This window comes from Photobacterium sp. GB-1, assembly GCF_003026165.1.
Taxonomy (GTDB): Bacteria; Pseudomonadota; Gammaproteobacteria; order Enterobacterales; family Vibrionaceae; genus Photobacterium.
Genome location: NZ_PYOB01000004.1, coordinates 230,685 through 284,606, shown reverse-complemented (window position 1 = coordinate 284,606; position 53,922 = coordinate 230,685). Strand labels below are relative to the sequence as shown.

48 protein-coding genes and 1 pseudogene (1 of these 49 cut by a window edge) are annotated in these 53,922 nt (G+C 38.7%); 32 read left to right on the top strand and 17 right to left on the bottom strand.

Annotated features, from left to right (window positions below):
• Positions 1-133, bottom strand: a pseudogene (locus tag C9J45_RS07195) (integrase); the annotation flags it as partial.
• 201 nt (positions 134-334) lie between these two features.
• Here C9J45_RS07195 and C9J45_RS07190 point away from each other — a divergent pair.
• On the top strand, positions 335-808 hold the full coding sequence (locus tag C9J45_RS07190) for a GNAT family N-acetyltransferase (protein ID WP_107247675.1): 474 nt from the start codon (positions 335-337) through the stop codon (positions 806-808).
• Between the two features lie 445 nt (positions 809-1,253).
• Here C9J45_RS07190 and mdtD read toward each other — a convergent pair whose 3' ends face one another.
• Positions 1,254-2,633: a multidrug transporter subunit MdtD gene (gene mdtD / locus C9J45_RS07180; protein WP_107247674.1), complete on the bottom strand. Its 1,380-nt coding sequence runs from the start codon at positions 2,631-2,633 to the stop codon at positions 1,254-1,256.
• 215 nt (positions 2,634-2,848) lie between these two features.
• Here mdtD and C9J45_RS07175 point away from each other — a divergent pair, with 215 nt between their 5' ends.
• Entirely contained in the window at positions 2,849-3,154 is a 306-nt protein-coding gene (locus C9J45_RS07175; protein ID WP_107247673.1) for a hypothetical protein, read from the top strand.
• A gap of 93 nt (positions 3,155-3,247) precedes the next feature.
• On the opposite strand, the gene C9J45_RS07170 is transcribed toward C9J45_RS07175, so the two are convergent.
• From C9J45_RS07170 to C9J45_RS07155, 3 genes are all read right to left on the bottom strand, one after another.
• On the bottom strand, positions 3,248-3,823 hold the full coding sequence (locus C9J45_RS07170) for a hypothetical protein (protein ID WP_107208228.1): 576 nt from the start codon (positions 3,821-3,823) through the stop codon (positions 3,248-3,250).
• A 131-nt stretch (positions 3,824-3,954) separates the two neighbouring features.
• A complete protein-coding gene (locus tag C9J45_RS07165; RefSeq protein ID WP_107208229.1) occupies positions 3,955-4,455 on the bottom strand; it encodes a hypothetical protein in 501 nt (166 codons plus the stop codon).
• A gap of 672 nt (positions 4,456-5,127) precedes the next feature.
• Positions 5,128-6,483: a CynX/NimT family MFS transporter gene (locus tag C9J45_RS07155; RefSeq protein WP_107247671.1), complete on the bottom strand. Its 1,356-nt coding sequence runs from the start codon at positions 6,481-6,483 to the stop codon at positions 5,128-5,130.
• 94 nt (positions 6,484-6,577) lie between these two features.
• Between C9J45_RS07155 and C9J45_RS07150 the strand changes: the two genes are divergently transcribed.
• Positions 6,578-7,366 carry a helix-turn-helix domain-containing protein gene (locus C9J45_RS07150; RefSeq protein ID WP_107208232.1) on the top strand — a complete coding sequence of 263 codons (789 nt, stop codon included), beginning with the start codon at positions 6,578-6,580 and terminating at the stop codon, positions 7,364-7,366.
• Positions 7,367-8,285: 919 nt separating this feature from the next.
• Complete coding sequence (locus C9J45_RS07145) at positions 8,286-9,857, top strand: BCCT family transporter (RefSeq protein ID WP_107208233.1); 1,572 nt, start codon at positions 8,286-8,288, stop codon at positions 9,855-9,857.
• Positions 9,858-9,993: 136 nt separating this feature from the next.
• Here C9J45_RS07145 and C9J45_RS07140 read toward each other — a convergent pair whose 3' ends face one another.
• The gene (locus tag C9J45_RS07140) at positions 9,994-11,454 is read right to left on the bottom strand and encodes an SDR family oxidoreductase (protein ID WP_107208234.1); all 1,461 of its coding nucleotides are present in this window, start codon (positions 11,452-11,454) and stop codon (positions 9,994-9,996) included.
• 281 nt (positions 11,455-11,735) lie between these two features.
• Between C9J45_RS07140 and C9J45_RS07135 the strand changes: the two genes are divergently transcribed.
• Positions 11,736-13,103 (top strand): MATE family efflux transporter, encoded by a 1,368-nt coding sequence (locus C9J45_RS07135; protein ID WP_107247670.1) that lies wholly within the window; start codon positions 11,736-11,738, stop codon positions 13,101-13,103.
• Positions 13,104-13,174: 71 nt separating this feature from the next.
• On the opposite strand, the gene C9J45_RS07130 is transcribed toward C9J45_RS07135, so the two are convergent.
• A complete protein-coding gene (locus tag C9J45_RS07130; protein WP_107247669.1) occupies positions 13,175-14,308 on the bottom strand; it encodes a cupin domain-containing protein in 1,134 nt (377 codons plus the stop codon).
• Positions 14,309-14,710: 402 nt separating this feature from the next.
• Between C9J45_RS07130 and C9J45_RS07125 the strand changes: the two genes are divergently transcribed.
• From C9J45_RS07125 to C9J45_RS07085, 9 genes are all read left to right on the top strand, one after another.
• Positions 14,711-15,382: an ABC transporter ATP-binding protein gene (locus C9J45_RS07125; protein WP_105060132.1), complete on the top strand. Its 672-nt coding sequence runs from the start codon at positions 14,711-14,713 to the stop codon at positions 15,380-15,382.
• Positions 15,363-17,822, top strand: coding sequence for an ABC transporter permease (locus C9J45_RS07120; protein WP_107208237.1), 2,460 nt, complete (start codon positions 15,363-15,365; stop codon positions 17,820-17,822). The genes C9J45_RS07125 and C9J45_RS07120 overlap by 20 nt, the downstream gene beginning before the upstream one ends.
• Complete coding sequence (locus tag C9J45_RS07115; protein ID WP_107247668.1) at positions 17,822-18,913, top strand: lipocalin-like domain-containing protein; 1,092 nt, start codon at positions 17,822-17,824, stop codon at positions 18,911-18,913. The genes C9J45_RS07120 and C9J45_RS07115 overlap by 1 nt, the downstream gene beginning before the upstream one ends.
• Before the next feature lie 117 nt (positions 18,914-19,030).
• A complete protein-coding gene (locus tag C9J45_RS07110) occupies positions 19,031-19,441 on the top strand; it encodes a GFA family protein (RefSeq protein WP_107208239.1) in 411 nt (136 codons plus the stop codon).
• Positions 19,442-19,462: 21 nt separating this feature from the next.
• Positions 19,463-19,813 (top strand): hypothetical protein, encoded by a 351-nt coding sequence (locus tag C9J45_RS07105; RefSeq protein ID WP_107208240.1) that lies wholly within the window; start codon positions 19,463-19,465, stop codon positions 19,811-19,813.
• An 87-nt stretch (positions 19,814-19,900) separates the two neighbouring features.
• Entirely contained in the window at positions 19,901-21,160 is a 1,260-nt protein-coding gene (locus C9J45_RS07100) for a hydroxymethylglutaryl-CoA reductase (RefSeq protein ID WP_107208241.1), read from the top strand.
• Positions 21,161-21,199: 39 nt separating this feature from the next.
• Entirely contained in the window at positions 21,200-21,883 is a 684-nt protein-coding gene (locus C9J45_RS07095; RefSeq protein ID WP_107208242.1) for a potassium channel family protein, read from the top strand.
• Between the two features lie 63 nt (positions 21,884-21,946).
• A complete protein-coding gene (locus tag C9J45_RS07090) occupies positions 21,947-23,143 on the top strand; it encodes a YcjF family protein (protein WP_107247667.1) in 1,197 nt (398 codons plus the stop codon).
• Complete coding sequence (locus C9J45_RS07085) at positions 23,127-24,668, top strand: GTPase family protein (protein ID WP_107247666.1); 1,542 nt, start codon at positions 23,127-23,129, stop codon at positions 24,666-24,668. Before C9J45_RS07090 ends, C9J45_RS07085 begins: the two co-directional genes overlap by 17 nt.
• A gap of 56 nt (positions 24,669-24,724) precedes the next feature.
• Here the strand turns inward: C9J45_RS07085 and C9J45_RS07080 are convergent, their stop codons facing one another.
• The 3 genes from C9J45_RS07080 to C9J45_RS07070 form a co-directional block, all read right to left on the bottom strand.
• Complete coding sequence (locus C9J45_RS07080; protein WP_107247665.1) at positions 24,725-25,753, bottom strand: acyltransferase; 1,029 nt, start codon at positions 25,751-25,753, stop codon at positions 24,725-24,727.
• Positions 25,754-25,955: 202 nt separating this feature from the next.
• A complete protein-coding gene (locus tag C9J45_RS07075) occupies positions 25,956-26,636 on the bottom strand; it encodes a DUF3334 family protein (RefSeq protein ID WP_107208246.1) in 681 nt (226 codons plus the stop codon).
• A gap of 166 nt (positions 26,637-26,802) precedes the next feature.
• Positions 26,803-27,162: a glutathione S-transferase N-terminal domain-containing protein gene (locus tag C9J45_RS07070; RefSeq protein WP_107208247.1), complete on the bottom strand. Its 360-nt coding sequence runs from the start codon at positions 27,160-27,162 to the stop codon at positions 26,803-26,805.
• Positions 27,163-27,479: 317 nt separating this feature from the next.
• Between C9J45_RS07070 and C9J45_RS07065 the strand changes: the two genes are divergently transcribed.
• From C9J45_RS07065 to C9J45_RS07025, 9 genes are all read left to right on the top strand, one after another.
• Positions 27,480-28,448 (top strand): response regulator, encoded by a 969-nt coding sequence (locus C9J45_RS07065; protein ID WP_107260419.1) that lies wholly within the window; start codon positions 27,480-27,482, stop codon positions 28,446-28,448.
• Complete coding sequence (locus C9J45_RS07060; protein WP_107208249.1) at positions 28,445-29,464, top strand: GGDEF domain-containing protein; 1,020 nt, start codon at positions 28,445-28,447, stop codon at positions 29,462-29,464. The genes C9J45_RS07065 and C9J45_RS07060 overlap by 4 nt, the downstream gene beginning before the upstream one ends.
• 65 nt (positions 29,465-29,529) lie before the next feature.
• On the top strand, positions 29,530-29,874 hold the full coding sequence (locus C9J45_RS07055; RefSeq protein ID WP_158260218.1) for a DUF3802 family protein: 345 nt from the start codon (positions 29,530-29,532) through the stop codon (positions 29,872-29,874).
• 321 nt (positions 29,875-30,195) lie between these two features.
• Positions 30,196-32,277: a methyl-accepting chemotaxis protein gene (locus C9J45_RS07050; RefSeq protein ID WP_107292354.1), complete on the top strand. Its 2,082-nt coding sequence runs from the start codon at positions 30,196-30,198 to the stop codon at positions 32,275-32,277.
• 93 nt (positions 32,278-32,370) lie between these two features.
• Complete coding sequence (locus C9J45_RS07045; RefSeq protein WP_107292353.1) at positions 32,371-33,096, top strand: tRNA-uridine aminocarboxypropyltransferase; 726 nt, start codon at positions 32,371-32,373, stop codon at positions 33,094-33,096.
• A 231-nt stretch (positions 33,097-33,327) separates the two neighbouring features.
• Positions 33,328-34,236: an N-acetylglucosamine kinase gene (gene nagK, locus C9J45_RS07040; RefSeq protein WP_107292352.1), complete on the top strand. Its 909-nt coding sequence runs from the start codon at positions 33,328-33,330 to the stop codon at positions 34,234-34,236.
• 131 nt (positions 34,237-34,367) lie between these two features.
• A complete protein-coding gene (locus tag C9J45_RS07035) occupies positions 34,368-34,697 on the top strand; it encodes a hypothetical protein (protein WP_107247661.1) in 330 nt (109 codons plus the stop codon).
• A gap of 142 nt (positions 34,698-34,839) precedes the next feature.
• The gene (locus C9J45_RS07030) at positions 34,840-36,123 is read left to right on the top strand and encodes a DEAD/DEAH box helicase (protein ID WP_107260413.1); all 1,284 of its coding nucleotides are present in this window, start codon (positions 34,840-34,842) and stop codon (positions 36,121-36,123) included.
• Positions 36,124-36,309: 186 nt separating this feature from the next.
• The gene (locus tag C9J45_RS07025) at positions 36,310-37,626 is read left to right on the top strand and encodes a GGDEF domain-containing protein (protein ID WP_107208256.1); all 1,317 of its coding nucleotides are present in this window, start codon (positions 36,310-36,312) and stop codon (positions 37,624-37,626) included.
• Between the two features lie 63 nt (positions 37,627-37,689).
• On the opposite strand, the gene C9J45_RS07020 is transcribed toward C9J45_RS07025, so the two are convergent.
• The 4 genes from C9J45_RS07020 to C9J45_RS07010 form a co-directional block, all read right to left on the bottom strand.
• Complete coding sequence (locus C9J45_RS07020) at positions 37,690-39,102, bottom strand: basic amino acid/polyamine antiporter (RefSeq protein WP_107208257.1); 1,413 nt, start codon at positions 39,100-39,102, stop codon at positions 37,690-37,692.
• Positions 39,103-39,296: 194 nt separating this feature from the next.
• Positions 39,297-39,758 (bottom strand): SulA-like leucine-rich domain-containing protein, encoded by a 462-nt coding sequence (locus tag C9J45_RS07015; protein ID WP_107208258.1) that lies wholly within the window; start codon positions 39,756-39,758, stop codon positions 39,297-39,299.
• 760 nt (positions 39,759-40,518) lie between these two features.
• Complete coding sequence (locus tag C9J45_RS21635) at positions 40,519-40,671, bottom strand: hypothetical protein (protein WP_199187151.1); 153 nt, start codon at positions 40,669-40,671, stop codon at positions 40,519-40,521.
• A gap of 146 nt (positions 40,672-40,817) precedes the next feature.
• Positions 40,818-41,537: a sulfite exporter TauE/SafE family protein gene (locus C9J45_RS07010; RefSeq protein ID WP_107208259.1), complete on the bottom strand. Its 720-nt coding sequence runs from the start codon at positions 41,535-41,537 to the stop codon at positions 40,818-40,820.
• A gap of 201 nt (positions 41,538-41,738) precedes the next feature.
• Here C9J45_RS07010 and bla point away from each other — a divergent pair, with 201 nt between their 5' ends.
• Both bla and C9J45_RS07000 read left to right on the top strand, forming a co-directional pair.
• A complete protein-coding gene (gene bla, locus C9J45_RS07005; RefSeq protein ID WP_107208260.1) occupies positions 41,739-42,626 on the top strand; it encodes a class A beta-lactamase in 888 nt (295 codons plus the stop codon).
• Between the two features lie 158 nt (positions 42,627-42,784).
• On the top strand, positions 42,785-43,327 hold the full coding sequence (locus tag C9J45_RS07000) for a prepilin-type N-terminal cleavage/methylation domain-containing protein (RefSeq protein ID WP_107208261.1): 543 nt from the start codon (positions 42,785-42,787) through the stop codon (positions 43,325-43,327).
• A 42-nt stretch (positions 43,328-43,369) separates the two neighbouring features.
• Here C9J45_RS07000 and C9J45_RS06995 read toward each other — a convergent pair whose 3' ends face one another.
• Together C9J45_RS06995 and C9J45_RS06990 are read right to left on the bottom strand one after the other, a co-directional pair.
• The gene (locus C9J45_RS06995; protein WP_107292351.1) at positions 43,370-44,233 is read right to left on the bottom strand and encodes a MurR/RpiR family transcriptional regulator; all 864 of its coding nucleotides are present in this window, start codon (positions 44,231-44,233) and stop codon (positions 43,370-43,372) included.
• A gap of 28 nt (positions 44,234-44,261) precedes the next feature.
• A complete protein-coding gene (locus C9J45_RS06990; protein ID WP_107290777.1) occupies positions 44,262-45,533 on the bottom strand; it encodes an amino acid deaminase in 1,272 nt (423 codons plus the stop codon).
• Between the two features lie 177 nt (positions 45,534-45,710).
• On the opposite strand from C9J45_RS06990, the gene C9J45_RS06985 reads away from it, so the two are divergent.
• The 7 genes from C9J45_RS06985 to C9J45_RS06955 all read left to right on the top strand — a co-directional run bounded on the left by C9J45_RS06985 (position 45,711) and on the right by C9J45_RS06955 (position 53,503).
• Positions 45,711-47,162 (top strand): amidohydrolase family protein, encoded by a 1,452-nt coding sequence (locus C9J45_RS06985; RefSeq protein WP_107292350.1) that lies wholly within the window; start codon positions 45,711-45,713, stop codon positions 47,160-47,162.
• A 43-nt stretch (positions 47,163-47,205) separates the two neighbouring features.
• The gene (locus tag C9J45_RS06980; RefSeq protein WP_005368015.1) at positions 47,206-47,598 is read left to right on the top strand and encodes a RidA family protein; all 393 of its coding nucleotides are present in this window, start codon (positions 47,206-47,208) and stop codon (positions 47,596-47,598) included.
• Between the two features lie 100 nt (positions 47,599-47,698).
• Entirely contained in the window at positions 47,699-48,643 is a 945-nt protein-coding gene (locus C9J45_RS06975) for a sugar kinase (RefSeq protein WP_107292349.1), read from the top strand.
• 58 nt (positions 48,644-48,701) lie between these two features.
• Positions 48,702-51,092, top strand: a complete 2,391-nt coding sequence (locus tag C9J45_RS06970) for a family 20 glycosylhydrolase (RefSeq protein WP_233217651.1) — start codon at positions 48,702-48,704, stop codon at positions 51,090-51,092.
• 73 nt (positions 51,093-51,165) lie between these two features.
• Positions 51,166-52,212, top strand: a complete 1,047-nt coding sequence (locus C9J45_RS06965; RefSeq protein WP_107290812.1) for a lactonase family protein — start codon at positions 51,166-51,168, stop codon at positions 52,210-52,212.
• Between the two features lie 100 nt (positions 52,213-52,312).
• The gene (locus C9J45_RS06960) at positions 52,313-52,906 is read left to right on the top strand and encodes an alpha-ketoglutarate-dependent dioxygenase AlkB (RefSeq protein WP_107208267.1); all 594 of its coding nucleotides are present in this window, start codon (positions 52,313-52,315) and stop codon (positions 52,904-52,906) included.
• 138 nt (positions 52,907-53,044) lie between these two features.
• Complete coding sequence (locus C9J45_RS06955) at positions 53,045-53,503, top strand: hypothetical protein (RefSeq protein ID WP_107290780.1); 459 nt, start codon at positions 53,045-53,047, stop codon at positions 53,501-53,503.
• Between the two features lie 66 nt (positions 53,504-53,569).
• Here the strand turns inward: C9J45_RS06955 and C9J45_RS06950 are convergent, their stop codons facing one another.
• A protein-coding gene (locus tag C9J45_RS06950; RefSeq protein WP_107208268.1) for a hemolysin family protein crosses the window boundary here: on the bottom strand, positions 53,570-53,922 show its final stretch. 937 nt of this gene lie beyond the right edge of the window; 353 of the gene's 1,290 nt are visible here — the last part of the coding sequence; its start codon lies beyond the right edge, outside the window — the gene reads right to left on this strand; the stop codon is at positions 53,570-53,572.

Genomic DNA, 53,922 nt, shown 5'->3' with positions numbered 1-53,922 from the left:
CCAGTTGATGGGTAATGCGACGTAGAGCACGACTATAAGCATCAATCGTAGCGGGGCGTTTACCTTGCAAGGTGAGATGGGTAAGGTGTTGTTCATAAAGATAATCTGAACGATGTTGCTGTGCTTTATTCATGATAAATACTCATTTTTGAAAGGTGTATTTACCGTAGTCGAGCTTATGGGCTTTCATTCTGCCGCGAAGCGGCTTCGTTCAACAAGTCGTTAAAAAGGACAAAAACAGTTGGCTTTTGCTCCTACGTCGCTAATTTTAGCCAACAATTTTTCGCCTCTTAACGAGGCGTTAGGTTAATCTACTTAAAGTACGGAGTGTAAAATGGAATTTATTCCCGTAAAAATTGAAATGGATGATACTCTCGATTTATGCATACAATTTCGACGAGATGCACATGCAGTAAGCTTTGGGAATGATGCCGGTTTTAGTGTTGATGAAACTAAAGCGTGGTTTACAAAGCTAAGTACATTTGATAATTCTGGCTTTTATCATGTTATCAAAAACAATGAGGTCATCGGTCAAATAGAATTTCGAAATGGCTTGATGGATGAGCAAGGTATAAAGTTTGGCTATATTAACTTGCTGTATTTGTTACCTGAATTTCGTAACAACGGTTTAGGTAAAAAACTAGTGGATTTCATATGTGCTCAGTTCAAAAACGAGCAATGTACATATGCACAGCTACGCTATATTCCTGCAAATTTGCAAGCCGTTAGTTTCTATCGCAAACATGGTTGGTTTGATGTCGGAGAGCTTGGTGAACGTGGGCAATTGGCAGAAAAACGATTAACCTAACAGATAAGGATATGTGTCGCGAAGCCGACACCTCTCCGAAGTGTTGGACAAGCCTAAGCCTCCTTATATAAGTAAATATTGGAAATATCATGAAGGGTGATGACAAAAAGCAGTCGAGCGTTATCCTTGGTGTGAACCAATAATATTAATACCCTGATTTATAATAAAATCCTCTTTAATTCTGAAGCGTGAATGCCATTATCCTTATTATTGAACATCGGTTATCTGGGTCGAAATGTTCCTCTTAATTGCATGATATGTTGGCAGCAGGGGCAAAAGAGTTGGGCTTTTATACGTACCGTTTTATTCGGTGAGGGCAACGTTAGTTACCCAGCTAACATGAACATAAATTGGATCAATAAAGCTGCGGTTATTACTCATATATCGATGTGAGCATCAGTATGTTTAGTACAGATGCTCACTTATTTCATCGCTAACATGAATGTTATCTGTGTATTAAGTTATTACCATCAGAACGCTTCAATGATAAAAAGGACACTGCAGAAATAACGGTTAGCAGGCCCATAGCGATGAATGTCTGGTGAAAATGAGACATATCATTGCCAGCGTAATAGGTTGAGAAAAAGTGTAAAACACACGCGCAGATAGCAAGACCAAAACTAATTGAAAGTAGTTGGGTTACCGCTAGCATACTGTTGCCTGCACTTGCATGATTATCATCTAAATCAGCTAATGTTATGGTGTTCATTGCGGTAAATTGTGTTGCGCGAACAATGCCTAACGCAAACAGTAATGGTAGGGCTAACCATAGAGATAACTGGCCTGATATAAGGGCAAATGCCGCTGTAATAATACCAATAACTATAGTGACCCAAAATAATGTTTTGCGATAGCCTAGACGTTTAAGGGTTCTTTCGACATACGATTTACCTAATAATGCGCCAAAGGCTAAGGGTACCATCATTAACCCTGCATATAAGGCTGATGCTCCCATCCCAACTTGCAACATAAGTGGTATAAGAAAAGGAATAGCCCCTGTACCTAAACGAGAAAATATATTTCCACCGATACCAACAGAAAAAGTCCTAGTCTTAAAAAGTGATAAAGGAATAAGCACGTTTTGTTTTTTTGATGCGTAATAAATATAAGTAACAAGAAGAGTAAAACCAATTAATAAGGTTATAACTGGAATTAAAGCCGTCTCTGATTTAGTTAAAAGTTCAATGCCGCTTAAAAGAGTAATTAAACTTGAGCTAAATAGAATAAATCCCCAACCATCAAACTTACTCGCAGTTGAAGTAAAGTTAGGCATGTAGCGTTTGGTCATCCATAGTCCAATAATACCGACAGGGATATTTATTAAGAATATCCAATGCCAACTTGCATAAGTGACTAATACGCCACCAAGTACAGGGCCGACAACAGGACCGATTAATCCCGGCATTGTTGCTAGGTTTAACGCGTGAACAAATTCATTGCGTGGATAGCTCCGTAATAATGCTAAGCGTGCTACAGGCACCATCATTGCGCCACCAACACCTTGGAGAATGCGAGCCAGTACCAGTTGCGTTAATGTGCCAGATAATCCACACGCCAACGAACCGAGTGTAAATAAGCCTACAGCCCAGCCAAATATAATGCGGGTGCCAAATCTGTCAGCAAGCCAGCCACTAATAGGAATTAAGATCGCAACAGTCAGGGTGTAGCTAATGATGGTTAGCTGCATCGTTAAGGGCGATTCATGCAAGCTTTTCGCCAATGAGGGGATGGCTGTATTTATTATTGTGGCATCAAGAGTCTGCATAAAAAAAGCAATACCCGCAATCCATGGTAGCCATGTCAGTTGTTTTGATGGTTTCACCATAGTCACCTCATTAATGGTAACGATATTCCGCGCGCAGAGTAGCTAGAAGCATAAAACAGTGGAGAGGAAATAACGAAGGTTATACGTAATGTATTATGACTATATCAGTTGTAACTTAACCTGAAGTGAATCGCGAAACATGCTTATTACGGTATAACATAATCGAAAATATGCAGCTAAACTGGTGTTGGGAATATGAAAAGGAGAATCGGTCAATGAATAGAAAACGGATTTTTGTTATCGCATTTATGGTGCCTATTATTTACGGCATAATTTGGTTTTTATCTCTGTACGTAAGTACGGATCTTAATCATTTGTTTTATGAAAACCATATCGTCTTTTTGTATTTAGCTTTGCCATGGTCGTTCTTTACGATAGAAGTTGGCGCAATGTGTAGTACCTATACCAGCAGTTATATCTGCAATCCACTTACTATTTTATTAATAAGCATTGGTTTTGCTGTAAATGTTGTTGTTAGTGCGATTGTGTTAGCTGGGTTGGGTAAGATGCTTAAAAGATAAGATTCTGATTGTTAATAAGTTAATGGTTTTTAAGAATAAAAAAACGACTGTGGTAAAACAGTCGTTTGCTAGAATTTGAAGACTAAACGAAGTTTATTCTGGTACGTATTCTAATGGGGCTTCTAAGTCTTTAAGTACCATTTTTTGAATATTAATTCCTAACATCATGATGATTAAACACCAATTGAGGAAAGGGAGTTTGCCTGTTTGAATGCTTTCAACAAACTGACTTGGGTTCCAACTAAATAATTCACAAATATTCTGCGCTGTCATTTCTTCAAATAGGCCGCTATCAATTAGCTTGGCAAATTGTTCGTTGGTTGGGCATACAAAAGTATTACGAGCACCAAATGCTGATGGTTTGAATAAGCGTAATACGCGACGAATATCCTCAACTGGGATCACTTTGCCATTAGTTGCAATGCTTTGTTTGCCAATTAATGCCGCTAAGAAACACCAACATGGGTATGGAATAGTCGACACATTGAAAGGTTCTTTTTTGTATTTCGCTGTCCAGCTACTTACATTCTTCTCTTGCAAACCAGTGACTAACGCTAACTTCTTTGCATCATAGCCATGATCTTTCAGTAGGTTAATGATTTCAGCGACTTCTGATACGAAAGGTTTTGTCCAATTTTCGTATGAGGTAAATACATTTTCTCTAATCAAAATGCTATTCCAATATGGGATTCAATAGATTGGCGCTGATCATACGTGTTCACACGACGATGTCCATTAATATCCCATCACCTTGTTAAAATCCTTAATCAATTACCAATTAAATTTGTTATTTCATCTAGTTAGCTGGCTGGCTTGGAACTCAGTTCTTGGATTACCTTCAGATCATCAGCAGCTAAAGTGAATGAGTCACTAAGCTCTATAGTTTTATTGCTTTCTTTCTTGGCGTTAACAAGTGTGGCGGTGTAGTGAATTTTTGCACTATGTGTTGTTTTATTAATATATTCTAGGTCTAACACGATACCTGATGCTCGTGATTTATCGATAATATAATGCCCATCCCAAGTTAAATTGGCATCAATATTGTTATTTTTTTGATTGAAGTTTTGGGTGTTTTGATGTGCAAGTAAGGTTTGAAGGCTGTGCTGATTCAGTGAAATAGTTAAGTAATGTTCGGTATCTTTTGACAAGATAATACTGACAGCTGGGGTGTTGTTTAAGTCGAAGTCAGTGGCAATGCCGACGTGAGTTAATGTACCGTGGATTTGGTGATCGTGTTGCTGATTACATCCAGTGAGTAATACGGTGGCAAGTAAAACACTTGCGATGGTTATTCCTTTCATACTATCTCCTCTGTGACGCACTGTATTGTGCCGTTAGCAAAACTAACTCTTTGAGGATATAGACTTTATTGTATGTTATGTCAGTAAATTGTGTGAATTACACGTTGCTTTCTTATTATTAGGTTAGATGATGAATGAGTAAAAGAGATAATTCCTGTAAGAACACTAGCCATAGTGCGCAAATTTAATGGTATATGACATCTTATTATTCGCCTATTGATGGATGGAATTAAAAACAAAACCCAAGAAAATAGAATAAGGCATAGAAACAAATAAAGCCGATCACAAAACCAATGAGATGGTGTATGAATGAAGGTATCTCCGGTTTATGTTTGCGCGCTTTGTTTTTAGTTACGCGGTAACATGCAAGGGCGATCAAAAAGATGATGGTGACAGCAAGGATATAAAATACGTTTTGTTGTGGCTGTGATTGCGTAGATTCTGCTAGTGCAAGGGGAGAAAAAAGAGCAACATTCGTAAGAAGATAAGATAGTTTCATTGTGGTTTACTCATAAGAAATAAAACTTACGTTAAAACTAACTGCTATTAGCGGCAATCATTGTTATTACAAGCTGTTATTGCATAAGTGTATGTTAAGCAGATAAAAAATATCGGCGTCCTGCCGATATATAAGTAATAAGAGATTGGCGTCCTTGCCAATTTAAGAGAGCTTTATAATTTTGCGTTAAATGCTTTTTTAAGTTCGTTACGCTCTTCAGTCACTAGCGCTAATTCATTTTTTACGCGTTTAAGTTCTTCGTGAATATTTTCATGAACGGGTGCATCAATAACGATATCTTTACCGCTTTGTGAGCGAACGATAACGTGTGAGCGTCCTGCAAACAGTGCTAAGAATCCCCATACCACACAGACGGCAAGTGTCATATATAGTGGTGCTTCCCAGCTATGTGTCGATTCATGTAGCGAGCCAAAAATAATAGGGCCAGTTGCTGCAAGTAAGTAACCCATACATTGTGCCATACCTGATAGTGCGGCTGCTTGGTGGGCATCATGAGTACGAATACCAACAAATGAGAGGCCAAGAATAAAACCACCACCACAGCTAAAGCCAAAGCAAATTACCCAGATTAATGCGTGTTCCGGCATCATAAGTAGGCCAAGAATACCGATGAAGGCTAAGACAGCCATCGCAAAGCTCATTGCACGTTTGTCTTTCATTTTTGCCATAAGTGGAATAAGCACGAGTGCTGGTATGGCAGTTGAAAGCTGTAATACACCATGTAAGTAACCCGCTTGGTTCTCTGTGTAGCCGTTATCAATTAGGATACTTGGTAACCAACTGATAAAGATGTACATGATAAAAGAGTTTAAGCCTAAAAAGATGGTAACTTGCCATGCTGCCGCTGAACGCCATAGGTAGCTATGGCTATCAATATCAGCCGTATCAGCTGAAGGGCGAGTGTGACCTGATAATTGTGGCAACCATACAATAATTGAAATAATAGGGAAGATCAGTACGGTTGCTAAAGCAAATGCCCAATGCGGAATTGCCGTAATGCCCATTGAACCTGCTAGGTTCATCATTGGAATAGCCGTACTTGAACTTAACGTTGAGCCAATACCCATGATTAATACATAGACAGCAGTCAAAGTCGTGACTTTTGTTGGGAAGTCTCTTTTTAGTAAGCTTGGCAGTAATACGTTACCAATCGCAATACCGATACCGATAATGCATGTACCTAAAAATAGCATTAAGGTTGAGCCACCGGAACGGATAAGCACACCACAACCAACAAGAACCAGAGCTATCATAAGAGATGGCTCTAAGCCGATTTTACGTGCAAGGCCAGATGATACCGGTGAAAATAGGGCAAAGGCCAACAAAGGCAAAGTAGTTAACATACCGGCTTGTGTTGCACTTAAACCTAAATCTTGTGAGATGAACTCTAGAATAGGTCCTAATCCTGTAAGTGGCGCACGTAGGTTACTTGCAATAAGTAAAATACCCAGGATAACCAATGCTGGTCGTGCAACTTTAGGGACTGTTTTTTTATTTTTATGTGACATAGCTCTCTCCTTAAATCTTTAATGACATAATACCTCTCCTAATTTTTTCTGTATTAAGTTATATTGACAGTAGATATCTAAATTCGGACAAATTATGAAGTACAGTATCCATTTCCCTGAGTTTGACTCCGATCTTTATCCACAAAAGGTCGTTGCATTGCGCCTATCTGGGTTAGAGAAGGATGAAGAAATCCCAGTCCATCAACACCGTAAAGGACAACTTGTTCTTCCTTTAAGTGGTTTTGTTCGTTGTAAAATTGCTGACGCTATCTGGATGGTTCCCGCGAATTGTGCAGTTTGGATCCCAAGCCAAGTACCTCATAGTAATAGTGTTTCTCCTGATGCCGATACTTGTATGCTATTCGTTGATCCAGATGTAGTTGGAATGCCATCTAAAGCGTGCACATTATCTATTTCTCCACTTTTACGTGAGCTTATTGTTCGTTTAACAGAATCCGATCTCTCCTATACATCCGAATGTAAAACCGCAAGGTTAGCGGATGTGTTGATTGATGAATTAACGAGCATGCCATCTGAACATTTTGATTTTCCAATTCCGACTGAGAGTCGATTACACAGTATTGCTTTAGAGCTCATTAATAACCCAAGCGATCGCAGTACTGTTGGTGAATGGGCAAGTAAATATGCGATGAGTGAAAGAACCTTGGCGCGTTTGGTGAAGCAGGAATTAGGATTAACCTTTGGTAATTGGCGTGGACAGCTTCATATTGTGATTGCATTGCAAAAACTGTCATCAGGGGAGCCTGTACAGCGAGTATCAGAAGATTTAGGCTACGAATCGGTAAGTGCCTTTATTACTTTCTTTAAAAAAACCCTCGGACGACCGCCTAAGCAATACATTAAAAAACGGATTAATGATTAAATTTTTAGATATGTGTTTATATCGAGATTTAGACTTGATTTTAGCCAAGGTAAAGAGTCCATTTTTCATTTATATGACAAAACTAGATGGGGGCTATGTCTCGTTGGCTGGCCTTTCACGTAAAATCGACTTCTCTCTCTGAATGGATTTATCAATCAGAGCATTCGCTAATCCCTCACATGTTAGAAGAGCGAAAAGCCTTAACTTTGTGAACGGTGATGGTTTCGGTTGGTATTCCGATCGCGTGTAACAGTACAAATAACACTGCGCCAACGATATATTAAGCAGCAGTTAGGCTGTGTGACATTGGCTTCTGAACCATTAGAGTAAACGAATGATTAGCTTTTAATGCCTAGGCAACAAATTCTGCATATTGATCATATTCACTCACTGACTGTTTATGAGCTAATTGTGGATGAATCTGCTGTTACATATTCGAATTTATCCCTTCTTCATTAGACAACATTTTTCATTAGCTGATCTCTTTGCTTCGATTAAGTGATATCGCAGTGCCGACGAGTAAACTCAGTCGAAGAGGTGAGCAGTGAAAGTGATGCTTTTTCTCATTATTGTGCCTATTACCACGAATTATAGAGACGTTAACATGCCAACTAGACGGCTATTGCTGCATGATTATCTACTGTATTTTGTAATACTAGATGGGAAATGGTTAGAGCAATAAAGACTTTCGATGTTTGGTAATTATTTTCCTATCAATACAGTCTGTATAATAAATATTCAATTTTTTATCGTTAATCAAAATTTGTAATATAAATATGTAACGTCATGATCTACCAATTAAAAAGCTATGCAATGATAGATTGCATGGTCTTTTTATTGAAAATAAAGGAGTTTTTGACTGGTCTTTATGCTTTTTAGCTGCTAATCTCTCGTCCCTCACAAACAACGTGAGATATTTATGCCAAGTAATGCATGTCAAATAGCTGATAGTAACAACACATCTTTGAACTCAGATTCTTCTCGTTTTGAAGCAAAACTAGTTCCAATTCTAACTATTGGTTTCATTTCCTTATTCATTTTTGCTGCACTGGCTGATATGTCCAGCTTTACAGCATTAATTCAAACTAGCTTTGAATCTGCAGCCAATGCTTTTGGTTATAGCTGGCAGATCTTAATGCTGGTTAACTTTCTTATTGCTTTAGCCATTGCTTTTAGCCCTTTGGGTAAAAAGGTGATGGGAACCGTGAAAAAACCAACAATCGGTACTTTTCGTTGGTTAGCGATGATCATGTGTACTTTATTAGCGGGTGGTGGCGTATTTTGGTCTGCCGCTGAGCCAATTTACCATTTCATTACACCACCGCCGACATTTGAAGGTGTTGTTGGATCTACACAACAAGCTGTCGACCCTGCACTGGGTCAAGCGTTCTTACACTGGGGCTTTTTAGCGTGGGCTGTATTGGGCACGTTGGCAACTATTGTATTAATGTATGCACACCATGAACATGGCGTAAAATTACGTCCGCGTGCTTTGCTTTTTCCTATCTTTGGAAAGAAGTTGGAAGATCATTGGTTCGGTAGTGTAATTGATGCTTGCTCAATTATTGCCGTTGCCGCAGGTACAATTGGCCCTATTGGTTTCCTAGCATCGCAGTTAGGTTATAGTTTAGAGTTGCTAACAGGGCTTGAAAATAACGTTCAATCTCAGTTAATGATCCTTGCCGTCGTTGTGTCTATTTATTCTCTTTCTGCTGCGTCAGGAATGGATAAAGGTCTACAGTGGCTATCACGCTTAAACGTGATTGGTGCGTTTGGACTATTACTAGCAATGCTATTCTTAGGCCCAACGAAATTTATTTTAACTGAGTTTGGTAGCGCGTTTGGTGATTACATTCATCATTTTGGCGAGCTAAGCTTAGCGAATGATAAGCCTTCTTGGAATGTATGGTGGACATGGTTCTTCTGGGGTTGGTTTATCGGTTTTGCACCGATGATGGCAATCTTTATTGCACGTATTTCAGAAGGGCGTAGCATTCGTGGTTTAGTTCTTGCGGTTGCGATTGGTGCGCCTATCGTGACGAATTTTTGGTTCGCTGTATTAGGTGGTACTGGTATTTTCCTTGAGCTACAAACACCGGGTGTAATTTCTGGCCCACTGAATGACGGTGGTTTACCGGCGGTATTATTAGCATCACTGTCTAACTTGCCATTAAGCGGTATTTTATTACCTGCGTTTCTTGTGTTGACGACAACCTTTGTTGTTACCACGGGTGATTCAATGGCATATTCGATTGCGATGGTGGTTTCTGGTGATAATGAACCTGATAGTAAGCATCGTTTGTTCTGGGCGATCACTATGGGTGTGGTTGCTGCGGTATTATTGCTTGCAGGTGACGGTGGCTTAAATGCACTGCAATCGTTCATTGTGATAACGGCTGTCCCTGTTTCTATCTTGATTGCGTTCACATTGATCAGTGGCCCAATCGCTGCATACAGAATGACATGTGCAACAAAACAAGTGGCTGCATAATACGGTATATCATCTGTTGATGGTGACATTCCGTAAATGAAAAACGCCCGATATTGCTGTTAGAAATAACATGCGCTATCGGGCGTTTTTTATTATGGACTATAAGTTTTGTTAGAAATAACAAGCAAAGCCAAGGTTATACCGTATCAATCTGTCCATCTTTCGCTTTCGCTTTACAACGTTTGACTAACTGTAATGTCATGCCTCTAAAAATGAATAGGTGTGCAGGCATCATAGCGAACCAGTATAAAAGACCTTTAAAACCTTTCGGGTGCCACCATGCTCTAATATCCACTGAGCGGTGATCACCATGATCATTAATGGTAAATTCTAATCGCCCTAAACCTGGCGCTTTCATCCCAAACAGGAGTGATAAGAAATGGTTTTCTTCAAGACTGATCACCTTCCAAGAGTCAATGCGATCGCCCAATTGTAAATGTTGAGGATCACGGCGATAACGTTCTAGAGCATTACCACCAATCATTGAATCCATCCATTCACGAATACGCCATAGACTGTTGGCAAAAAAGTAACCTTCTTTTCCACCAACGAGCTGAACTTGTTGCCATAAATCTTCAGCACTCGCATCGGTTTTTAACGTGTAGCCCGCTTGTTTAGGGTAATAGCCATAATTAGATTTCCAGCGCGATAATGCATCAGGGTCAAATCCCCAAATCTCACTATCAATAATCTCATCATTCATCTCTAATGCTTCTGATACCGCATCATCGTAACTGATTAAGACTTGTGGGATGTATTGCTGTAACTTGCTTCCATCAGCTGGTAAATCATATTGCAAGCCGTTGATCAATGCTCTCGCAATATTGGTCGGTACTGAGGTAATAAAACGTAGCCAATAAGTTGCCATGGCTGGACTTAAGAATTTAAGCGGTATCACGCGAATTTTCTTATTAAGCAGTGTACCTAAACGTACCATTTGATCGCGGTAGGTAAGTTGTTCTGGTCCTGCAACATCAAAAATGAGGTTTTCATTATTAGGCTTTTTAATCAGCTCAGTTAAATAAAATAACAAGTTTCTAAGCGCAATTGGAGAATTGCGAGAACTGACCCACTGTGGTGTTAGCATCACAGGTAGATGACTTACAAAATCGCGCATCACTTCAAAAGCGGCAGAGCCAGGACCGATAATGATACCTGCACGTAATTCGACGATAGTTTTGCCACTATTGCGAAGAATATTACCTGTTTCTTTACGAGCTAGCAGGTGAGTTGAAGCTGCATCTTCAGATTGTAGCGCGCCTAAGTAGATAACCTGCTTAACCTGACTATGTTCTAAATATTGGCTAAAGTGGCGTGCGCAGTCTAATTCAAAATCAATAAAATCATGACCATGGTTCATACCATGTACAAGGAAGAAAACGATATCAACACCGTGAAAGAGATCCGTAAGGTCACTATCATCATTGAGATCAAGGTAAATTAATTCAAGATTATCAAGATCATTCCAGCCACGCTTTCTTAGCAATTGTAAGTTGCGTCCTGTGGCTTTAACGTGATGACCTTGATTTAGCAATTCTGGCACTAAATGGCTACCAACATAGCCTGATGCGCCGACCACTAGAATTGTTTGTTTCATTACCTCATTGCTCCATTTCCTTATGGTGTGACTTAAGAAGAGTTATCGTAGATATAAAGATTTATATTTTTGTTAATTGTAACCAAGTTCAGAATAATAGGTATGGCATCAAGTTATTTTCGCGATTAGCATAACATTTCACGTCAAATTGATTATCTATCAGTATGCTTTATTTTAGATAATTACTCTGCTTTATCACGACAGTTTATCAGTAAATTTTACCAATGGTTACACGATAATAACTATTATATTATCGATTGTTGTTATTAGGGATTATTGCAATGCCGACACTCATTCTTCAACAATTTGATCGAGGCTTCCTTCGTTCGTTATTTTGGATTGCTTTACCTATTGCGTTGCAGTCAATGTTGTTTTCAAGTCGAAGTCTTGTCGATATTTTGATGTTAGGCCAGTTAGGGAATGCCCAAGTAGCCGCTGCTGGTATTGCAGGTAAAGCCTTTTTTGTTGCCATTATTATGTTATTTGGCGTCTCGACAGGCGGTGCGATGTTGACTGCTCAATATTGGGGGGCGAATAATAAGCAAGGAGTACGAGAAGCAACAGCCTTAACCGTGATGATCAGCGGTTGTTTTGCTTCAGTCGCAGCGGCACTGTTTTTATTTGCGCCAGAATGGATCATGGGCCTTGCGACACAATCGCCAAAAGTTATCGCGTTAGGTTCTGATTATTTACGTATTACGGCATTTAACTTACTCGGCGCGGCATTTGGTATTGGTATCGCTGTGGGTTTACGTTCGATGCACCAGCCCGGTGTTAGTACCTTTTTTAGTGCGATTGGTATTGGTGCCAATATGTTCCTTAATTGGGTATTTATTTTTGGTAAATTTGGTTTGCCAGCGATGGGGATCAAAGGTGCTGCATGGGCAACGTTGCTTAGTGGTGGTATTGAACTGATATTACTGGCCTCTTATTTATATGGGCGAAAACATTTATTAGCGTTTAATTTACAAACGGTTGTAGCTGTTTGTAATAAAAAAGATATTCAGCGTTTTCTTAAACTATCATTACCGATTACATTTAATCACCTTGCATGGGCGGGGGGAATTTTTGTTTACCATGCGATTATAGGGCAATTAGGTGTAAATGGGCTTGCTGCAATGTCGGTGATCACGCCGATTGAGTCACTGTCACTTGCAATGCTGATCGGTATTTCAAATGCGTCAGCTGTATTTATCGGCAATTTACTCGGTGCCAATAAAAATGATGAAGCCTATTTAAAGGCGTGGGCATTCTCGTTACTTAACTTAGGTTTTGCTTTATTAACGGTATGTGTGATGTTTTTAATTAAACAGCCGTTATTAAGTTTATTTTCAGGATTAACAGAAGATGTACGCGCGTTAACTGATCATTTCTTTGATATTTTTGCAGTTATTCTGGTGTTAAAAAGTATTCCAATGGTAATGATTGTTGGTGTATTACGAGCTGGTGGTGATATTAAGTTTTGCTTCTATCAAGATATTATTGCGCAATGGATGATCGGTATTCCCGTCACCGCATTCTGTGCATTTGTTTTACATTGGCCGATAGAGTGGGTTTATGCTTTATTAGGTTTAGAAGAGCTAATTAAATGGTTTGCCTCATCGTTTCGTGTACATTCACGACGTTGGATGAATAATTTAGTCGCTTAAATATACGGCCTAAAAGAAGAGGTTGACTCCCGCTTATTTAGGCCATTTTTAGTCTGATAACATGACTTTATTTATTCTGCTAAGTACCAATATCCAAGGTTTATAAGCTGAGTAAGTAGCGTTAATACGGCAGGGTGATGAATGGCATTGCCTAGAGATTCAGCAGTCACGACTTGCTCATCACAAAACTGTTTTGCGGTCTCTGCACATTCATCGGGTAATGCGTATTGTTCACCATTGATGAAGATGATCTCAGGTTGAGCATCATGATAAAACGCACGTAAGCCGCTAATGCGATTAAAGCTATCGCCATTCATTAAGCATTGATAGGTTTCTTCATTACTCCACTCAGGATCAGACGGAACAATATCTAACTCGTGACGATTTTGGCTTAAATGTTCGCCCATCCATTGTTTTAATAAATGCGGGTGATCAAGCAAACTGCGCATCATGGTTTCAAGATCATGGTAATCTTGCTCTGAAATCGCACCATTACAACGACGGGTAGAGAGGGCTGGGTTGTGGTAGTGGACATCACCAATATCATTTGAAATCACGAAATCAGCAAAGGTACTTAATAACTCTTGTTTTTTAGGCGAACGGAAACCGACAGAAAAGCTCATGGATGTTTCCACAGAATAGCCATCATGTGGGAAACCAGGTGGAATATATAAAATATCTCCCGTTTCTAACACTTCATCAATGATTGGCTCAAAACCTTTAATCTGGCGTAATGCCGAATGACGAAACTCTTCCTCATAATCATCGCGTTTCTCACCCACACGCCAATGACGTTTTCCTGAGCCTTGAACAATAAATACATCATACTGGTCAATATGAGGACCAACACCGCCACCAGGGGTTGAATAGCTGATCATTAAATCGTCAAATAACCAGCCTGGAAGTTGACGAAAAGGAGTGACTAATTGTGCTGCACCTTCATGCCAATGATTAGCGGCTTGTACGATGAACGACCAATTCTCTTCTGGCGTATTATCGAAGGTTAATGGCCCATGCAGGACTTCCCATTGGTCATCTTTTTTTGCAATGTAGCGAGAATCAACTTCTTCTTCCATCGCAAGCCCCGCTAATTCGTCAGGGCTGATAGGATCGACAAAGTGCTTAAAGCCACCTTTAATAATGGTTGGCTTTTTTTGCCAATATTGGGTGAGAAATTCTTCTAGGGAGAACGTTAATTGATACATTCGCAAGCTACTGATTATGAAATAGGCGATGAGTATAACGTAATTAAAAAACATCGACGGATTTTTATGTTGCTAAGTGTCATAGATATGTAAATACAATCTGGAATTAACGTCTTTATATTCATGATAACAGATGAAATAACAGAAAATATATTGACGTTAGGCATGGTTACAAATTCACAGTATAAGTTATAATTTTTTTATAAAAGTTAAGATTGTTAATAATAAGTTGCTTAAGTTAAGTGATACTATTTATCGCGACTTTGACAATTGAAATAACTTTAATGACAGTGCTATTTGCTGTAAATTTGCCGCGTAAATGCGTGACGTATTTATTTAGTTATTTTAATCAATTGCTCAAATTTTAAGTAGTTGATGTGATTTCAAGTGTTGGTGATATAAATGTTACGACTCGCAGGACTCTGCAAAGGATACCGTGACGGCTCCGAATTTCATTTTGTGCTTCAAGGAACGAATTTAGATCTTGAACCCGGTGATCAAGTTGCGTTAATGGGTGAAAGTGGTTCAGGTAAAAGTACGTTATTAAACCTAATTGCAGGGCTAGATACTCCTGATGAAGGGGAGATTTGGCTGGGCAACACACCCATACATTCTATTTCAGAGCGAGAACGAACGGCCTTTAGGCGTGATAATATTGGCTTGGTTTTCCAGCAATATAATTTATTACCAACATTAACCGTTGCTGATAATATTAAATTTTGCCGTCAGCTTAAGGGATTAGCGTCAGATGATAAGTTATGGCGTCAATTGATCTCTGCATTAGATCTTATGCCGTTGTTAGAGCGTTATCCTGAAGAAATATCAGGAGGGCAGCAACAGCGTGTAGCGATTGCACGTGCTATTTATATGGAGCCTAAGATCCTGTTAGCCGATGAGCCAACGGGTAGCCTTGACGAACGCAATGCTGAAGCCGTTATTCGGTTACTTCTATCTCTCACAAAAAAACTTCACTGCACCCTACTTGTTGTAACACACAGTAAGAAAGTCGCATCACACATGCAAGGCCATGTTCGTCTGCAGGGAGGGCAACTTCATGTTACGCCCCGTAGTTAATGCGTTATGGGGGCATTATCGACGTCACCCGTTTCAAATTGTTCTTGTATGGTTAGGCCTAACGTTAGGTATTGCCTTACTTGTTGGCGTTATGGCCGTAAATCAGCAAGCCAAAGAAAGTTACCGCGAAGGTGAACAACTTTTTTCTAATCCTTTCCCTTATCGCATTCGCCACGTACAAATGGGGATGAAAGTCCCACAGGGTTTTTATATTCAAATGCGCCGAGCAGGATTGAAAACTTGCTCGCCGATGGAAGAATATCGCATCGTGACTGATCAGCAACGTGACTTTCAATTGCTAGGTATTGATCCCGTTACAATGATGTCTGTTTCAGGTTCGAATGGATTAGATGAAGGTAAGGTAGAACTGCTGAAATTGATGCGTCCACCTTATCCGATCATGATAGGTCAACAGCTCGCAAATTATATTGGCTTGTCTGATGGCAGTATGATCACGTTAGATTCTGGAAAAAAAATCGGTCCAGTCGAGATTATTCAAGACAAAAGAATGAATCAACCTCGTATGATTGCTGATATTGCATTGTTGCGAGAATTGAACCCAAGTTCTGGTTTCACTGCTGTTGTTTGCGGGGAGATGAGCCGAAAACAATTAAGTAAGTTAACTCATATTCTTCCTCCAGGATTAACCTTAGAACGTAAACAAAGTGCGAAATTAGAGCCCTTAACTAATGCATTTCACTTAAATTTGTTTGCAATGGGCATGCTATCGTTTGTGGTTGGGTTATTTATTTTCTATCAAGCGATGTCACTATCTTTTGCTCAGCGCCAGCCTTTAGTCGGTGTGTTACGTCAATTAGGCGTCACCAGTGGACAAATAGCGAAAGCGTTAGTTTTTGAATTAATCGCTTGGATTGTTTTAGGCTTGATTGGCGGTAATTTATTGGGCTTGTTATTAGCTCAGCAATTACTGCCGAGTGTCGCTGCATCTCTCAATGATCTTTATAGTGCTAACGTTAGCTTGCAAATTCAGTGGCATTGGATGTGGGGACTGGCAAGTTTAGCCATTGCTTTCTTTGGTTGTGCGTTTGCCTGTACTTGGCCTTTGATCCGGTTAGTGAGATCGCAACCATCACGGCTCGCAGCTCATTTGTCTTTAATTCGCTTTAGCGGTCGAGAATTTGCGTGGCAAGCATTGTTTTCAGGTATCTTCATGTTGATTGCCTTTGGCATCTATCAACTGCCTCATGGACAACTAGCTGGCTTTGCGCTGATTGCATTTATCTTGATTGCTTCAGGCTTATTCATGCCATATCTGATGTGGAAATTGTTTTTATGGCTCGGCAAGCTTTGTCGCTCGGCACAATTACGATGGTTTTTTAATGATGCCGCGGCAAGTTTGAGCTATCGAGGTGTTGCTGCGATGGCATTTATGCTGGCTTTAGCATCAAATATTGGTATGGAAACCATGGTAGGTAGCTTTAGAAACACCACTGAAAGTTGGCTAGAGCAACGGTTAGCCGCTGATATTTATATACGTCCATCAATGAATATGGCACCACGTATCTCTAAGTGGTTACAAGACCAGCCAGAAGTTGCGCAAGTTTGGTGGAGCTGGCAAAAAGAAACGCCGTCTGACGCTGGTACTATTCAAGTCATGAGTATTGGTGATACTTCTGGCGAGAAAAAAGCGTTAGTCGTTAAAAAAACAGCTTATGACTATTGGAAGACACTGCATAAAAGCCGCTCGGTTATGGTGAGTGAGTCTATAGCACTTAAAAATCATTGGGATGTCGGAGATATCATTAATTTGCCCGCACCGATGAATAAAGGTTGGAAAATTGTCGGTATTTATTATGACTATGGTAACCCTTATGGTCAGGTATTAATTTCACAGTCTAAGTGGCAGCGTTTCTGGCCCCATTCAGGGCAAGTTGGATTAGCTATTCACCTTAATAAGAACGCAAACCCAGATAAATTACTTGCCGATCTTGGTGCTCGTTTCCGTTTACAACCTGAACGTATTCGTAATAATGCAGCCTTGATGAAAGAGGCGATGGGGGTTTTTGATCGCACGTTTGTTGTGACCTCAACACTGGGACATTTAACCTTGTTCATTGCGATATGTGGTTTATTTTTTGCCACAATAGCAGGGGAAGTATCACGTCAACGTCAGTTTGCGTTGCTACGTTGCATGGGAATGACTGGTCGAGAGCTGGCGTTACTTGGTGGTGGGCAGTTGCTGTTTATTGGCGTGATGACGTCGTTGATAGCATTGCCGCTAGGCTTGTTTCTTGCCCAGCTATTAATTGATGTGGTGCTTAAATATTCCTTTGGTTGGACAATGCCAGTGCAATATTTCCCTGTGGATTATTTGACGACATTGGGTACTGCCTTATTAGCCTTGTTGGTGGCTGGAGCGTGGCCTGTTTGGCGTTTGGTTCGTCGCTCTGCAATCTTGTCTTTAAGGGAGTCATTCTAATGAAGATGTCATTAATATGGCTCTGTCGCGTTGTAGTTACCCTAACGTTAGCGTTGCTTTTAAATGCTTGCGATAACCAAAAACCACCGAGCAAATCTGTGGAATCACTAACTCAATCAACCGACTATGTTTTTGAGCCTGTAGTGAAAGGTAACAAGCTGCAATTTCCTAAAGATTATGGTTCACATCCTGAATATCGTGCTGAATGGTGGTATTTCACCACTAACCTTGAATCTGAAAGTGGCAAGCAAATAGCGTTGCAATGGACATTATTCCGAATGGCGACGGGGGATGAAGAAACCAAAGGTTGGAAAACGCCACAAATGTATATGGCGCATGCGGTGATCACAACTGATAAGAAAACATGGCGAGCAGAGCGTTTTGCCCGCGGTGGAATAGGGCAAGCAGGGGTGGTATTAAACCCATTTCGAGCATGGTTAGATAATTGGACATGGCGCTCAAAAGATAATTCACCGTTTCCCGGTCGGCTTGAATTTGCTGATGATAATATGAAAGCAATTTTAGATATCACACAAGCGGGAACGATAGTTTTACAGGGTGATAATGGCTATAGCCGGAAACACCCACTGCTAGATATTGCCTCTTATTATTACAGTGCGCCCTTTTTGAATGTAAAAGGGATGCTAGAGCTTGATGGCGAAACCTATCGCGTAAAAGGCCAAGGTTGGTTTGATCGTGAATGGAGTAGCAGTATGCTTAGCTTGCAGCAGCAGGGATGGGATTGGTTCTCTATTCACCTTGATGATGGCAGTGCATTGATGGTTTCTCAACTACGTGAACACGGTGAAAAGCCTTACTTTTTTGGCTCTCGTTCTTGGAAAAATGGTAACGTGGTTAAGCTTGATAACCACCAGATCCGCATGAAACCGATTAAATATTTTTCCGTTAAAGGAAAGCAGTTCCCGTTAATATGGGAAATCGAGATACCATCACAATCCATAAAGATTAAAACAACAGTTGTTCGTCGAGAACAGTGGTTACCTTTTATTTTTCCTTATTGGGAAGGACCTATTCGGGTCAATGGTAGTCATAAAGGAAAAGGCTTTATGGAGCTTACCGGATACGAATAATATTGATAAAAGCCGACTCGTTCGGCTTTTTTCTTATCTGATATTTGTGAACAAGATCTAAGTTTAAATTCAGGGCACTGTTACTGTGATATTTTACTTGAAAGTGAGAGATTATTTGTGGAAATAAAAGCGCAATGCCAGTGTGGTCAGGTTTCTTATGTATTAAAAAATAAGCCATTAAAAGTCTTTGCTTGTCATTGCAAAGAGTGCCAAAAACTATCAACTAGCCCATTTAGTATTACAGCGGTGATTGCTGCAGAAGATATTACATTTAGTGGTGAATTAAAAATGTGGAGTCGTGAAGCCGATAGTGGCAACACCAATACGGCGGTATTTTGCCCTGAATGTGGTAATCGTATTTATCATTTTAACCCTGATGATCGCTCTACAGTTAAGCTTAAACTTAAGCCTGTTGCTTGCGTTGACGATGTTATGTTCAAGCCACAAATGCATGTTTGGGTAAGTGAAAAAGTGAGCTGGTATCAATTACCTGAAAATGTACCGTGTTATCCAAAGCAACCTCACTAAGCCCATTTAAAAGAGGTTTTAATGAATTTTACTTCTATTGATGATGGTGAAATCTTGCTGTTAGCAACACCTATAATGGATAACTTAATGGATGCGTCAACAAGGCAAGATCATTCAGCACACGTTCGCGATTTTACTCCGCGATTAAAGGCTATTGTGACGAAAGATTACCTTAAACAAGTGTGTGAACAGTACCAATCGGAAAAAGGCTTTTTTACTGAACGCTTTCCTGTTGCTGTGTTTAAAAGACCTGATTCTGTTGTTATTGTGTGGAAGCAATTTTTCAGCAAAGCAGAAGGTGAGTTTATGGCTGAAATGGTATTAGTTTGCCAAGAGGACCGTATTCTTTGCGACCATGTTATGGTGCTTTAGTCTCTCAATTTAAATCTTATCTGGCATGAGCAGTGAATGGTGCGTTTAGCGATATAATACGCATTCATTTAGTAATGTGTTGTATTCATGCCAAAATTTAACTTACATCGTCCGGATTATGTGACCTCCATGTTAGGTCAGCTTTCTTCTTCGCAATTACATCAACGCCTTGATCCCATAGTAAAACAATTAACAAAAAAGTTACCGCGTAACCCATATATCAGTGATCGTATCATCGCCAAACGCTGGGAAGTGTTGAATAACATTAACTCTCAAACTATTTTGTATGATACCGAAACTCAGCAACAACAGCATTGCTACGAAAAGAACATAGAAAACTTTATTGGCTCAGTAAAGTTGCCGTTAGGTATTGCAGGGCCTTTAAAAGTGAATGGTCTATTTGCTAGTGGTGAGTACTTTGTGCCATTAGCAACAACAGAAGCGGCATTAGTTGCATCTTATCATCGTGGGGCTCTTCTGATCAGTGAAGCAGGAGGAGCAAGTGCTATATTGTTAAATGAAGGCGTAACACGAGCACCAGGTTTTGCGTTTGAATCACTTGTACAGGCGAGCAAATTTATTACTTGGGTCACAACACAATACGATACTTTTAAAACGATTGCAGAATCAACCACGCGCTACGGTAAGTTATCAGACATTAATTTGAGCATGGAAGGTAATCATGTTTACTTGGTATTTGAATATCTAACCGGTGACGCATCTGGTCAAAACATGGTGACGATTTCAACTAATGCCGTTTTTGAATATATTCTTGCTAATACACCGATTAAACCTGTTGAAGCCTTTCTAGACTGTAATTTATCTGGTGATAAAAAAGCAACGGCACAAACGTTGCGTTCGGTTCGTGGGAAGAAAGTGACTGCTGAAGTACATTTAAGCCGTGAGCTAGTGAAGAAATATCTTCATACGACCCCTGAAAAAATGGTCGACTTTGGCAAAATGACCACAGTAGGCGGTGCGTTAAGCGGTACTATCGGTGTTAATGCACATTATGCGAATGCGCTTGCTGCATTTTATATTGCATGTGGGCAAGATGCGGCATGTGTTGCGGAATCTTCTGTTGGTATAACGCGAATGGAACTAAATCAACATGATGTTCTTTGCGTATCGGTGACATTACCCAATTTAATGGTAGGGACTGTAGGTGGAGGAACACATCTCCCTAGCCAAAAAGCGTGTTTAGAACTATTAGGTTTATATGGAAGTGGCCACTCTCAAGCATTAGCAGAAGTGTGTGCCGTATTATGTTTAGCCGGTGAACTTTCAATTATTGGAGCTTTTTGTTCAGGCCATTTTGCCAAAGCGCATCATCGGTTAGCACGATAAGCTTAATTAGATGGTATATTACATGGAGTATAGAATACTGTGTTACAAAAAAAGATAGAACAAATTAACTCGCAGAATAATTTCTTTTTTCTGACGATAGCTTTAATAAGCTTATTAATTAGTGCGTCACTAGAAAAAGTGATCCCGCATGGCATAGTTCAGTATGCGTTAGAGGCCTTTACTGTCATTACGTTTATTGTCTGCTTATTAAGCTTACGTTTTGATAGGTCATGGTTTCGTTTTTTAACATCTTTGGTCGGAATCTGGATTATGGCGATGATTGCTAGAATCCTATTAGGTATTGAAGAAATTGAAATTATTATGCTATCGCTGATGTTTGTATTCTTTTTTGGCACGTTTAAATCTATTATGCGTCAGATCCTGTTCACAGGCTCAATAAATACCAATAAGATCATTGGCTCTATGGCATTATTTTTATTGCTTGGATTAATGTGGGCGATTGCGTATTTGATTCTTGTTCGTGTTTTCCCCGATTCAATTCATGGTATCAATTCAGGGCCATGGCATGAAAATTTCTCTGATGCGGCGTATTTTAGTTTTGTTACCTTAACGACATTAGGTTATGGCGATATTTTACCGGTCTCTTCGATTGCGAAAGTTTTCGCATATTTAGAAGCTATTGTCGGCGTGTTTTATATGGCAATTGTAGTATCGAGTTTAGTCAGTTCTAGTGGCAGTAAGCATTTAGGTCGTGATGAGTAGTTAACTATCGTTTGATAAAAGCGATAGTCGTTGTTTTTGAACGTTATTGAGTATTTATAAACAATGAATCGTTTTTTCAAGAAAGTTTATGATTATATTAACCCAACGGTTAATCCAGAGCTTGAGCCCGCATTCGATGAATGGCAAAAGCATATTCCAACATTATGGCTTTTGGGTAAAACAGGTGCGGGTAAATCGACGGTTATTCAAACCATTACAGGAAGTAGTGCGGTTGAGATCGGTAACGGTTTTCAACCGTGCACACGTACTGCAGAAGTTTACCAATACCCAACAGATAGCCCATTAGTTCGTTTTCTAGATACCCGAGGTTTGGCAGAAGCTAATTATGATCCTGCTGAGGACATAGCGATGTGTAGCGGTAAAAGCCATGCACTGATCGTTATCATGAAAGCTGAAGAACCAGAACAATCATCGGTTCTTGAGGCGTTAAAAACCATTAAGCGTTCAGGCAAAATTAAACATTTATTGGTTGTTCACACGGCAATAAATAGCCTGAATGATAGCCAAGAACGCGAGCGAGCCATTTTTTATAATCATCAGCGTGTTATGGAAGTATGGGGTATTAAAGAGTCCGTATGGCAAGCGAAAAATACGGATGAACAATTAAATACTTATCAGCCAATTGGGGTTGATTTGATCCCTGATGAGCAACAGTACATCGGCTTAGATACCTTAAATGCTGTGCTTTCTGAAACGCTGCCTATGTTGAGCCTTCTCTCAAATAAACAGGCTCACAGTAATAGAGAAGAGCAAAACTTCGAGCGATTACGTAAAGAAGTCTTATGGTATGCAGGTGCTGCAGGCGCGAGTGATGCGATTCCAGCCATTGGCTTATTTACGGTTCCAGCTATTCAAGGAAAAATGTTACACAGCCTTGCCAATCAATATGGTGTGACGTGGAATAAGAAAGACTATGCAGAATTTATTAGTATGCTTGGATCGGGTTTCTTATTGCATTATATCTCCAAGTTAAGCGTTAATCAGTTAGTAAAATTTATTCCCGCTTATGGGCAAACTGTCGGTAGTGCGACGGCTGCCGCAATGAGCTTTTCATCCTCTTATGCGATTGGCCGTGCCGCCGCTATGTACCTCTACCACCGGAGTAAAGGTGAAACCGTATCGAAAGAGTTATTAAAGACAACGTATCAACAAGCGTTTAAATCAGTTAAAAAAGTGGCTGACCAGCAAGTTAATCAAAATAATCTTGATAGTAAGGATAGCCATGAAGCGCGTAAATAAGAGTTATCAACTTATTAGTCAGTTATCAGATGGTTTTATTCCGCTGGTGGCTGTTGCTATTTTATTGCCAGTTGTCGTGTTATCAGGCTTTGGTATTGTCGCATTAATCAATAATGGCCAATGGATACTGTTTTTCGCTTTAATTGCAATTTCGTGTTTGATTGTTTTTGTCCCTTATTGGTTTATTCGCCGAAAAAGAGTAGTGAGTGATGCTGTCAGTGATGATTTAGCCCCATTGCATGTGGAAGGTAATCCTCAATGGGGAGCGCATGAAAATCAGGTGTGGCAAGAAGTAACATTGATCATTCAGCAACAACTGAGTGATGCACCTGAGTGGGAGTCATTACAAGCGCATGCATATGTCTTAGTTGCAGAAGTCGCGGATCGTTTTAATAAAGGTAAATCAGCCCAACGCCTATCTTTTACTGCTCCTGAGTTTTTACTTATGGTGGAAGAAGTAAGTCGGCGTTATCGTTATTTTTTACAAGAGCATGTGCCATTTGCTGAGAAAATAACATTAAAGAGCCTTCAGCAAGGCTATCAGTTAAAGGATAAAGTGGGCTATGCGAAATCTGCCTATGATGTCTATCGATTATTTCGTATTGCAACACCAACAGGATGGTTAGCAGAAGCGCGCGGATTAGTGTTAGGTAAGCTGTTTGATGATGTCAGCTTAGAAGTGCAAACCAAACTAAAAATGACCTTGCTACAAGAAGTTGCCTCAGTCGCCATCGATCTTTATAGCGGTCATTTCAAACTTGATGATGCTTCCGTTCCGCACAGTAAAATGCATGACAAAGATCAACAGGCTGGAGCGGTTCCTATTGAACCACTACGTGTTGCAGTAATAGGGCAAATTAGTGCGGGTAAATCATCTGTGGTTAATGGTTTACTAGGGGAGATGTCGGCAGAAATTAGTGCGTTACCTTCAACAGATAAAGCAACAACCTATCGTTGCGAAGTCGAAGGAACCGATGTGATTAATTTAATTGATCTACCTGGTATTGACGGTACTGAAAGTATTAATCAAATGCTGTTAAAACAAGTTACGCAGAGTGATGTGGTGTTGTGGGTACTTAAAGCGAATCAATCATCGCGCCAAGCTGATATTACGTTAAAACAGATGATTGAAGATTTTTATACACAACCGAAAAATCAGCATCGTAAAGCACCAAAGATCATTGTTCTTGTTAATCAGGTGGATAAGCTGAAGCCTGTTGATGAATGGTTACCCCCTTATGATTTGAATGATATCCAAACCAAGAAAGGGGAAATCATTTTAGATGCCGTTAATTACAACCAAAACTTGATGAAAAGCGACACTATCATTCCATTATCTGTTAGTAGTGAAAGATTGACTTATAACTTAGATGTACTTCAAGAGACGATTCAAGAGGTGTATCAAGAGGGTATCAATACCCAGTTAAATCGTCGTCGTATTGATGGCGATCGTATTGATTATACCGAGCAAGCTCAACGATTGTATCGATTAGGCAAACTGGTTTTTGATGCTGCAGTAAAATAAAAATATGTAAATGAACAAAGCCCTCAAGTGTAAACGAGAGGGCTTTTTTCATGCTGTTAGCGAACTAATAGATACCCAAAAGGGAGTTTCCGTAAGAGCTTCACTAAGAGGAATGAAATGATAAAAGCAAAAGGTAATGCTAAAAAGCTGGATAATATCGGATTGATATTAAGCATGAAAACCAAATTAAAAAAGTAAATAACAATAAGTAAATGACAGAGGTATATACCTAAAATATCTTTACTAAATGCTGTTGGCTTTAACTGTTCTCCAAAATTAGACTTATCTTGAAGAAATAAGAAAATCCCTACAGCCCATACTGGTGAACTTAATAAGAAATCATGATAAAAGGCACCATTAGCAAAGAAATAGAGGTAATTTGCCTCTATTAAAAATACAGCAAAACCAATACTAGCAATAATTAAGCTTAGTTTGGTATTCAATGTTATCTGGCGACGATGTATTTCATAACCTAATACAACAAATAACGTACTAAAAAAGGGGCCGTTACGGGTTAAAATTGGTGCTTCTATATTTGTAATTGGAACATAGCTGCCTGCAGCACAACCATAAATGAATAATATTAAACCAACAGGTAATAGTAGGTTATCAAGGCGATATTTATGTAACAAGGTTATGATACTTATCGCGCAAATTAGAGCAGGGATGTACCACAAGTGTACAAGAGAACCTTCAAACAAAGTATTTATTGGGTTTGCAAGTAAACTATTCCAGTGATTACTGCGCTCGGCAAGGTAACCGTCACTGAGTAGTATCGAAAAGTTAAAAGGGATTATTAGAAAAACAACACTCCAACTTAACCACATAATGAGCAGAGGTTTTGCGTACTTTACTAAAACATCTTCTTTTGACGTGCTGGCGACTAATTTTGGGTAATAAAAATAACCTGCAATAATGAAAAATAGCGGCACAGCAAAACGACTCATTTGATTTAAGAACATCCCAATGAGGGGCTCTCCGAAAATCAACGGTGTTTTCATAAAGACTTGACTGTGTAAGCCTATAATTGCGAGTAAAGCAATGAGTCGCCCAGATTCAAAACTAGTAATACGCTTGTGTGTCATTACAGCATTCTCATCAAATAATTTCGCAAAGAAGGTAAACTTAAAAGTCTATTTTGTAAATTAAACTGAAGGGGAAAAGAGTGGTTAGCAGGAGGAATAGATATAAAATGTGACTAATATCTCACACCGATATTTGTTTTGAGAAAAGGCAATACATGAGAGTAATATATTGCCTATTAAATATTCATTAAAACCTATTAGATTAAATGCCTAGTTGATCAAAGAGATCTTGGTCGTTAATATCTTTTAACGTTTGATTTTTAGCATTTTCCTTTTGTTGTTCAAGCTTGGCTGATTCAAAAATGCTGTCGGTGTCTTGAGTGTCTTGTTCAAATTCTTCTAGTTGGATAAATTCGGTTTTATCCATAGCAAATTCAAGATAGAAAATGTTGTTCTTGGCTGTAGTAAAGCTAACACGACGAGCTTGAGGGCGATCTAAGTTGGTATCAACAGATAATAAGATTTGTTTGTTGAGTGCTAACATTTTTGGTTGGTTCTGAGTAATTGAGACTTTTAACTCACGTCCGATCTTACCCGTAAAATCCCCAACGACTTGATTCATTAATTCACCAAGAATATTCGCAACCTCATCAGAGGTATGATGTACAGCGAGCTCATCTTCAGAAATCCCCATACGTAGCATATATTCTTTATAAAGCTCCATTGCTGCTTGGTTGGTAAAGTTTGTAACGACTAAACCAGTAAAACCGCCATCAAATAGTACAAAGCAGCCAATATCAGGTTTTAAACTTGTTTTATTAATTTTTTGTACCATGGCGGAATAGGAAACGTCAGTTTCTGTTGCTTTAGATAAGACATCGGAAAGTGATTGGCACAGTTTTAATAGAATATCATCAGTAGTGACGGTTTTTAATTTTCTCATTGTACGTCCTGTTGTATCAAGATGTTGAAGGCAGCCACTAAATAGTTGCTTTAATAAAGTGGAGAAGATGCCGATAAAACAATAACGGTTGTTTATCGGCATCAAAAGAGGGAACTTTAGTCGTTGTTATTAAAAGGTTATTTGGGGAGGATTTTAACTCTGTAACCTAGCCATTAAAACGTTTTTGAAGATAGGCGATAATATCGCTAGACTCATACATCCATTCAACGCCGTCTTCTTTTTCAATGCGTAAACAAGGAACTTTGCGCTTACCGCCTTGTTCGATTAATTCTTGCTCCCAAGGTGATACTTTTGCATCACGTGTTTCTAACGGTAAGCTTAGTCGTTTAGCTTCGCGACGTACCTTTACACAAAAAGGGCATGCATCAAATTGATATAACTTGAGTTTAGCTACCGCTTTGTTGACCTCATTTTGCTGTTCGGAAGAGCGTTTTATCCCGCGAGGAGAAAAAATAAAATTTAGGACAAGAATAATACGCCCAAGAATCCAGCGAATAACCTTCATACTGACAAACCTTACATAATTAATATAGTGTTAATTTATTTTCATACATCCAAATGGACAGTATTAGAATACCGTGAAATTATGGTCATTTATAGTCATCTTATTATAACGGCAACATCACTTTACGAGTATAAATACAAGCTTATCCGAATATCATCGATAAACTTATCACTCTGTTGTAATGTAATTTTTGGAACCAAAGTCAAAAATTAGACCAATGTCACTTATCAACTAAATTTCATAACCAAATGATAGATATTTGTAGCAATATCTCTATGATATTTTTATTAATGTTAAAAAGATCCTAATCTATTGTTATGGCGAAAAATATACTAATTTGTGATGACTCACCGCTAGTCCATAAATCAATGACGCGTTTGTTGAAGGATAGCTATGACATAAATTTATATTATGCTGAAAATGGTAGTGATGGCCTAGATAAAATAGCTAAAAATAATATTGATGTCGTTTTTCTAGATCTGACTATGCCTATCATGGATGGTTTTGAAGTATTAAAACGACTTCCGAGTTTCAGTTATAAGCCTACAATTGTGATTATTTCTGCAGATGTCCAAAAAGAAGCAGCAAGGCGTTGTTTGATGCTTGGTGCCGATTATTTTTTGTCAAAGCCATTTGACAAGAAAAAGCTCAAACAACTGTTATCGAATTTACAAATCACGGTGTTAACAAATACAACCGCGAACGATAACACTTTATCTGTTGATTATATTGAAGGTTTTAGAGAAATCGCAAATATCTCACTTGGTCGTGGTGCTGCAATTATTTCAGACCATCTTGGTGAGTTTATTAAAATGCCATTGCCATATGTCGCCACTATGCAAAGTAGCGATCTTGCTATGACAATTGCTGATATTCGTAGTGATCATCAATCAATTGCAATTGCTCAACGGTTTGTCGGTGGTGGTATTCATGGTGAAGCTTTAGTTGATTTACGCGGTAAAGATATTCTTTCGTTTGGCGAAAAATTGGGTTTTAGTCAAACAAATGAAGATAAAAATGAAGTTGTTATTGATATTAGTAATATCATGGTTTCTTCTTTTCTCGTTGCTTTATCAGAACAAATAAGTATTCCATTCTCAGTTCGGCAGCCAATCATTTTAGAAGAATATATGAATTTGAGTCAGAAAGAGTATGAAGAGAGTGATTTTTTTACCGTGGAATACGTATATAAAGCTGAAACACTGGATCTTGAATGTGAAGTACTATTTATGATGGATAGTCACTCCACTAAAGTTATTCACCAGATTATGGAAACATTAAATTGAGTGATATTTCATTAGCTGATTTTCATTTAACCATGCAGGTCCTTGATCATTTGGATGCAGGGATTGTGATATTGGATAAAGATTACAATGTATATGCATGGAATACATTTATGCAGGCATATAGCGGTATATCAACCGATCAAATAATGGGTAAGCCTTTATTTGATGTTGTAGAGAATTTACCTAAGAATTGGCTAAAAAATAAAATATCATCAACATTTAAATTACGAATGCGCTCTTTTTCTGCATGGGAAGATCGTCCTTGGGTATTCAAGTTTAGTAATTTTAGTCCAATCTCTGGAGGTGCTGATTTCATGTATCAAAACATGACATTAACACCTTTGAAGTCTTTGACTGGTGAATATACTCATATCTGTTTAACGATTACAGATGTCACGGATATAGCTAAAAATAAAAACCACCTAAGGGAGTCAAACGAGCAATTAACTCATCTTAGTATCACAGATCGATTAACCCAGCTGTATAATCGTGGGCATTGGGAAAATTGTTTAGTTGAAGAGTTTGAACACTATCAGCAAATGCATCAATCGATGACACTAGTTATGTTTGATATCGATCATTTTAAAAATGTTAATGATACTTATGGCCATGTTGCTGGTGATGCCGTCATTAAAACGATTGCTGACATCGTTCGAAAAGCAAAACGGCAAAGCGATATAGCAGGGCGCTATGGGGGAGAAGAGTTTGGTGTGATTTTACCTGGAACTACGGCAGATATGACCAGCTATTTTACTGAAAGATTACGTAAAAAAGTAGAAAAGGCGAATGTTGTTGTTGATGGTAAGACAATTAATGTCACGATAAGTTTAGGTGTGTGCCAGTTACACCCAGGTATAACCAACTATGAATCATGGCTAGAACAAACTGATTCTGCTCTGTATGAATCGAAGAATAAAGGACGAAATCAAACGACAGTAATGCAAGCGGATGGTAAATTTACTTCACTAGCGACAAATGTAAAAAATATCAATGAATTCAATAGAAATATTGGTTAATGAAAAAATAAAGAGTAAAGTATATAAAAATTTTCTGATTATATATGGATAGTATTGTGGAAAATCTGGTCGTAAATACAGAAGGATATGAAGCTTTAGTTGAGTATTTAGCCTCAAGTTTAACCTTATTTGAAGGGTTATCCGTATCTGAAAAAAGCATTACTATAGAAGATGTCGTCACTGATTTAATCGCAACGCAATTGATGACCGTATTTTTGCAAAACCCTGATATTGAGCAAGATGTTCGTTTTCAGTTAATGCAAGAAGCTGATTTAGTTCTTGCTGATCTCAATCAAGTTCTTGAAGGAATTTGGTTATGTGAAGCTTCTGATGTGCAAATTAGTTTCTTAGAAGACTTTATTAGTTTAGTAAAAAACTTATTTGACTCAGCAATTTTAAAAATTTATTAAAAATTTTAATGTAGTTAATCCATTTAATAAATGCAGAAAAGGAATAAGGCATTTAATGTCATATTTTATTTCAACTTTATGCTGTATTTTATCATATAAAAACCATCAAAAATCCCTATATGGAATGTGAGTTAAGTAGAACTTAATTCATGTCTATTATCATTAAAAACAAGAATATTAATAAAATAAATAATTGAAATATTTCTTTAACAATTAATTATTACCTTAATGCTCCATAGAGAGTATTCATAATATTAATAATTGGTAGTTAGCATTTTGCTTTTTACTTTTCTCTCTTAACAATGTTCTGAGGATAGGTTAATGAAGCAAGCACATCGCGCAAAAAAATTATCTGTTGTTTTAAGAATTCAGTTTGTTTTAGCAATACTGGTAACAATCAGTCTTACGCTTTCTTTTTCGGGTAATAATGGATTAAATAACATGACCCGAGAGTTTGATGTATTAAGCAACCAAGCGGTGCCAGTATCATTAAAAAACGCCGCGATTGTGACAAGTGCATTAGAAGTTGAGCAAAGTTTAAGTGATATGTTGATGAGTAATAATGAACAGTCACTGAATCAAACATTTGCTATTTATAAGAATATGCATAGCCAAGGTGAAGATGCAGGTAAAGAGTTAGAGATACTAGCAAAAACTTATAAGATAAACTGGTTAAAACAATATGCAGAAAAATACTTGTCTGAAGTTGAATCCATTAATCAATTAGCGTTTGATATTTATTCCATTCAAAAAGAAATTATTCTAAATAAAGAAAAGCTAGCAACTGAGCGCTCAACGATGAACTATGCGGTTTCATCTGTTCGTTCGGAAATGAGTCGTGTTGGTATAACGTTATATTCTGATAACGAGTATGCGATGAGTAATGTCACTAACTTTTTAAATCATGCTGTAGAGTTAAGCGGTAACTTGATGCTGTTAGTCACAGAACCTGATTTGGTTAAAGCAAAGTTGATAGCAAAAGATCTTAAACGTACGAATTTATCAGGGATGAAATTTGCTTGGGGTGAATTGGTACGTGAAAATGGTGCGATAAATGATTTTTCAAGCCTCACTGTGCCATTTGAAATGGTAAAAAAGTTATTTGCCAAACAGGGATATATTGAACGTTATTTAAATGTATTGAAACTAAATGAAGAACAAAGCATTAAATATACCGAAGTTAAACACCAAACTAGTTTGATTATGGATTTACTCCAAGTGATTACCCAGCAATCACATGGCTTAATTAAAAATGGTGAAAATGGTTTTACACATGCAAGCAATGATGCACGACAAATGTTCCTAATTTTTAGCATCATTGGGTTAATTATTTCAGTGCTTGCAGGAACGTGGATAAGCCGCGTAGTGAAAAAGTCGATTGAACATATTAGTGACGTTGTAAATAAAATTAGTGAGGGGAATTTAACGGTTAAGGCAAATACTAATGCTGCTAGTGAATTTGCTCAGTTAGCACAAGTGCTCAACGATCTGTGTGAACATGATAGAGAATCACTACAGCAGTTAATTACTAACAGTAATGAGTTAACCAGTGCTGCTGAATTAAGCATGCACGCTTCTACAACTTCGCGTGTTGCGCTACAAAATCAAAGTGAGGAATTGGCTGTTGTAACAACATCGATGACACAACTTGAAGGATCTATTCGAGAGATCTCGCAAAGTAGCTCTGAATCAGAAAAACAAGCGCAAAAGGCTCAACAATTAGCTTTAAATGGTGTTGGGATTATTGAGTGCAGTACTCAAGGCTTATTAGCTCTAGAAGAGCAATTCGCTATTAATGAAAAGCGAATGCAAGAGTTAGATAATTACGTAAAAGAAATTACAGAAGTCGTGGAGCTTATAAGTTCTATCGCGAATAACACTAACTTACTGGCTTTAAATGCAGCCATTGAAGCAGCAAGAGCGGGAGAACAAGGCCGTGGGTTTGCTGTTGTTGCAGATGAAGTTCGTCAATTGGCAAGTGAAACGAATCAACAAACAGAGTCTATTCGCAATACGATAGCCTCGCTTCATAAAGCGGCTGATGACGTCAATGAAGCGATGTTAGTGAGTCGTAAAGAAATGATGTCGTCTATTGAACGTAGCAGTGATGTGCAACAAGCTATCAATTTGATCAAAAATACTATTTCAGATATCAATCAACAAATGGTGACGATTGCCGTCGCGACACAACAACAAGAACGAGCGTCACAACATGTTGCCCAAAATTTGGAGCAGGTTGCAAGTCGTGCTCAACAAAATAATCACCAGCTTGATACGCTTGTTGATGAAGCTGAACGTGTCGCTGTCATCGCGCAACAACAACAAGGTATGTTGAGCCGTTATCATTTAGAAGATGAAAATGATCCCGTCTTAACATTTGAAACGCCAGTATCGACTAATTAATAATCAGAGACGAACTGGATAGAGTTAATTTTTGTATGTTGCGCATGGTATTCGGTAGAATGCGGCAGTTCATTTTGTCTCAGGTTATCCTTCATGCGCATACATGCTGTACATACTTTATATGACGAACGTTTAGCGCGTTCGACTCGTCCATTTTTAGCTCGCGGTTGTAAAGTTGAGCGTTGTCGTCAATGTATGCTGCGAACTCATCTTTGTGTTTGTGAGTATCGACCATTAGCAACATCGAATGCTGCGTTTCTACTCATCATGTTCGATGACGAGATCTTAAAACCAAGCAATACAGGCCGTTTGATTGCTGATGTTTTTGAAGATACCTTCGCTTATATTTGGTCTCGTACTGAACCGAATACAGAGATGTTAGCACTGCTTAATGATCCACAATGGCAACCTTATGTGGTTTTTCCTGCTGAATATGCAGAGCCTGAACGTGTTGCCGAAAACGTTGAGCTGCCAGACGGCAAACGTCCATTATTTATCATGCTGGATGGTAGTTGGGCTGAAGCAAAAAAAATGTTTCGTAAAAGTCCTTACTTAAATAATTTCCCAGTCTTATCGATAAACCCTGATAAACCATCACGTTATAAAATGCGTGAGGCGTCTAAGGATAACCAATTAGGTACAGCAGAAGTTGCTGCTAAAATTGTTGATTTATTTGGTGAGCATGAAAATGCTGAAATGTTAGACCTGTGGTTTGATGTATTTCGTGAAAATTACATCACAGGTAAAATGAATCGACTATTGCCTGATGACTCTGCCTTAAAAACACTTCAAAGTTTTATGCTTGAGTACGGAAATTAAATGTAAACGTTACCTTGTCACTTGTTGTTAATGAGAGAGGTTGTCATTTAATCAGTGATGATTATGTAATTTAGCTAAATTATTTCTTTAAACGAGATCTTTACACCTCATCATGAGGCTAAATTTGCTATTAGTCACAGATAGAGTGGTGCTTAGTGTGGATAATTTTCAAAGTAGTGAAAGTTTTGTACACTGGTCGGGTGTTGTTAGCATTATTTGTGAGGTTATAGGATGTACTACGGCTTTGATATCGGCGGTACCAAAATTGAATTTGGGGCATTTAATGAAAAGCTTGAGCGTGTAGCAACAGAGCGTGTGGCAACACCAGGTGATGATTACCATAAGTTAATCGATATAGTTGTTACTTTGGTTCAACAAGCCGATGAAAAATTTGGTTGTGAAGGCTTGGTAGGCATCGGTATTCCTGGTATTGAAGATGCACGAAATGGCGTTGTATTAACGTCTAATATTCCTGCTGCAAAAGGGCGCACGTTACGTGCAGACTTAGAAGCGAAACTGGGTCGTAAAGTGGCACTTGATAACGATGCGAATTGTTTTGCATTATCTGAAGCGTGGGATGATGAACATAAAGATTCGCCATCAGTACTAGGTTTGATCCTTGGTACTGGCGTTGGCGGTGGTATGGTATTTGATGGCAAGGTGTTTTCTGGTCTAAACCATGTAGGTGGTGAACTAGGCCATGCTCGATTACCGTTAGATGCATGGTTGTTTTTAGGTGAAAATGCACCGTTACTCGGTTGTGGATGTGGTCAAAAAGGCTGTATTGATAATTATCTTTCGGGTCGTGGTTTTGAATTGTTATACCAGCACTATTACGGTGAAAAGTTAAAAGCAATTGAAATTATTGGTCATTATCGTGAAGGTGAAGAAAAAGCAGTTGAGCATGTAGAACGTTTCTTAGAGTTGCTTGCTATCTGTTTCGCTAATATCTTTACTGGTTTAGATCCGCACGTTGTGGTACTTGGTGGTGGTTTATCTAATTTTGATGTTATTTACGATGAATTACCAAAGCGTTTACCTAAATATTTATTGTCTGTAGCTGTTGCGCCAAAAGTAGTGAAAGCAAAATATGGTGATGCGGGTGGCGTACGTGGTGCGGCATTCTTAAATATAAAATAATATTTTTTAGATTCAATCAAAAGGGCTCTTATAGAGCTCTTTTTTGTTAAACGAGCCTCATAATTTTACCTCTGTTTAAAATTCTTATTTTTAAATTGCTAGTATGGATATACTTCTATAAGGAAATGAATATGGATATTGCAGAGCTTGAGCAGGAATTAAAAAAAATCTCGCAGCCTTATGAGATAAAATCTTATGGTTTAGACATTAAGTTTGGCTTTCTATTAGGCCGTTTTTCAGTGTATTACGATAAGAAACGCGACGATTTACGATTTGGTTCGCCATTGAGGTGGATATTAGTTTTAATTTCATTCAGTGCATTAGGCTATCTTATGATGAGCTTCGACTATTCTCCACTAGGAGCATCTTTCCTGTTTATCACTGTGATTATCAATTTTGTTTTTGTTACTATCAGAGAACTGCGAATTTATAGAATAAAAAAACAGCTCTATATCCAATAACATCCTTTCTATAAATCTGCATTGTTGATAATTTTTATATATTGTTTCAATTGATAAAAGCTCGCTTATTTCCTTTTATGGTAGACTCACGGTTCTTACTTGTATCGAAAGTTATAAGTGTTTTTACTGTTAGGAAATCATTATGTCGTTTCAATCCCTAAACCTTCATCCCAATTTGTTAAAAGCATTGACTGAATTAGGTTATTCAACACCTACAGATGTGCAGCAACAAGCAATTCCATTGGCATTGAAAGGTGACGATGTAATGGCAGGTGCACAAACTGGCACAGGTAAAACAGCAGCATTTGCACTTCCACTATTACAACGCTTAATGACGTTACCATCGCAAGCTGAGCAGGTGTCGTCAGCGGTCGAAAATAATCAGAAGTCACGTAATAAAATTCGTGCTTTAATTTTGACTCCAACACGAGAATTAGCTCAACAAGTATTTGATAGTATTACAACGTATGCCAAATATACCGAGTTAAAAGTGGCGGTTGCTTATGGCGGTACGAGTATGAATGTACAAGTTAAAGCCTTAAATGCAGGCGCTGAAATTTTAGTCGCGACACCTGGACGTTTACTTGATCACGTCTTTAATGGTTCTGTCTCTTTATCTGAAGTTGAAACGTTTGTATTAGATGAAGCAGATCGTATGTTAGACATGGGGTTCATTGTTGATATTCAACGTATTATGAAGCGAATGCCGGCAGAACGTCAGACATTATTTTTCTCTGCTACTTTTTCAAAGCAAGTTAAAAAGCTAGCATTTGATATTCTTACCAACCCTAAAATGGTAGAAGTAACGCCAGCAAATACTGCTGCGGAAACCGTTGAACAAATGGTTTACCCTGTTGATAAACATCGTAAAGCTGAATTACTTGCGTATTTAATTGGTTCTCGTAATTGGCGACAGGTATTGGTTTTCACTAAAACTAAGCAGGGCTCTGATCAGTTAGCAAAAGATTTGGGTTTAGATGGTATTAAAGCGTCATCGATCAATGGTGACAAAAGCCAAGGTGCGCGCCAACGTGCATTAGATGATTTTAAATCAGGTAAGACTCGTGTATTAGTCGCAACTGATGTTGCTGCCAGAGGTCTGGATATTGAGCAACTTGAATATGTAGTTAACTTTGATATGCCTTTCAAAGCTGAAGATTATGTTCACCGTATTGGTCGTACAGGCCGAGCAGGAATGACTGGTCATGCAATTACTTTGATGAGCCTTGATGAAGAATGGGCATTAAAAGCGATTGAAGAGTTATTAGATAGCCGTCTACCACAGCAATGGTTAGAAGGCTATGAGCCTAATCCTGAATTAATAGAAACACAATCTGTTCACCGTGGTGCAGCAGCTGAAAAGCGACGAGCAAAGTCGAAAAGTAGAATCCACCAGAATAGAGGTAAGCATAGAAATCGTCGCTAATATACGGTGAGGCAATAATGATAAATTCAAGATAACTTATTGTTTTATTAGTGTTAATGCTTTGCACTGAAAGTATAATAAGGCTTACATATTAATGATTATTCTATTGTTATAATCGGTAAGCTTTGTTAGTTTTACTACTAAATTATATGCATATTTTTTTCTTTAATTGTCTCTGAGGTTTTCATGACAGGTTTAATAAAACCAGTCCGTTACACTATATTATTTCTAGTTATTTTTACCTGTATTGTTTATGGGTGGTTTATGCTTGGTGGCGCAAAGAAAGAGTACATTGTGTCTCCTGTAAATAGTACATACAAAATTATTGATGATAAAGGACAGAATGGTGCAACAGAATCGTCTTTATATATAGATAGGAATGGTGCATTACTTGAATGTGATATCGTTAATAAAGCGCAATGGCCTTTTTGTGAAATTGCGATATCACTAACAGACTCAGTTGATAAAGGTATTGATCTTAGTGATTATGATAGTGTTGGGATTGATATTGATTATGACAGCCCTTTAGAGGGAGAAAGAGTTCGTATTTATTTACGTAATTATGATTCAGCTTACGCGAAGTTATCAGATCCTATTTCTCTAAAGTTTAATGCAATTGAGTATGCCCCTGGAGAGGATAAAGGGCTAGTTGTATTTCCTCTTCGTTCTTTCCAAGTTTTATCATGGTGGATAGCTGATTACGAAGTGCCTGTTGATAAATCAAGTCGACAGTTTGATAACATTTCAATCATTGAAGTTGCTACAGGCAGTTATGTAAAAGAAGCGAATTATTCCATTAGATTAAATAAGCTGGTTTTTTATGGTGAGAGGATCACTGAACAAGCGTTAGTAAAAATATTGTTATCGCTTTGGGTAGTAACAGCAATATCTTTTATCATTATTGATCGCATTTATCTAAGAAAAAAGATTAAAGAAACAGAAGAACGTACACAACGTTTACGTGCTGCTAACCGTACTTTGTACGAGAAAAGCTTGGTGTTTGAAGAGTTAGCATTTACGGATCCCTTGACGCGAACTCGTAATAGACATGAAATTAATGAATGGTTAGCAGAGGTAACAACACACTCAATTGTTAATAATATTTCTTTTTCAATGATATTTATCGATATTGACTACTTTAAACAAGTGAACGATAAGTATGGCCACCGCTTAGGTGATGAAGTATTACGACGATTTGCAAGTTTGATCAATAAGCGTGTACGAAAATCTGATGTATTTGCTCGTTGGGGAGGAGAAGAATTTGTGATTTTTTGCCCAGCAACACCTTTAGGTGCTACCGCAGAACTGGCTGAATCAATACGTGAATGTATAGAGAGTGCTGTATGGGATAACGGTATGAAAGTGACTTGTAGTTTAGGTGTAGCAGAACTTGAGAATGAAGATTATAGCCACTTTATTGAACGTGCTGATGAGGCCTTAATGAAGGCTAAAGAGCGTGGTAGAAATCGCGTTGAGATAGCTTGGAATGAACGACAGTTATAAGTTAAACAGATGATGTGAAAAAAGCCGTGTTGATTTTATTAACACGGCTTTTTTAGTTGCAATTTAGATGACTAACTTTCCTGTTACAAGTAAGTAGATACCAAACGCTGAAATGGTAATAAGGAATAAAACAAAATAGATTTCTCTACCTACAAAAATAGGCTTATTTTGTTCTCGTTTTGCTTTAATAAAGAAAAACACTCCAGGTAAATACAAAATTGCAGACAACAGCAAATGGTGCAAACCAGATGCGTAGAGTAGCCAGATACCGTATACGGTTGCAAAGATACCAACCCAGAGTAAAGAACCTCTATTTTTAGTTTGTATCGCTATTTTTAACGTATAAGCAGCAACTAAAAAGTAGGGGATCAAAATCATTTCAGAGGCAATGACCAAAATGCTATTGTAGGTTCCACCTGCAAAAGTCACTACAAATAAAGATACCTGAATACAAATAGTCGTTAGGTTTAATGAAGTAACGGCAGTACCGGCTTCATTTTGTTTCTTATAAATTTTAGGAAATACATTATTATTAGCGGCAAGGAACGGTGCTTCTGTTGCTAAAACCGTCCAGCTAAGGAATGCACCACATACAGAAATAAGTAAGCCACAGCCAATTAGAACGGCTCCCCACGGTCCTAAAATGTGTTCTAATATTTTAGCCGTTGATGGATTTTGTAATTTTGCGAGTTCAGGAGTGCTGATAATACCCATAGAAAGAAGCGTTACAAAAATATAGATAATAAGCGCTGTTAATAGACCGAGAATTGTTGCTCGGCCAATATCTTTCCGATCGCGAGCTCGTGATGAAACAACGACGGCACCTTCAACACCAATAAATACCCATACTGTGATTAACATAGTCGATTTTACTTGATCAAGTAGGTCATGTTTGGAACCAAACTCAATGCCAGTAAAATCAAAAATGAATGTGTGCCATTTGAAGGCAAGCATGGTAAAGAAGACAAATAAGAATAGAGGTACTAATTTAGCGATGGTTGTTACCATATTAATTTTTGCTGCTGTTTTAACACCTCGCAAAATTAAGAAGTGGACGAGCCATAAAATAATAGAAGCGCCAACAACAGATTGCCACGTATTACCAAGTCCAAAAATAACATCATTAGGTTTATCGAAAAACATGCCTAATGTGCTAAAGACAATCACTAAATATGAGACATTTGCTAGCATTGCACTTAGCCAGTAACCCCATGCGGAACAAAATCCGATGTAGTCACCAAAACCAGCTTGCGCATAGCCAAATACACCACTATTAATTTCAGGTTTTATAATTGTAAGGTATTGAAATGATAAGGCGAGAAAGATCATGCCAATACCAGTGATCATCCATCCTATCATTACAGCCGCTGGACTTGCAACGAGTGCCATATTCTGAGGAAGGCTAAATACGCCGGCACCAATCATTGAGCCGATCACGAGTGCTGTTAGCGCCCCTAATCCAAGCTTATTATCCATGTTGTAACCTAATCTTTAATTATCATATATATAAGATTATATGGTCTTTTTATGTACCTAAAAACCATTATCTTAATAAAATGATAGTTTGTATGTTTATTTGGGATGGAACAAGGGGAATTATTTAAACTTATTAACGTTATCCTCATTAAAATTACGTCACTGTAACCATTTTGTTACGATCTTAGTCCATGTTAATGCACAGTTAAGTGGGTTGTTGTATTTTTATTTAGTACAAATGCCATCGCATGTCCGCTGGTCGCTGCAGAGTATATAAGGGGAGTATCAAATTGTTCGATTTCACCAGCAACAATAACAGCACTGCAATTTCCCATTTCTAATGCCTTCACCATTAAATTATGTTTACTTTGATGAACAGGTGTTTTTAACAGCAAGACCTTGTTGATGTCGATACCTGCATTTTTTAATAATGACTTATCGATTAAGGCATCATAGCCAATAAACATGATCCAACGATTTTCACTATTCGCTTTTTTTAATAGTCGTAAGAAATAGGCTAATTGAGTTTGCTGCTCTGCACTATAACTCACTTCAATTGGTTGTCCGACCGCAGCAGAAAGAGGTTGCTGGGTTGAATCTGCTGCAAATGTTGACTTGTAAACTTGTGAAGCAGTAATTGATGAGTGGTAGTTCATTAGTGCTTTCCTCAACTAGTGGTTATATATACATACTGTATGTGTGTACAGTAGTTTTATTTAGCTCCTGATGCAAGTGTTTTTTGTGTGATCTTTTTATATCTTGTGTGGTTTTTTATAGGTGGCGTTCGAATTCAAATTAATTTAAATATCTGATTTTAAATGAATATTTAAGTATGTTTTATTTGTGTTATTTTGTTTTATGAAAACTGAAAATTATCAATAGTTAAAATATTGCGCTATGTCACAGGTGTTTATACAGTAATTCATACAGTGTTTTGTACAGTGGTTGGGTTAAAAACAGTTACAGTATTAAATCGGTTAATTGACTGTTGAGGCTGCTGTGGATGTTTAATCAGCGTAATTAATGTAGTAATGGGAATAGAAGATGGCTCTGTGCGCATTCGTCACGGTATTGCTTATAGCCGATGCATAGTTATGTGGATTGTTGGTTTGTTATTAATCTAGATAAAAGCATTACTGATAGGACATTTATGTGTATTTAGAAAGGCTTGCAAGAAGGTTAATAGGTTAATGAGATCTAATGCGGGAGAGGCGATTACTTACTTTTGTAGTCTCAGGTGATGGGAAAATAACATAGTTAGGATATGCTCTATGCATTTACCCTAACTATAATTATCAATTGAATTGCCAACATATTTTCAGATAAATAAAACAATAGTTCTTGAATAGAGTTGGCTTGATATGATGAGAGAATTAAGCACCTATTATTTAGATGCTTAATTCTAAAGTAACTAGACTATAAACAATATGCGACAATCGCTTTTTCGTAAGTAAAGCCTGTGTCATTTTCAACCCAGCACTCAATACAGCTACCTTCAATATCATCTGCCGTGATGCAGTCTTCAACAATACCGAACTTTCCGTTCGTTAAGGCAACAACAATATCCATATTATACCTCTTAAATAACTGATAAAAATTAATGTTTGTTAACATATGTTTATCAAGTTGTATCGGTAATGGTCAATCATTTTGTTTGGTTTAATTGATACTGTGGGTACTAATCTTAGTGATATGTGATATTGAGTACATATTTACTAGTGGATACTTTCATAGATGGCAATGATACCGCAAATTAAGCACAGGATAAGAGCAGCGTAGCGTATTTTTTCTTTCGGCAGAGACTGGGTAGTCTTGAGCGCTAACCAATATCCCAGCCATGCACTTGGGATTAAAGGGAGGGTTATCCAAAGTTTATCAAAAGAAAGAAAGCCGACAGGAATTTGTGCCGCTAAAGAAACAATAGAACTAAAGACAAAGAATGCTGATAGGTTACCACGTAATTGATTGGCTTCTTGATGTTGCAACAATATCGCCATTGGCGGCCCACCAATGGCGGAGCTTGTACCGAATAAGCCTGAGAAGAAGCCTGCAATAACCATTCTACGAGGCGTCGGTTCAATCCGATAAGGTAAGATACTCACAACCACTGCAAGTAGTACCAGTAAACCAATCCACAATGTTAGGACATGAGCCGAAACATAAACAAGTAAAGCCGCACCTGCAATAGAGCCAGGTACCCGCCCTAAAATGGCCATTTTTAAACCACCAAGTTCAATACTACTGCGATGTTTTAAGGCGTTAAGTAATGAGATAAATAATGCAATAAGGCAAATAGGGGCAGGGACATATTGTGGAGCATAAACAATTAAAATAGGTGCAGAAACAATTGCTAAACCAAAGCCGATAGCTGTTTGGACATAAGATCCGACAAAGATTGCTGCAATCGCAAGTAAGGTGGTAGGTTCAATAGTCATTATATTTATGTAGTAGCTTGAATATGGGTGGTTACGGAGATTATGTAAATACTAAATCAAACTAATACTAATAATGCATAAAGTAAAATAGTAAATGAAAATATAGGTGGTTATCCAATTTTAATTAACTTTATGTCGCAAACGTTACTTTTAATGGATTTTTTTACTGATAAAATGTGAAAGCTATTATCAGAGGTGTACATGCGTTATTTATCAAAAAAAATATCAAAACACATTATTGGTTCAGTATTAATGGGCTCTCTTTTGGGCTTTTCTAGCGTGAGCCTAGCGGAAAACATCACAGTTAATTCAGCAATTGAACATGCTGAAAAGCAATTAGGTGCAAGAATTGGTGTCTCAGTCGTTGATGGCAAAGGAAAGCAGTTGTTTGGCTATAACAGCGATCAACGTTTTCCATTAATGAGTACCTTTAAAACACTTGCTTGTGCAAAGTTACTACATGATAACCAAATCAATGATGGCATGATGGATAAAACCTATCTGATCAACGCCGATACAATTTTAGATTATGCGCCAGTATTTCAAGACAAAGTCGGCACAGAGGTGTCATTAAAAGACGCGTGTTTTGCCACCATGACAACCAGTGATAATTCAGCGGCGAATTTAGTACTAAGTCATATTGGTGGCCCAGTAGGCGTAACGACATTTTTAATTGATAGTGGTGACAATGTAACAAGGTTAGATCGTATTGAACCATTACTCAATGAGGCAACACCAGGTGATGAGCGTGATACCACTACACCTTATGCAATGAATAAAACGATTAGCAATTTAGTATTAGGTAATGCTTTAAATGCGTCTTCAAAACAACAACTGAAAGACTGGATGAAAGCCAATAAAGTTTCAAATGGCTTGTTGCGTTCAGTCTTACCAAAAGGGTGGGAAATTGCAGATCGCTCAGGCGCTGGTGGCCATGGTTCACGTGGTATTACTGCTGTGGTATGGAACGAACAAAAACAACCGTTAGTGATCAGTATTTATCTAACAGGTACTAAAGCGAGTATTCCTGAGCGTGATAAAGAAATAGCTCAAATTGGTCAGGCTATTTTGCAGCATTTTGGGGCTTAAAACACAGGAATACGAAAGCACAATGTAATTTATGTTGTGCTTTTATGATCTATTGATATTGCTAACGTTTTTCCAACACTTTGTTTGCTATTCATTGCTCAGTCAATAGGATGGAAATATACGACACAAAAAACTGATGTACATAAAGGATAACGATATTGAAAATTAGAGGGTTTAGTCTTATTGAACTAGTTATCATCATCGTTATTGTTGGAATTATTGCTGTTTTCGTCGCCCCTAAGTTTTTAAATATCAGTAGAGATGCTCGCATTGCTTTATTAAAAGGAGTGAAATCTTCACTGATAACGGCAAGTGATTTTGTCCATACGCGCGCCATAGTTCTTGGTGTTGAGCATGATCCTAACAAGTCAGTGATAGATGCAGGTGATGTTGATATTGAAATTGTTATGGGTTATCCAACCGGGCATTGGATGCATAGCATGCGTTACTTATTGACCTTGAATGATGTAATGTATACCAGTGGTAGAGATACCCAATGCCAGGCTGAGTGGTGTGGTTTGGGTAATCAAGGTACAATACCTAGTGGTCAAATCTCAGCATTACCAGCAGGCAATACCACACCGAAAGTCGGTAAAATATTTCCTCGCGGATTTAGTTATAACGATCAGTGTGGCGTTTACTTTGTAAATTATTACGATGGGGAACCACCTGTTGTCGGTATTGAAGATAAAGATTGTTAACCCAGTATTTCTCTTTAAACAGCCACATAGATATTTCTCTTATTAATCACCCAGCGGCTGTCTCTCGAGTCCCCCGCGATGGGCATCAAGGGCTATTTTTAACCGTCGTAGTTTATCTCTTGAACGTCGTTTGTTTTTAACTGCAATAGCCATTGATATGACATCAACCAGTGCCAGCATGGCGTAGCGTGATGCTGATGGTTTATAGATAAAGTCTGTTTCTTGATGTTTAATTGGTAGCACTAAACTAACTAGTTCCGCGAGTGGGGTATTATTCGGGGTTATAGCAATAATCTTTAAGCCGTACTCTTTGGCTAACTGCGCGGTTTCAACCACGATTGGTGTGTAACCGGTAGATGAAATCATCACTAAAACATCATTACTTTCGGCGGTTGCGGCTATCATTCGTGATAACAGCCCATCGTTGTAAGCCACAACAGGGTAGCCTAATCTAAATAGACGGTGCTGCATTTCTTGTGCGGCAATTGTTGAACCGCCGCCCATTCCAATAGCGATGATCTGCCGAGCGTTGTGTAACCAATCAGCAGCGGTATCAATATCTTTTTCGACAATTAAACTGCGGTTTACATCTAACGACTGTTTGATTGATTCATAAATACCTTGATAACCACTTTGATCCGGTGGCTCTAGAATAAATCGCTGACCGACAGATAAGCTTTGCGCGAGTTTAATTTTCATGTCACGCACGTTCTTACATCCAATCGCTTTAGCAAAACGAGTAATAGAAGCTTCACTAACATCAGCGCCTTGTGCTAATTCAGTAATACTGGCATTAGCTGCGCTTTGGATGTCATCCATAATCCATTGTGCGACTTTCTTTTCGGCATCACGAAGGACATTATAACGCTCTGTTATTTGAGAAATAATATCGACATCTACACTCATATTGTTTTCCTCTTGTTAATTAGTGCGTTTAAAACCATGTTCTTACCCAGTGAGTGACGCGATCGTTATCATCAGATACTGCGACAGCACGCCATTTATCAAAGGTTAGGCAAGGGTGAGAAGTTGAAAATACGAGGACATCACCTACTTGTAGATCGCAATCACTTGAAACAGAGAGAAAAGCATGTTGATCCATCACAGCCGTTGTTTTTACCTGATCAAAAACAACAGGTTCACCATTACGATAAGCGCGTTCAAGAATAGGTAATCCTGCATCAAAAGCAGCATCACGCTTGCCAAAGCCGACAATCACTTTATTCGGCTCTGGTCGAGAGACCACATACGCCCAAAGCTCCAGTGCTGATGCTAAATCACCACCTAAATCACATGCTATTCCCTGATTTTTTTCAGCACGCTGCATGACTTGATGTTGCGCATCAAGATAAATGCCCGTGTCATGGATGGCATAACAACCGGGACGAATAACAGCCTCTAGCTCTCGATGCTTATTAAAGCATTCAGCAACAACGTCATACCAAGCAGAGCCAGCGCCTGTGACTAATGGTATTTCTTGAATGAGGTGTTCTTGTTGTAATTGGATGGTGATTGCAATAGTACGATTGAGAAAGTCTCTGACTTGTTGTTCTGCATCATCGCCATGAATAACCCCTTCGTAGACTTCAATACCTTTTAAGTTTAAGTGGGGGCTTTGGTGAATAAGTTGAGCTAACGCCATGACTTCTTGCGCTGTACGACAACCACAACGACCGCCATCAACACCCATTTCAATTAATATATTCAGTTTTTGATCATGGCTGGCAAAGAAGTCTTCCAAGGCTTCAACATTGCGTCTTGAGTCGACGCAACAATAAAAGTCTACATCATAATCTTTGATTAATTGTGAAATGATCATCATGTTTGCGCGACCCACTAATTGATTCGCCATAATGATATTTTGTGCCCCACTGAGTACGGCTATTTGGGCTTGAGCAGGACTTGCAATAGTGATGCCCCACGCGCCGTGTTCAAGTTGTTGGCGGAAAAAGGCTGGGGTCATGGTCGTTTTACCATGAGGTGCCAATTTCACGTTATGGTGATTCGCAAATTGTTGCATCCACTGAAGGTTATTATCCAGTAAAGAGGCTTTAATTACTGCTGCAGGTAAGGCGATTTCTTCATCAATAAGGCTGTAATTCCGATTTGACTCAGTCGTAATTGGTTGCGATTTATCACCAAAACTTGGCGTAGTAAAACAGTTATCATGATAGTTTTTATCGTATTCAAAGAGATTTTTATCCATGCATCACCTTTTCTAACATAAGTTAAGTTGTTGATACTTATTTTATAAATGTATAAAAGGGTAAGTTACGTGTTAGAAACTATCAAACAATTGTTACCTTTTTGTGTGTTTTATCACTGATTAAAATCCGCGTTTCTTTACTATGTCTACATCTTATAAATTTAGAGCGTGCTCAATATGCTGTGCGATACCATCATTAAAAAAGCAGTCATTGTTGACGGTACTGGCGCGGCATCGTTCATTGCGGATGTCGCTATTTGTCAGGATCGTATTCAAGCGATTGGTCAATTAGATGGTTATGACGCTAAGCAAATTATTCATGCTGAAGGATTGGTGTTGTCTCCGGGTTTTATTGATGTACATACCCATGATGATACCAATGTGATCCGTGCTCCTGAGTGTCTTTCTAAAATTAGCCAAGGTGTCACAACCGTGATAGTGGGTAATTGTGGCATTAGTGCGAGCCCGACTATTCTTAAAGGCGAGCCACCAGAGCCAATGAACTTATTGGGAAAAAAAGACGATTTTCAATATTCAACCTTTGGCGATTATGTAAAGGCGGTGCAAGCTGCGGAGCCAGCAGTGAATGTTGCAGCCTTGGTGGGGCATACCACATTACGCAATAACGTAATAGATGATTTGCAACGTACTGCCACAAATGAAGAAATTGAATCTATGCGCGAGAGCTTAGCTCAAGCGATGAAGCAAGGTGCATTGGGATTAAGCTCCGGTTTAGCTTACCAAAGTGCAAAAGCTGCCACCGCAGATGAAGTCATGAGGTTGGCAACTGTGCTAAGTCAATATGGTGGTATATATACAACCCATATGCGTACAGAGTTTGAAGCGATCATCAGTGCGATGGAAGAAGCCTTTGAAACAGGAAAGCATGCGCAAGTACCTGTGGTTATATCTCACTTAAAATGTGCAGGAGCTGGTAACTGGGGGCGCACGGTAGAAGTGTTATCCTTGATGGATAAAGTCTCAGAATATCAAGATATTGCTTGTGATTGTTATCCATATTCAGCCAGTTCATCAACGCTCGATTTAAATCAAGTTACAGATGATTTTGATATTTTTATTACTTGGTCAGAACCCAAACCAGAACTCGCAGGTAAAACCCTGAAAGTGATAGCTGAAGAGTTGAATCTTTCATTATTAGAAGCAGCAAGAGCATTACAACCGGCAGGGGCTGTTTATCACTGTATGGATGAAGAGGATGTAAAACGAGTTTTAAAATATAAATTGACCATGGTGGGGTCTGATGGCTTACCGAATGATCCGAAGCCACACCCTCGTTTATGGGGAACGTTCCCGCGAGTGTTAGGTCAATACTGTCGTGAAGAACAGTTATTTTCATTAGAAGAAGCGGTTCATAAAATGACGGGAATGTCGGCGAATCGATATCAATTAAAAGATCGTGGTGAAATAAAAATAGGGGCGTTTGCCGATTTAGTTTTATTTGATCCTGATACCATAAAAGATACAGCCACATTTCAAAACCCAATATCTATTGCTAAGGGTATAGAAAGCGTCTTTGTAAATGGACAATTAACCTATTCAAATGGCAACGTCAGTGGCAAAAGGAAAGGCGTATTTTTATTTAGAAGTAGCACCCAAGAAAATAATTAAAAAAACATATTTAAAGAATAACTAGTTATCGGTGGAGAGTCGTATGTCAATCAAACGTTATGGTGTAGAAGGTGGGGTAGGAACTGGAGGTCAACACTTGCCATTTGCTCGCGCAACTGAGGCTGGAGGGTTTCTTTATGTCTCTGGTCAAACACCGATGATTGATGGTGAGGTAGTAGAAGGCGGAATCGTTGACCAGTCTCGTTTAGCGATCCAAAACTGTATCGATATCATGGACGAAGCAGGCTATACCCTTGCCGATGTAATGCATGTAAAAGTCGTGCTTACTGATGCTCGTTATTTCCAATCATTCAATAAAGTGTTTCGTGAATTTTTTGGTGAACATCCACCAGCACGTATTTGCATGGTGTGTGATTTGGTTGTTGATGTAAAAGTCGAAGTCGATGTGACTTGTTACCGAGAAGACCGCCGCTAACCCTAGATTTAAGCTTTATTTGGAGTGCCTAAATGCCATCTCTTCGATTATTTAGGCGCTCTTTTTTTATTTATATCATTACATATCGAGTTTTCAATTGATGCTTAACTCCGCTGAAACCAAGATTGCATTTTTTGGTGAGTGTATGATCGAACTAAGCGGCGATCCTATTCGTAAAGGCTTTGGTGGCGATACATTAAATACTGCGCTTTATCTTTCACGATTAACTTGCCAGCACTCAGTACATGTTTCTTATGCGACAGGATTAGGTGTCGACACATTATCTCAAGAGCTGCTGGAAACATGGCATCTAGAAGGAATCCACACCAATTTAGTTGAAATCTTCGCTCAGCAATTACCCGGTTTATACATGGTACAAACGGATCAAACGGGTGAGCGGAGTTTTCTCTATTGGCGAGATAACTCGGCAGCAAAACGCTATTTCTCAACCTCATCACTGAATAAATTAGAAATTGCATTACAAGATAAGCAATACGATTACTTTTACCTGAGCGGTATTAGTCTTGCCATTTTAGACCAAGCAAGCCGCTTACGACTTAAAAACCGGCTTGAAGCTTTTTCGCAAACAGGTGGAAAGATCATCTTTGATAATAACTATCGCCCTCAATTATGGTCGAGCGAAGAAGCGCAACATTGGTATAGCCAAATCTTACCGCTGGTTGATATCGCGTTAATCACACAAGACGATGATGTATTGGTGTGGGGAGATGATGAAAGCGTTGCTGCTCGTTGTTTACGCATGGGCTGTCATGAAATAGTGATAAAACGAGGGAGTGAACCTTGCCAGCTTATTTGGCGCCAAGATCAGCTTGTTCAGCGTGCTGATGTTGCGACAGAGCAGGTGAGCAATGTGATTGATACTTGTGCAGCAGGTGACTCTTTTGCTGCAGGCTATTTAGCTGGGCGAGTTACAGGGAAAAGCCATCAAGACTCAGCAACGTTAGGACATGCTTTAGCGGCAATTGTGATCCAACATTCAGGCGCCATTATCCCCAACGATATAATGCGACATTTAATTTTATAATTACCTGAGATCATAAAAATGTCTTTACTTGTTCCACGTTTCTAATGGTTGCATAGCAATGACGCCAAATAGCGATTTAAATTTAATGCCTTATCCACAGAGAGTGGAGCGTAAACAAGGCATAGTCACGTTGGATAAATCCTTTGCTATTTATATCAAAGGTTACGATTCGCCTCGTGTACAATTTTACGCCAAAAGAATCATGGAGCGACTTTATCGTCAGACAGGGTTGCCCATGTTGAACTGGCAAGCACAATCTGAACAAGACGCGACGTTAGTGATTAATATTCATCATCGCCCCAAATCGGATGTTCAGAACATTAATAGTGACGAGTCTTACACGCTTGATGTTGGCAACGGTAAAATTGTGATTAATGCAGCGCAGCATTATGGTGTATTTCGTGGCTTAGAAACTCTGCTTCAAATAGTTTCTACGGATGCTACTGGTTATTTTTTTCCTGCTGTTTCTATTCAAGATAGGCCACGCTTTCCTTGGCGTGGGGTATCTTATGATACTTCAAGACATTTCATTGAGCTTGATGTGATCCTTCGTCAATTAGATGCAATGGCATCAGCCAAACTCAATGTTTTTCACTGGCATCTATGGGACGATCAAGGCATACGTATTCAACTCGATAAATACCAAAAACTTTGGCGTGACACGACCGATGGTGATTTCTATAGCAAAGCTCAGATTCGTCAGGTTGTCGATTATGCGCGTAATTTAGGTATTCGTGTTATTCCAGAAATATCATTACCAGGTCATGCATCTGCGGTGGCTCATGCTTACCCTGAATTAATGTCTGGCATAGGAAAGCAACAATACCCTCAGCAACGTGGATGGGGAGTATTTGAACCTTTAATGGATCCTACTAATCCAGAACTTTATGCAATGCTAGCGAGTGTGTTTGATGAAGTTGTTGCCTTATTTCCTGATGAGTATTTCCACATAGGCGGGGATGAGCCTAACTATAAACAATGGCGTGACAACCCGAAAATTCAGCAGTTTATTAAAGAGCATCATATTGATGGTGAACGCGGTTTACAGTCTTATCTTAATACTAAAGTAGAGCAGATGCTGGCAGAGCGCGGTAAGAAAATGATCGGGTGGGATGAAATTTGGCATAAAGAGTTACCCAAATCGATAGTGATCCAAAGCTGGCAAGGTCATGACAGCATAGGCCGTGCCGCAAAAGAAGGGTATCAAGGTATTCTTTCTACGGGGTATTACCTTGATCAGCCACAACCGACAAGCTATCACTATCGAAACGATCCTATGCCTAAAGGGAGCACGGTGGATGACAAACTTCGTCAAGGCGAGGTATTCGAGACTTATGATTGGGTAAAGCCAAGAAGCAAAGATGGCCCACGTAAAGGTAACTTAACTATTATTACCGCTGCTGATGGCAGTTATCGGGCGTTTACAGACTACAACGGTAAGTCTCGTGAAGAGGTATACATTCTTATGTATGTGCCAGGCGTTAAATTCCGAGGTTATTTCGATAACTTCATGTCATACACCGAATTTAATTACGATTTTTCCAATGACAAACTTGCAGACAGCAGTTATCAGTTAATCGGTAATGTGCGCTGGCCTGCAACAGGGCAACTTATTGCAAGTAGTGATATAAAAGGCAGTCAGATCCCAGAACCTAATGGGGGCTATCCAGCAGAATTAACTGAAAAAGAACAAGCATTGATTTTAGGTGGTGAAATCACAATATGGGGCGAAAACCTTGATTCTATGACGATTGAACACCGTTTATGGCCGCGAAGTTACGCAATTGCAGAGCGTTTGTGGTCAAGCCAAGCGTTAACCGATGAGCGCAGCATGTATAAGCGGATGAAAGCAATCGATACGTGGTCAGAGATATCTGTTGGGTTACGCCATCATGCAGATGCAAACATGATGCTAAAACGTCTTGCTAATGGTACTGATTCAAGCCCGTTACAAACCTTAGCCAAGTACGTTGAGCCAGCCCAATATTATGCACGTCATTGGGAGAAGTGGAATTCGATACCAACGAAAGGCGATTTATATAACCAGTATGAGCGTTTAAATCGCTTTGCGGATGCATTGCCTGTTGAAAGTTTGGCAGTGTATGAGATGAACGATCTGGTTTCACGTATTAATAAGGGGGATATGTCAGCCCTTGCTACGCTAAATATGCATTACTTAACCGTTAAGTTAGCCGCGCAGCAAGCAAAACCAATTTTTGCTAACAATATTGCTGCTGTAAATACTCTGCCGATGACTGATGCTGTTATAGCGGTTGCAGAACTCGGTATGAAACTGATTGATAAAACTAAACAGGGATGTCAGTTATCAGAGCAAGAGGTAGCGGCTTATCATCAAATTATTGATAAAAATGCCGTCATATTTGACGAAACCATCGTTGCTATCGTCTCGCCAACTAAGCAGTTACTTCACATTTTAGAAAATCATTAAACGAAGTCGTTGCCGTCTGATTATTCAGGCGGCATTTTAATGATTGATAACGGATTTATTTATGAAGGTTTCCATGACAAAACAATCTCCCTTACATTTTTATGTAGGTACTTATACCGATGCACCGAGTGATAGTCATGGTGTTGTAGGCATTTCCCTTGATCCTCAATCTGGCGTATTAACGTTAAACAATGAGATAGTGCCAGATACGTTGCAACAACAGCATAATCCATCTTATCTTGCTGCGACTCAAAACGGGTTATATACCTTTAATGAAGTTGATCGACACAGTGGTGCACAACTTCATTTTTCTGATCATCAAACGCGCTGTTCTTTAGCTATTGCTGGGGATTATCCTTGTCATATTGATGTAAAAGATAAGCTTTTGGCGGTGGCGAACTATGGTTCAGGTAATGTCACTGTTTATGGTTTAGATGAAGAAGGTCAACCGACAGAGTGTATCGCAGATTTATTTGTTGATGGCTGTGGACCAAATGTTGATCGTCAAGAAGCCCCTCATGCACATCAAGTTACATTTCTAAAGCATACCAATCAGTTAGCCGTTGTTGATTTAGGCAGTGATTGCGTTTACTTTTACGATTATGACGTAAACACATTATCATTTGCCTTAAATCAAACGCTAAACATGCCAGCAGGATCAGGCCCTCGACATCTTGTTTTCAGCCATGATGAATCAATCGGCTATGTTGTGTGTGAACTGTCTGAAACGCTTGTGGTGATCACAAAACAAAATGGCTGCTGGGAGCAAGTATCACAACAAGCACTGCTTGCTAATGAAGAAAATAAACAAGCGGCATCTGCTATTTACTTATCACCAGATGAACGCTTTTTATATGTTTCTTGTCGTGCTCAAAACAAGATTAGTTATTTTAATGTAGACGGTGAAAACGTCACTCAATTAGCCGCTGTTGATTGTGGCGGGGCATTCCCTCGTGATTTTGTGATTTCCCAAAATGGCGAATGGTTGCTGGTGGCGAATCAACATTCTAACGATATTGTTAGCTATCACCGTAATGTTGAGACGGGTGATATCACAGCAACAGGTTATCGTTGTAATGTCGGTGCACCTGTGTGCCTTGTCGAGATGCTTTCACGATAATCAAATTGATCTTAACGTCTTAAAAGCCATAGTGTTGACTGTGGCTTTTTTGTACCTTAAAAACGTATAACTTGTTGTTAAATGAATTTAGGAAAACACGATGGATTTGTTTGCTGATCAAGGGGAGTGGATAACAATCAACAATGGATTACTCTATTGGCATCCACAGTTTTTGAATTTACAGCAGTCTGAACAGTATTTTCAGCAATTGAAAAACGAACTGAACTGGCAACAAGAACACATAACGCTATTTGGTAGGTCAGTGCTTCAGCCGAGGTTACAAACATGGCTCGGTGATGCTGTTTATACTTATTCAGGGCTTACCATGCATCCACAACCTTGGACATCGGCAATATTAGATCTAAAAGCACAGTGTGAACAGCAAGCGAAAACGTCGTTTAACTCAGTGCTTGGCAATCTATACCGTGATGGAGAAGATTACATGGGGTGGCATCAAGACAATGAGCGTGAATTAGGTCATCAACCTGTTATTGCTTCTTTAAGCTTTGGTGTAACACGGCAGTTCGTGTTTAAACATAAAACCACTAAAGAGAAAATTGCCTTTCAATTAACACCGGGATCTTTGCTGATAATGGCAGGAGAGACCCAGCAGTATTGGCAACATGCACTACCTAAAACTAAACGTGTCAATGAGCCACGCATAAACTTGACCTTTCGTTATATTAATCAGTAACTGCAGGTATGATCACGTTCGATTGAAATAGCTATCATCAAAACGTTATATTTTGATAACTCATTCTAATTCATCAATTATTACAATCACTATCTCCACCTTCACAGGATAGGCTTATTGACAATAAGGGAGGAGGATATGTATTTTTTCAATTTGAAAGCCTTGTTGCTTGATTTAAAACACAACAATGTCACTGAGCGGGAATCTGCGTTGTACATTTTGATTCCGACTATTTTGTTGATGCTGTATTCCTATTACTTACCACAAACAGATTCATTAGAGTCACTTGCTGATGACGTAATGATTATAATTAACTTTATTATTTTATTTATCGTCAATGGCGGAAATAACGGAAAGAACTTTTTAATTAAATACTTTTCGTTAAGCTGGGTTGTAGGCTGGCGAGTTGCAATCTTTTATTTAATTCCATTTGCGTTTGTATTCTTGGGTCTTATGTATTTTGTTTTTCCTGATTCTTTAAAACATGATACCTACGGCTTATTAGTATTTGGTATTGCTTTTGAAGTATTTTATCTTTTTTTTATGATCAAGGCATTTAGAGCAACGTTACAAACAACGAGTCCTGCTTATAGTTAATAGAGCAGATGAAAAAAAAGTTAGCCTTTATGGCTAACTTTTTTTGATTGAATGAAACGCAACAGATTATTCGTAGCGTTGAGCTAATATACGATCTATACGGTTATTTTCTAATGTTAGAATGCGGAATTGCCAACCTTGCCAGCGAATACAGTCATCCAATTTAGGTAAATCATCTAATAGCCACACTAACATACCGCTAAGTGTGTGGTAACCGCCGTCTTCTTCGTCTGGCAGTTTATTAATATCTAATAGATCTTTAAATACAGTGATTGGCATCATGCCATCTAAATTCCAACTGCCATCTGGGTTTTGCTTTGACCAAACATCCTTTGGATTATCAGGGGTAAATTTACCGGCTAATGCCTCTAAAATATCTTGAGAAGTCACAATACCTTGAATATCACCATATTCATCAA

Excerpts from the sequence above, each read along its gene's own strand:
- C9J45_RS07190 (WP_107247675.1), top strand. The coding sequence starts at position 335 with ATGGAATTTATTCCCGTAAAAATTGAAATGGATGATACTCTCGATTTA.
- mdtD (WP_107247674.1), bottom strand. The coding sequence starts at position 2,633 with ATGGTGAAACCATCAAAACAACTGACATGGCTACCATGGATTGCGGGT.
- C9J45_RS07175 (WP_107247673.1), top strand. The coding sequence starts at position 2,849 with ATGAATAGAAAACGGATTTTTGTTATCGCATTTATGGTGCCTATTATT.
- C9J45_RS07165 (WP_107208229.1), bottom strand. The coding sequence starts at position 4,455 with ATGAAAGGAATAACCATCGCAAGTGTTTTACTTGCCACCGTATTACTC.
- C9J45_RS07155 (WP_107247671.1), bottom strand. The coding sequence starts at position 6,483 with ATGTCACATAAAAATAAAAAAACAGTCCCTAAAGTTGCACGACCAGCA.
- C9J45_RS07150 (WP_107208232.1), top strand. The coding sequence starts at position 6,578 with ATGAAGTACAGTATCCATTTCCCTGAGTTTGACTCCGATCTTTATCCA.
- C9J45_RS07145 (WP_107208233.1), top strand. The coding sequence starts at position 8,286 with ATGCCAAGTAATGCATGTCAAATAGCTGATAGTAACAACACATCTTTG.
- C9J45_RS07140 (WP_107208234.1), bottom strand. The coding sequence starts at position 11,454 with ATGAAACAAACAATTCTAGTGGTCGGCGCATCAGGCTATGTTGGTAGC.
- C9J45_RS07135 (WP_107247670.1), top strand. The coding sequence starts at position 11,736 with ATGCCGACACTCATTCTTCAACAATTTGATCGAGGCTTCCTTCGTTCG.
- C9J45_RS07130 (WP_107247669.1), bottom strand. The coding sequence starts at position 14,308 with ATGTATCAATTAACGTTCTCCCTAGAAGAATTTCTCACCCAATATTGG.
- C9J45_RS07125 (WP_105060132.1), top strand. The coding sequence starts at position 14,711 with ATGTTACGACTCGCAGGACTCTGCAAAGGATACCGTGACGGCTCCGAA.
- C9J45_RS07120 (WP_107208237.1), top strand. The coding sequence starts at position 15,363 with ATGTTACGCCCCGTAGTTAATGCGTTATGGGGGCATTATCGACGTCAC.
- C9J45_RS07115 (WP_107247668.1), top strand. The coding sequence starts at position 17,822 with ATGAAGATGTCATTAATATGGCTCTGTCGCGTTGTAGTTACCCTAACG.
- C9J45_RS07105 (WP_107208240.1), top strand. The coding sequence starts at position 19,463 with ATGAATTTTACTTCTATTGATGATGGTGAAATCTTGCTGTTAGCAACA.
- C9J45_RS07100 (WP_107208241.1), top strand. The coding sequence starts at position 19,901 with ATGCCAAAATTTAACTTACATCGTCCGGATTATGTGACCTCCATGTTA.
- C9J45_RS07090 (WP_107247667.1), top strand. The coding sequence starts at position 21,947 with ATGAATCGTTTTTTCAAGAAAGTTTATGATTATATTAACCCAACGGTT.
- C9J45_RS07085 (WP_107247666.1), top strand. The coding sequence starts at position 23,127 with ATGAAGCGCGTAAATAAGAGTTATCAACTTATTAGTCAGTTATCAGAT.
- C9J45_RS07080 (WP_107247665.1), bottom strand. The coding sequence starts at position 25,753 with ATGACACACAAGCGTATTACTAGTTTTGAATCTGGGCGACTCATTGCT.
- C9J45_RS07075 (WP_107208246.1), bottom strand. The coding sequence starts at position 26,636 with ATGAGAAAATTAAAAACCGTCACTACTGATGATATTCTATTAAAACTG.
- C9J45_RS07070 (WP_107208247.1), bottom strand. The coding sequence starts at position 27,162 with ATGAAGGTTATTCGCTGGATTCTTGGGCGTATTATTCTTGTCCTAAAT.
- C9J45_RS07065 (WP_107260419.1), top strand. The coding sequence starts at position 27,480 with ATGGCGAAAAATATACTAATTTGTGATGACTCACCGCTAGTCCATAAA.
- C9J45_RS07050 (WP_107292354.1), top strand. The coding sequence starts at position 30,196 with ATGAAGCAAGCACATCGCGCAAAAAAATTATCTGTTGTTTTAAGAATT.
- C9J45_RS07045 (WP_107292353.1), top strand. The coding sequence starts at position 32,371 with ATGCGCATACATGCTGTACATACTTTATATGACGAACGTTTAGCGCGT.
- nagK (WP_107292352.1), top strand. The coding sequence starts at position 33,328 with ATGTACTACGGCTTTGATATCGGCGGTACCAAAATTGAATTTGGGGCA.
- C9J45_RS07035 (WP_107247661.1), top strand. The coding sequence starts at position 34,368 with ATGGATATTGCAGAGCTTGAGCAGGAATTAAAAAAAATCTCGCAGCCT.
- C9J45_RS07030 (WP_107260413.1), top strand. The coding sequence starts at position 34,840 with ATGTCGTTTCAATCCCTAAACCTTCATCCCAATTTGTTAAAAGCATTG.
- C9J45_RS07025 (WP_107208256.1), top strand. The coding sequence starts at position 36,310 with ATGACAGGTTTAATAAAACCAGTCCGTTACACTATATTATTTCTAGTT.
- C9J45_RS07020 (WP_107208257.1), bottom strand. The coding sequence starts at position 39,102 with ATGGATAATAAGCTTGGATTAGGGGCGCTAACAGCACTCGTGATCGGC.
- C9J45_RS07015 (WP_107208258.1), bottom strand. The coding sequence starts at position 39,758 with ATGAACTACCACTCATCAATTACTGCTTCACAAGTTTACAAGTCAACA.
- C9J45_RS21635 (WP_199187151.1), bottom strand. The coding sequence starts at position 40,671 with ATGGATATTGTTGTTGCCTTAACGAACGGAAAGTTCGGTATTGTTGAA.
- C9J45_RS07010 (WP_107208259.1), bottom strand. The coding sequence starts at position 41,537 with ATGACTATTGAACCTACCACCTTACTTGCGATTGCAGCAATCTTTGTC.
- bla (WP_107208260.1), top strand. The coding sequence starts at position 41,739 with ATGCGTTATTTATCAAAAAAAATATCAAAACACATTATTGGTTCAGTA.
- C9J45_RS06995 (WP_107292351.1), bottom strand. The coding sequence starts at position 44,233 with ATGAGTGTAGATGTCGATATTATTTCTCAAATAACAGAGCGTTATAAT.
- C9J45_RS06990 (WP_107290777.1), bottom strand. The coding sequence starts at position 45,533 with ATGGATAAAAATCTCTTTGAATACGATAAAAACTATCATGATAACTGT.
- C9J45_RS06985 (WP_107292350.1), top strand. The coding sequence starts at position 45,711 with ATGCTGTGCGATACCATCATTAAAAAAGCAGTCATTGTTGACGGTACT.
- C9J45_RS06980 (WP_005368015.1), top strand. The coding sequence starts at position 47,206 with ATGTCAATCAAACGTTATGGTGTAGAAGGTGGGGTAGGAACTGGAGGT.
- C9J45_RS06975 (WP_107292349.1), top strand. The coding sequence starts at position 47,699 with ATGCTTAACTCCGCTGAAACCAAGATTGCATTTTTTGGTGAGTGTATG.
- C9J45_RS06970 (WP_233217651.1), top strand. The coding sequence starts at position 48,702 with ATGACGCCAAATAGCGATTTAAATTTAATGCCTTATCCACAGAGAGTG.
- C9J45_RS06965 (WP_107290812.1), top strand. The coding sequence starts at position 51,166 with ATGACAAAACAATCTCCCTTACATTTTTATGTAGGTACTTATACCGAT.
- C9J45_RS06960 (WP_107208267.1), top strand. The coding sequence starts at position 52,313 with ATGGATTTGTTTGCTGATCAAGGGGAGTGGATAACAATCAACAATGGA.
- C9J45_RS06955 (WP_107290780.1), top strand. The coding sequence starts at position 53,045 with ATGTATTTTTTCAATTTGAAAGCCTTGTTGCTTGATTTAAAACACAAC.